Origin of the sequence: Komagataeibacter europaeus (genome assembly GCF_002173515.1) — a bacterium.
In the GTDB taxonomy this organism is placed as follows: domain Bacteria; phylum Pseudomonadota; class Alphaproteobacteria; order Acetobacterales; family Acetobacteraceae; genus Komagataeibacter; species Komagataeibacter europaeus.
On sequence record NZ_CP021467.1, the window covers coordinates 1922501 to 1980171 of the forward strand.

Genomic DNA, 57671 nt, shown 5'->3' on the forward strand with positions numbered 1-57671 from the left:
CATCGGTTTCCTGGACCACATGCTGACCGCCCTTGGCCGTCACAGCATGTGCGACCTGGAGATTACCGCCAGGGGCGACCTGCATATCGACTACCACCACACGGTGGAGGACACCGGCATCGCACTGGGCAAGGCCTTTGCCAGGGCCATAGGCGACAAGCGTGGCATCCGCCGTTACGGCAGTGCCACCGTGCCGCTGGATGAAGCGCTGTGCGAAGCGGTGGTGGACATTTCCGGCCGTCCCTTCCTGGCGTGGTCCGTCACCTTCGGGCGTGACAAGATCGGGGAAATGGATACCGAGCTGTTCGAGGAATTCTTTCGTGCCTTCGCCATGAGCGCACTGGTCACGCTGCACATCATCCAGCGTGCGGGGCATAACTGCCATCATATTGCCGAAGCGGCCTTCAAGGCGCTGGCCCGCGCGCTACGCACCGCAAGCGAGGCCGACCCACGCGCGGGCGGCATCATCCCGTCCACCAAGGGCAGCCTGTGACATTCTATTCCGCCCTGCTGCCACCCGTCCACGCCACGGGGGCGGCCGCATGGCCGGTCATGGTGGCGTGGCGCATGTCATGGCTGGTGCTGCTGTGCGGATGGGTCGGGCTGTTACTGCGTGGCTGCTGGATCAGCGGGCTGATCGCGGGGGGCGCGGCCATCATGATCGGGCGGCTGCTGCCGCTGCCGGTCGCCCTGCCGCTGCTGGGCGGGCTGCACCTTATCCTTGCGCTGAACGCCCCGGACCTGCGGCAGTGGGAACTGCGCCTGCGCGGCTACCGGCCCGCGCGCGGCGTTTACGCCACTGACCCCAAGGCAGCCCTGCTGCGCTGGATGGACCATGACCGGTCCCGCCCCCTTTCCCCCGTATCATGAGGCATCCCATGCCCACGCCCGCGCATCCATCCGCACAGTCCATCGTGGTGATCGACTATAACGGCGGCAACCTTGCCTCCGCCGCCCGCGCCCTGTCCCGCGCGGCACAGGACAGCGGCATTGACGCCACCGTCACCATCACCGCCGACCCGCAGGCCGTCATGCAGGCCGACCGGATCGTCCTGCCCGGGCAGGGCGCGTTCGCCGACTGCGCGGCGGGCCTGGCAGCGCGGCCCGGCCTGCATGACGCCATCGTGGACGCAACCGATAACGGCACGCCCTTCCTTGGCATATGCGTTGGCATGCAGCTTATGGCCGAACGCGGGCGCGAACATGGGGTTACACCGGGATTTGGCTGGATTGCGGGCGAAATCGCCCTTATGGACGCCCCCGGCCTGCGCCTGCCGCAGATGGGGTGGAACCAGCTGGAATTCACACCCAATGCCCATCCGCTGACCGAAGGCCTGCCGGTGGAAGCGCATGGCTATTTCGTCCATTCCTTCGCCCTGCGCGGATATGACCCGGCCGACATGGTGGCGACCACCGATTACGGCGGCACGGTGCCCGCCATCGTCGCGCGCGGCAACCGGGCGGGCACGCAGTTCCATGTGGAAAAGAGCCAGAAGGTCGGCCTGCGCATCCTGTCCAATTTCCTGCGCTGGACGCCTGCGCCGGATCACACGCCATGACACGGCAGGCCCCGACTGCCGGCACCATCCATGCCGAACGCGTGCAGCAGATGCATGAAGACGACCTGCATGCCCTGTGCGACGCGACCAACGCCGCCATTCTGGATGGGGGCGGGTTTGGCTGGCTGGCCCCCCCGCCGCGTGAAACGATGGAGCGGTATTTCCGTGGCGTCCTGCTGGTGCCCGAACGCCAGATGTTCGTCGCCCGGCTGGATGACATGATCGTGGGTTCGGCCCAGCTTGTGCGCCCGCCACGCAATAACGAAGCGCAGGCCATGAGTGCGACACTCATGCATTTCTATATCGCCCCCTACGCCCGCGGGCAGGGACTGGGCCGCCTGCTTCTGAACGAGGTGGAAAGCTGCGCGCGCAGCATGGGTTACCAGATCATCAACCTTGACGTGCGCGAAACCCAGACCGACGCGGTGCGCCTGTTCCGCAGCAGCGGCTTTCACCACTGGGGCACTCATCCCAGCTACGCCCGCACGGATGGCCGCACCGTGCGCGGCCTGTTTTTCACCAAGCGCCTGCAGGATGACGAGCGGATCGTACCCGCCCACCCGCAGGCGGCTTCAACCCCCATCCCTGCAGCAGGACATGCCCCCGTGACCGGACACAGCCTGACACTCTATCCCGCCATTGACCTCAAGGACGGCACATGCGTGCGGCTGCGCCGCGGGGAAATGGACAACGCCACCGTCTATTCCGATGATCCCGGCGCACAGGCGCGGGCGTGGATCGACGCAGGGTGTTCATGGCTGCATGTCGTGGACCTGAACGGCGCCTTTGCCGGGCGTTCGGCCAATACCGAAGCAATCGAATCCATCATCGCCAATGCATCGGTGCCCGTGCAACTGGGTGGTGGGCTGCGTGACCTGGAAAGCATCGGCAAATGGCTCAATGCCGGGATCAGCCGCGTGATCCTGGGGTCCATCGCGGTCAAGAACCCCGAACTGGTGCGCGAAGCCTGCCGCCTTTTCCCCGGCCGGATCGTAGCGGGCATTGACGCGCGCAGCGGGCAGGTCGCGACCGAAGGCTGGGCCGAGACATCTGAAATGAAGGCCGTGGAACTGGGCCAGCGCATGCAGGACGTGGGCGTTGCCGCCGTCATCTTCACCGAAATCAGCCGTGATGGCATGCTGACCGGCATTGATATCGAACAGACCGCCGACATGGCCAATGCCCTGTCCATTCCGGTCATCGCCAGCGGGGGGGTGGGCAACCTTGACCACCTTGCGGCCCTGCGCGCCGCGACCGCACAGGCGCCGGGCATCGAGGGCGTGATCGTGGGACGCGCGCTGTATGACGGGCGCATCGACCTGGGCGAAGCCCTGCGGGTTCTGGCCTGATGCTGAAGCTGCGCGTCATCCCCTGCCTGGATGTCAAGAATGGCCGGGTGGTCAAGGGCGTCAACTTCGTCTCGCTCCGTGACGCGGGCGACCCGGTGGAACAGGCGGCCGTGTATGACGCGGCGGGGGCGGATGAACTGACCTTCCTCGACATCACCGCCAGCAATGAAAACCGCGACACCATCCTTGATGTCGTCAGCCGCACGGCGGAACGCATATTCCTGCCGCTGACGGTGGGCGGCGGCGTGCGCACCACGGACGACATGCGCCGCCTGCTGCTGGCGGGTGCTGATAAATGCGCCATGAACTCGGCCGCCGTCTCGCGCCCCGAACTGGTCAGCGAAGCCGCGCAGAAATTTGGCAGCCAGTGCGTGGTCGTCGCCATTGACGCGCGCAGTGACGACCATGGATCATGGGAAGTCTACACCCATGGCGGCCGCACCCCCACGGGGCGTAACGTGATCGACTGGTGCCGCGAAGTGGCCGAACGTGGCGCTGGCGAAATCCTGCTGACCAGCATGGACCGCGATGGCACGGGCAAGGGATTCGACCTTGACCTGCTGCGCGCGGCGAATGCTGCAGTGCGCATTCCCATCGTGGCCTCTGGCGGGGTGGGGGAACTGGCGCATTTTGTCGAAGGCGCCCGCGCGGGGGCCACCGGCCTGCTGGCCGCCAGCGTGTTCCATTTCGGAGAGTTCACCATTCCGCAGGTCAAGCAGGCGCTGGCGGCAGCGGGCCTGCCGGTCCGCCTGAGCGACTGATACCCTTTTCCTGCCCATTCGGAGCATTGTGATGGCCAAGCCAGAAAAATCCCGCAAGAACGCCCCGGCAAAAGCCGCCGCCGCCAGCCTGAATCTGGAAGCGGTGGGCCCTGCCACCCCCGAAGTGCTGGACCGCCTGTTCGAGGTTGTGGAATCGCGCCGCGGCACGGACCCGTCAGTCAGCCATTCCGCCCGCCTGCTGGCGCGCGGCCGGCGCAAGATCGCGCAAAAATTTGGCGAGGAAGCTGTCGAATGCCTGATCGAGGCCGTGGCGGGCAACCGGGGCGAACTGGTCAGCGAAAGTGCCGACGTGCTGTACCACCTGATCGTGATGTGGGTGGATGCCGGGGTGAAACCGGCGGAAGTCTGGGCGGAACTGGCACGCCGCGAAGGCACCAGCGGCGTTGCCGAAAAGGCTTCGCGCCCGCGCGACCCGCTGGCCTGACCCCTCACCCGCAAACAGGAGAGTACCCATGGCCGTCAACGGCACCGGACCCTATGACCCGCAGAACGTGTTCGCCCGCATCCTGCGTGGTGAACTGCCGTGCAGGAAAGTGTATGAGGACGAATACGCCCTCGCCTTCCATGACATCGCTCCCAAGGCGCCGGTGCATGTGCTGGTCATTCCCAAGGGGCCATTCGTCTCCTTTGCCGATTTCAGCAGCAACGGCACGGAAGCCGAAATCACCGGCTTCACCCGCGCGGTGGGCAAGGTCGCGCGCGACCTGAAGCTGGAAGCCCCCGGCTACCGCCTGCTGTCCAATGTGGGCGTGGAAGCGGGACAGGAAGTGCCGCATTTCCATGTCCACCTGTTTGGCGGCAAGGCGCTGGGCGCCATGCTGCCGGGCTGAATGGTTATCTGGAAACAACCTGTCGATGGGAAAATAAAAGTTTCTGGGCGCTGCCTTTTTTAAACAAGGCGGCGTTCCCCGAAGCTTTCTGAAACAGGATAATTTCCCGGTAATGCCTATAGGGACTGGAGTTCAAACAGCCCGCGATAGATCCCGCCCTCACGCGTCATAAGGGCGTCGTGGGGGCCATCCTCGCACACCTGTCCGTGGCGGAAGACGATAATGCGGTCCAGTCCCATCACGGTGGACAGACGGTGGGCGATGACCAGCACGGTGCGTCCGGCCATCAGCCGCTCCATCGCCTGCTGGACCAGTGTTTCGGATTGCGAATCAAGGCTGGATGTCGCCTCGTCCATGATGACGATGCGGGCATGGCTTAAAAACGCACGAGCAATGGCGATGCGCTGGCGTTCCCCACCCGACAGCTTGACGCCGCGCTCGCCCACCATGGTGGCGTAACCGCGCGGCAGGCGGGCAATGAAGTCCGCCGCGTTGGCCTGCCGGGCCGCATGTTCGATTTCCGCCAGCGTGGCATCCGGCCGGCCATAGGCAATGTTTTCCGCCAGCGAACGGTGGAACAGCAATGGCTCCTGCGGCACGATGGCGATCTGCCCGCGCAGGCTGGACTGCGTGACGGTGGCGATATCCGTCCCGTCAATCATGATCCGTCCCCCCTGCACATCATACAGGCGCTGCAACAGCCGCGTCAGCGTGGTCTTGCCCGAACCCGACGGGCCGACAAGGGCCACCTTGCTGCCCGGCGCGATATCAAGGTTCAGGTCATCAAACAGCACCCTGCCATGCTGTCGTTCATAACCAAAGCGCACATGCGCGAAACGGATATGGCCCTGCGTCACCCGCAATGCCGCGGCGCCGGGGTGGTCGGCCACCGCGGGCTGCGTATGGAACAGGGTGACCAGTTCCTCCATTTCATTGACCGAACGCTGCACGACCGAGATCTGCTGGCCGATATCACGCAGATAGCCCTGGATCACGAACATCATCGTCAGCACATAGGCCACATCCCCCGGCCCCGCGCGGCCATGCATCCATAACAGCGCCACCCCCGCGATCAGCACCATGCGCATGATGAGGGCGGCAAGGTTCTGCAGATTGGCGCTGTCCGTCCCACGCAGCCATGACCGCACCGTGCGCTGCCGCCAGCGGCCCGCCACCCATGCCAGCCGCGCATCCTCCCGCGATTCCGCGCCGCATGCCTTCACCACCGCGTTGCATGTCACCGCATCGGACAGGGTCGCGCCCATGCGCGTGTCCCACGCATTCGCCAGGCGCGCGGAAGGCGCGACATAACGCAGCGTCAGCATGACCGACAGCGCCACCAGCGCTGCCGATCCCACCGCCAGCACCAGCCCCATCAGCGGCCAGTGAAACGCCAGCACGGCAGTCGTGGCGCACAGCACGATTCCCTCCGGCACCAGCATGAGCAGCAGCGTGTCCCCCAGCGTATCGACCGCCCCCATCCCGCGCGTGATGCGCCGCACGGTTGACCCGGCGAAGTTGGAAGCATGCCACTCACTGGAAAACCGCTGCACACGGGCGAACACTTCCGTCACGATGCCGGTCATGACGCGCGATGTCAGGTGGGTAATGCCGATATAGGCCGTACGCCGCGCAATGATGCCGCCCGATCCCAGCACGGTCAGGCCGATCACATCCCATATGGCGCGGTGGACCGCCGTCCGACCCGCCGGATGGGACACGTCGTTGACCAGCCAGCCCGCCACCAGCGGCATCATCACATCCGCCACGGTGGCCGCGGCGATCCCCGCCAGCGTCCACGCCAGAAAGCCGGGATGCGCGCGCCACCTGCGCCAGACAAAGCCCAGCACCGCGGAAAACTCATGTCGTCCCGATGCCGGGCGCGAGAAAAAGGATGCCATTGCCACCACGCCATGATGCAGGGAACCATGCGGCCATGCGTTCAGGGCACATGTACCGCCGGGGCCGGAACGACTACCCTTCGCGGTTGCCATGCGCAAGGACAATGACCCCGCCGGATGGCCGGATGATTTACACTGCACCCCGCAACGCCGCACAATGTCCGACGATCCACCGCCTGCGAGTACCAGATGACAACAGCCAAGACCCCGAAGAAACCCGCGCGTCGCGCCATGACGCTGGCGGAAGTGCGCGCCTTCATCACCCAACTGGCCGCCGCCAACCCGAATGCCGAAAGCGAACTGGATTTCGTGGACGACTACACCCTGCTGGTTGCCGTGGTACTGTCGGCGCAGGCGACCGATGCCTCGGTCAACAGGGCGACAAAGGCGCTGTTCCGTGATGCCCCCACGCCACAGGCCATGGTGGAACTGGGGGAGGAAAAGGTCGGCGCACATATCCGCACCATCGGGCTGTGGCGGACCAAGGCGCGCAATGTCGTGGCCCTGTCGCAGCAGCTGCTTGAACGTTTTGACGGCAAGGTGCCCTATGACCGCGCGGCCCTTGAATCCCTGCCCGGCGTGGGCCGCAAGACGGCAAACGTGGTGATGAACGTGGCGTTTGGCGACAGCACCATGGCGGTCGATACCCACATATTCCGCATTGGCAACCGCACGGGCCTGGCGCCGGGGACAACCCCGCGCGCGGTGGAAGACCAGCTTGTCCGCCGCATTCCCGCCGACATGCTGCGCCCCGCGCATCACTGGCTGATCCTGCACGGGCGCTATGTCTGCAAGGCCCGCAAGCCCGAATGCTGGCGTTGTCCCGCCTTTGACCCGTGCCAGTACCGCATGAAGGACGACCTGCGTGCGGTGGGGCCGGATAAGGCGGCGTCTTCTGAAGCTTTTTGAAAAAAGCTTCACCAAAAACTTTCTTAGACAGAACCTGCCATCCGCCGAGCGAGGACGATGGCCCGCGTGTGACAGATATCGTGACCGTACAATGGGGTGCGGTCACGACAGCAAACGATGCTATTCCGCCTGGGCCATGGGCAGGTCAGGCACGCCCGCCCCACCGGGCCGCATGACCCATGGCCGTGCCCCGCGCTCCTGCCGGTCAGACAGCGCCCTGATGCCGCCTGCACGGTCGGGATACAGGGCATAGGCCCCGTTGCGCCACATATCGAAACGCCCGATTACCATCACGCCGGGACACCCGCCCTGCCCCGACAGGTTCACAACCATGCGGGCGTCGCGGCATGACCCGCGCCCCGGCCCCCGGGCGGAAAGAAGCAGCAGGATGTCCCCGTCCCGCTCCCGCACGCGACATGCACCACCCCGGCAGGATAGCGGTCCCTGCCCCGCATCATCCGGCAGCACGCTGGCTTCCAGCCCCGTCACGCGCTGCCATTCCCGCAAAATGAACGGATCGGGGTGACCGCCGGGACCGGTCAGCAGCACATGCCCGCTCACAACACCCGCCATGCGCGCATCCGGCGACACCATCACCACCGGTTGCGCGCCCCACCATGGTGACATCAGCGCCAGCGCAACCGGCACGGCTCCCAGCAACCGACCCCGTCCACCCCACAGGCACAACCAGCACAACCCGGCAAAAAACAGCGCCAGCCCGCCATTGCCGATGGCCGGCACCCCGATACGCGCCACCGGCAGGCAGGCCACTTGCCGCGCCAGCCATGCAACCAGTCCGATCCCCCACCCCATGGGAACCAGCGCCAGCTTTTCCCACCCCGGCAGCATCAGCACGAAGGACAGCAGCCCCCACGGCATGATCCATACCGACATGAGCGGCACGGCCAGCAGGTTGGCCAGCACGAACCACGGCTGCACCGTGCCAAAATGCGCCATGCCGACCGGAATGCAGGCACTGCCCGCCAGCACACTGGCCAGCAGGGGATGGGCAAGCCGCCCGCCTATCCTGCGCCACCACGCCACGTCGTGCTCCCATGCCGACAGGTACGGACGCAGCGCGTCGAAACCGGCAATCAGCGCCATGACCGCCGCAGCCGACATCTGCAATGGGAGTTCGGCCACGTTTTCGGCGTTGAGGCACAGCAGGGCGGTCACGGCCACCGCCAGCGCCCGCATCGACACCACACGCCTGCCCACCATCAGCGCCACGACCGCAAGCCCCGCCATGAACAGGCTGCGCTGCGCCGGCAGGTGCGCGCCGGTAATGATGACATATCCCCCGCCGGCCAGCAGCGCGCAGACCGCCGCGATCTGCCGGCATGGCCAGAACAGCGCCGCGCGTTCGGACAGCGCCAGCCCCATGCGCACCCCCGCCATGACCAGTCCCATGACAATGACAAGGTGCAGCCCGGCAACAGCCAGCAGGTGGGCCAGCCCCGCATCGGCAAAGGCGTCACGCACGCCGGGTGCAATCGCCCCGTCCGCCCCCGCCAGCACGGTTGCCGCGATATCGCCGCGCATGCCCGGCAGGGCCGCGCGAATCCGCACGGCCATGGTCTGGCGCAGGCTGGCGATGCGGGCAGACAGGCCGGAGGGAGCATGGCCATGCCGGCATGTCACGTCATCCAGCGCGCGCGCATTCCCCGCACGCCCGTCAAACCATGCGCGGCGCTGGGCATCATACCCCCCCGGCAGGGCGGGAAACGCTGGGGGCGAAAGCATGACGCGCGCCAGCAGCGTGTCACCGGGCGCGGGGACACACACGTCATCGGGCCGCAGCCGCAGCACCAGCACACGGCGCAGCGGTGGCATGCCGGTATTGATGCCATCAAGGAAGCGGACATCCGCCAGACGCACGCGCCATGCCGGCGTGCCATCGCGCAGGACCTGCGCGTCCGCATCCAGCACACGCCCCGTCAGATGCACCGCCCGGCGGGGCAGGTCGGGAAAGGGCGGCATGTGATGCGCCTGCACCCAGGCCACCAGCGCTCCCGCCGTACATGCCCCCAGCACACCGCAGCCGATGCGCACCGGCAGCCCCGTCCCCCATACCAGCCGCGCGGTGACGCACCCCGCAACCACCGTGGCGGCTCCCCATGCCCAGATGATCGATGGTTCCCATGACAGCGTGAAATACAGCGCCATACCCGCCGCCAGCAGGACAGGCAGCCACAGCACGAACCGGGCATGCTGCCCCCACAGCCATGCACCGACACCCACACACATGCGTAACACCCCCGCCCGGATGCGGTCGATATTCTGGCCCGGCAGGACAACCCCCGTCATGATCTGCACCCGTGCTGGCGGCCATGCCCATGCGTGGCCGGAATGCACACCCTAACGGCCCGGATGGCACACAGGCCAGACTGCCCCCTGTCAGCAGGGCGAAAACATGCTAAAGAACCGGCTCATGACTGTCCGTACCCGCTTCGCTCCCAGCCCCACCGGCCTGCTGCATATCGGCAACGCCCGTGCCGCCCTTTTCAATTTCCTCTATGCCCGCCACCACGGCGGCCAGTTCCTGCTCAGGATCGAGGATACCGACCGAGAACGCTCGACCCAGCAGGCGGTCGATGTGCTGTTCGACGGGCTGGCGTGGATGGATATCCACCCGGATGAAAAGCCGGTGTTCCAGTCCACACGGCAGGCACGCCATACCGAAGTGGCGCATGAACTGCTGGAAAAGGGTCTGGCCTACCGCTGCTACTGCACGGCGGATGAACTGAAGGAAATGCGCGAGAAGGCGATGGCCGAGGGCCGTCCCCCCCGCTACAACGGCATGTGGCGCGACCGCGATCCGTCCGAAGCCCCCGCCAACACCCCCTATACCATCCGCATCAAGGCCCCGCGTGAGGGTGAGACCACCATCCATGATCTGGTGCAGGGCGACGTGCGCGTGGCCAATGCCGAACTGGATGACATGATTATCCTGCGTGCCGATGGCACTCCGGTTTACCAGCTGGCCGTGGTGGTGGATGACCATGACATGGACATCACCCATGTCATCCGGGGCGATGACCACCTGACCAACACCTTCCGCCAGGCCATGATCTACCGCGCCATGGGCTGGGACCTGCCGCATTTCGCCCACCTGCCGCTGATCCACGGGCCGGACGGCGCCAAGCTGTCGAAGCGGCACGGCGCGCAGTCCGTGGTCGAATTCCGTGACATGGGCTACCTGCCCGAAGCGCTGGACAACTACCTGCTGCGCCTTGGCTGGGGCCATGGCGATGCCGAGATCCTGTCGCGCGAAGAACAGATCAGGCTGTTCGACCTTGACGGCGTGGGCCGTTCGCCCTCGCGCATGGATTACGCCAAGCTGCTGTACATCAACGGCGTATGGCTGCGTCAGGCCGATGACACGCGCCTGACCAATGACGTGATGGAACGCCTGGGCAAGATGGAAGGCGTTGATACCTCCGACGCCACGCGGGCAAAGGTACTGTCCCTTATGCCGGGGCTGAAGGAACGCGCAAAGACGCTGGTGGAACTGGCTGACAATGCCGCCTTCCTTGGCCGTTCGCTGCCGCTGTCGTTCAATGCGAAGGCTGAAAAGCTGCTGACGCCGGAAAACCGCGTCATGCTGGGCAGGCTGGCCGAAGCCCTGAAGGCGACCGGGCCGTTTACCAAAGAAGACATCGACGCGACCCTGCGCCAGTTTGCCGAAACGCATGAGATGAAGCTGGGCAAGGTGGCGCAGCCGCTGCGCGCCGCCGTGACCGGCAGCACCATGTCGCCCGGCATTGATGACACGCTGGCAGCCCTTGGCCGTGACGAAGTGCTGGCGCGCATCAACGCGGTTGCCGCCCATGAGTGAGCGCGGCAGCCATGGCAGCAATGTCTTCCTGACCCGGCCCGCGCGCCACCTGCTGGGGGTGCAGGGCATGCATCCCGGCCGGATCACGCCCATCCTTGACCTGGCGGAACATTACGCCCTGCTCAACCGGTCGCGCAAAACCCCGCGCGACCTGCTGCGCGGCCGCACGCTGATCAACCTGTTTTTCGAGGACAGCACCCGCACCCGCACCTCGTTCGAGCTTGCGGGCAAGCGGCTGGGCGCGGATGTGGTGAACATGACGGTCGCCAGTTCCTCGGTCAACAAGGGGGAAACGCTGCTGGATACGGCAGCCACCCTGAACGCCATGCATACCGACCTGCTGGTGGTGCGTCATTCGCAGTCCGGCGCCCCTGCCCTGCTGGCGCAGAAGGTGCAGGCCAGCGTGGTCAATGCCGGTGACGGCACGCATGAACACCCGACACAGGCGCTGCTGGACGCCCTGACCATCCGCCGTCACTTCGGCATGTTCGAAGGGCTGACCATCGCCATATGCGGGGATGTGAGCCATAGCCGTGTTGCACGCTCCAACATCCACCTGCTGACCGCCATGGGCTGCCAGGTGCGCGTGGTGGGGCCGCCGACACTGGTGCCCGGCGCGATCGGGGCGCTGGGGGTTAGCATCCACCACACGATGGAAGACGGGCTGCGCGGGGTGGACGTGGTGATGATGCTGCGTGTGCAGCGCGAGCGCATGAAGGGCACGCAGGTACCCAGCGCGCGCGAGTATTTCCGTTTCTACGGGCTGGATAACAGGCGTCTGGCGCTGGCGAAGCCGCATGCGCTGGTCATGCATCCCGGCCCGATGAACCGGGGTGTGGAAATCGACAGCCGTGTTGCCGATTCCGACCAGAGCGTGATCCGCGAACAGGTGGAAATGGGGGTTGCCGTGCGCATGGCGGTTCTGGACATCCTTGCGCGTGGGGGAGATGGCGCATGAAGCCGGTCCTGTTTGAAAACGTCCGCCTGATCGATCCCGCCAGCGGCCTTGACCGCCCCGGCCGCCTGCTGGTGCGCGACGGGGTGATTGCCGGCACCGACCTGCCGCAGGCCGAAGGCGCACCGGAAGGGGCCGATATCATTGACGGCGGCGGCCAGCTTGTCCTGTGTCCCGGCCTGGTGGACATGCGGGTGACAATTGGCGAACCCGGCTATGAATACCGTGAAACGGTGCTGTCCGCCGCAAGGGCGGCAGTGACCGGTGGCATCACCACCATCGCCGTGCTGCCCAACACCAGCCCGACCATCGACAACCCCGCCCTTGCGCGCCTGCTGCGCGCGCGCGGCGTGGAAACGGGCATGATCGACATCCTGCCCTATGGCGCGCTGACACGGGAATGCGCGGGCACGGAAATGGCGGAAATCGGCCTGCTGGCCGAAGCGGGCGCCATTGCCTTTACCGATGGTCCCCATGCCATTGCCGACAGCCGGACCATGCGACAGATGCTGACCTACGCGCGGGGCTTCGACGCGCTGATCGTCCAGCATCCCGAAGACCCGTCACTGTCGCGCGGCGGGTGCGCGACCGATGGCGAACTGGCGACCCGCCTTGGCCTGCCGGGCATCCCGGCGGCGGCCGAGGCCATCCTGATCGCGCGCGACCTCCGCCTTGCGCGCATGACGGGCGGGCGGCTGCATTTCGGCCATGTCTCCACCGCCGAGGGACTGGACCTGATCCGCGCGGCGAAGGCCGATGGCGTCAGGGTGACATGCGATACCGCGCCACCCTATTTCGACCTGAATGAAACCGTGATCGGGGACTTCCGCACCTATGCCAAGCTGTCGCCACCGCTGCGTGCGGAAGCGGACCGGCAGGCCGTATGCGCGGCACTGGCCGATGGCACGATCGACGCCATCGCATCCGACCATATGCCGTGCGACGCGGATGACAAGCGCCAGCCCTTTGCCGTGGCGTCCGCCGGGGGAACGGGACTGTGCACGCTGCTGGCCGTAACCCTGGCGCAGGTGCATGCTGGCAATATCGGCATGATGGACGCCCTGGGCCTGCTGACCCATCGCCCTGCCGCCGTGCTGCGCAGCGGGGCCGGAACGCTGGCCGCTGGCAGTCCCGCCGACCTGTGCCTGTTCAACCCCGATACGGGGTGGATCGTGCGGGCGGGCGAACTGCCGGGCAAGGCCCAGAATACGCCCTTTGACGGTCGCGCGCTGGAAGGCCGCGTGCTGGGCACGTGGAAGAACGGACGACGCGTCTTCGGGGCCACCGCCGCATGATATACGGCATCCCCACCTATGACATGCCGCTCATGGCGGCGGTTGCGTTCCTGTCCTACCTGATCGGCAGCATTCCCTTCGGGCTGGTGCTGACGGCGCTGTCGGGCAATGGGGACATCCGCAAGATCGGGTCGGGCAATATCGGGGCCACCAACGTGCTGCGCACCGGGCGCAAGGGACTGGCGGCGGGCACGCTGGCGCTGGATGGCACGAAGGGAGCATTCGCGGTTTTCTGCGCTTTCGTACTGTGCCCGTTCCATACACTGGCCGCCGAATCCCTTGCCGCCATCTTTGCCGTGGCGGGGCACTGCTTTCCCGTGTGGCTGAAATTCCGTGGTGGCAAGGGGGTCGCGACCGGGCTGGGCTGCATACTGGCGCTGATGCCAGGCGTCGGGCTGTGCTGCTGTGCGTTGTGGCTGATTTTTGCCAAGGTCACGCGCATTTCATCCGCGGGCGCGATCATTGCCTTTGCCGCCCTGCCGCTGCTCATGATCCGGCCGGGACGGATCGACTTTTCCTCCCCCGCCTATGTCGCGGGCTGCCTGATCGCGGCGATGATCCTGATCCGCCATCATGCCAACATCACCCGCCTGCTGAAGGGCACGGAACCAAGGATCGGCCAGAAAAGCGCATGAGCGTGCCCGATGCCGCCACGGTGCTGGCCTGCCTGCGGCTGGCGCGAACGGACGGCATCGGCCCGGTCAGCTACCGCCGCCTGGTCCGCACGCATGGCAGCGTGCATGCGGCGGTCGACATGCTTGAACGCGGGGCCACCCGCATAAGCCGCAGCGTGGGGCCGATATGCCCACGTGATGACGCGCTGCGCGAAATCGACCGCCTGCAGGCCATGGGCGCGCACCTGCTGGTGCATGGGCAGCCCGGCTATCCCCCCCTGCTGGGCCGCCTGCATGACGCGCCGCCGGTCTTGGGCGTTCTGGGTGATCCGGCACTGCTGGCGAATCGCATGGTGGGCATCGTGGGTGGGCGCAATGCGTCCTCGGGCGGGGTCCGCATGGCGGAAAGCCTTGCCGCCCTGCTGGCTGCCCAGGGCGTGGATACCGTATCGGGGCTGGCGCGCGGGATCGACGCCGCCGCCCATCGCGGCGCGATGACCGCGGGCCGCACGGTGGCGGCCATTGCGGGGGGACTGGACTGTCCCTATCCGCCTGAACATGCCGCCCTGCAGGACCAGATCGCACGCACTGGCGCGGTTGTGACCGAAGCCCCGCCGGGCACCGTGCCACAGGCGCGGCATTTCCCGCGCCGCAACCGGCTGATTGCGGGTCTGGGGCTGGGTTGCGTCGTGATCGAGGCGGCACTGCGTTCAGGCAGCCTGATTACCGCACGCATGGCGCTGGAGTATGACCGCACCATATTTGCCGTGCCCGGATCGCCACTGGACCCGCGCTGCCACGGCAGCAACGACCTGTTGCGCCAGGGCGCGGTGCTGACGGAAAACGAACGTGATATCTTGCGTGAACTTCCTGAATTCATGGAAGAAACCACACTGTTCCCCCTGCAGGCGCCGCCGTCTTCTTCCGCTGCGCATGGTCCTGTCCCGCGCCATGAATCCCGGCCACGGGCAATGCCTGCGCCGCCGCCTGCCCCACCACCAGCGGGGACGGGCGACCTGCATGAAATGATAGAGGGTTTTCTATCTTTCACACCATCGCCTGTTGACGATCTCGTACGGCGCTGCCAGTTCTCGACAGCAGCAGTCCTGACCGTCCTGTCGGAAATGGAGATTGCGGGCACGATCGAATTCCTTGCGGGGGATATGGTCGTGCGGCGTCCACCCCCTGCCTGACAGCCGGGATTATACAAGGTTTTAGAATCGTGATCCGGAGACAGAATGACTGACGTCGTGGTGGTCGAATCGCCAGCCAAGGCGAAAACGATCAATAAGTATCTGGGTGATAACTACACGGTTCTTGCCTCGTTCGGGCATGTACGTGACCTGCCGCCCAAGGATGGCAGCGTCAGGCCCGACGAAGGTTTTGCCATGGTGTGGGAAACCGACGAACGCGGCAGCCGCCAGATCGCGGCCATTGCCAAGGCGCTGCGTGGGGCAAAGCATCTCTACCTCGCCACTGACCCCGACCGTGAGGGCGAGGCCATTTCATGGCACGTACGCGCGATCCTGGAGGAGAAGAACCTCCTCAAGGGGATCGACGTGCAGCGCGTCACCTTCAATGAAATTACCAAAAGCGCCATCAAGACCGCGATGGCGCACCCGCGCGGGCTGGATTTCCCGCTGATCGAGGCATACCTCGCCCGCCGCGCGCTGGACTACCTCGTGGGGTTCACGCTGTCGCCGGTGCTGTGGCGCAAGCTGCCCGGATCACGCAGCGCGGGCCGCGTGCAGTCGGTCGCCCTGCGCCTGATCTGTGAGCGCGAGGCGGAGATCGAGGTCTTCAAGCCACGCGAATACTGGTCGGTCATCGCCCGCATGACCACACCGGGCGGGGCCGCATTCTCCGCCCGGCTGACCCATCTGGACGGGCACAAGCTGGACCAGTTCGACCTGAACAACGAAGCCCGCGCCATGGACGCCAGGGCGGCGGTGGAAGCTGGCGACTTCAGCGTTGAGAAGGTCGAGCGCCGCAAGGTCCGCCGCAACCCGCCGCCGCCCTTCACTACGTCGACCATGCAGCAGGAAGCGTCGCGCAAGCTGGGCATGGGCGCGCAGGTGGCCATGCGCACGGCCCAGCAACTGTATGAAGGCATTGATATCGGTGGCGAGACGGTTGGCCTGATCACCTACATGCGAACCGACGGCGTGCAGATGGCTGGCGAAGCCATCGCCGCCATCCGTGGCCATATCGGCCACAGCTTTGGCGAACGGTACGTGCCCGAAAAGGCCCGCATCTATTCCACCAAGGCCAAGAACGCGCAGGAAGCGCATGAAGCCATCCGCCCGACCGACGTGCGCCGCACGCCCGCGGACATGGCGCGCTACCTCTCGCCTGAACAGAAGAAGCTGTATGACCTGGTGTGGAAGCGCTCGGTCGCCAGCCAGATGCAGTCGGCCGAACTCGATCAGGTCGCGGTCGATATCGTGGACCGCCAGCAGCGCGTCACCCTGCGCGCCACCGGTTCCATGATTGCATTCGACGGTTTCCTGCGCCTGTACAGCGAAGGCCGCGACGATTCCCCCGCCAGGGCCGACGACGATCAGGACCGCATGCTGCCCGCCATGAAGGAACGCGACGCCATCGGGCGGGGCGAGGTCACGGCGGAACAGCATTTCACCCAGCCGCCGCCGCGTTATTCGGAAGCATCGCTGGTGAAGAAGATGGAGGAAATCGGCATTGGCCGTCCCTCCACCTACGCCTCCATCCTGACCGTGCTGCGTGACCGTAACTACGTGCAGCTGGAAAACCGGCGATTCGTGCCCGAGGATCGCGGGCGGCTGGTCACGGCCTTCCTCACCTCCTTCTTTGAACGCTATGTCGATACGCAGTTCACGGCGGGGCTGGAGGAACAGCTTGACGATATATCCGGCGGGCGCGCCAACTGGCGTGATGTCATGTCCGCGTTCTGGTCCGATTTCTCCCACGCGGTGGACCAGACGAAGGATCTGAAAATTTCCGACGTCATCACGGCGCTGGATGCGGATCTGGCACCCTACTTCTTCCCGCAGCGCGAGGACGGGCAGGACCCGCGCGTCTGCACCGCCTGCGGCACGGGGCGCCTGGGTCTGAAGCTGGGGCGGTATGGCGCGTTCATTGGCTGTTCCAACTATCCCACGTGCCAGTACACCCGCAAGCTGGTGGTTGACCCCTCCAAGGAAGGCGAGGACGCGGCGGCGCTGAAGGATGGCATGCGCGTGCTGGGCACCGGGCCGACGGGGGAGGAAGTTACCGTGCGCCGTGGTCCGTGGGGCCTGTATGTGCAGCAGGGCGAGCCCGACCCCGAGGACAAGAAGGCCAAGCCGAAGCGCGCCACCATCCCGCGCGGGCTGGATGGCGACAAGATCACGCTGGAACAGGCCGTGGGCCTGCTGTCCCTGCCGCGCATCGTTGGCATCCATCCCGAACTGGGTGAACCGATCGAGGCCGGGCTGGGCCGCTTCGGGCCATATGTGAAAATGGGCGCGGTATACGGGTCGCTGGACAAGGATGATGATGTCCTGACCGTGGGCCTGAACCGCGCGGTGGATGCGCTGGCGAAGAAGCTGGCTTCCATCCGCACCATTGGCCCCCACCCCAAGGATGGCGAGCCGGTCATGGTGCGCAAGGGCCGCTTTGGCCCCTATGTGCAGCATGGTTCGATCGTGGCCACCGTGCCGCGTGGGCAGGACATGAATGATGTCACCATGGACGAGGCGCTGACGCTGCTGACCGAAAAGGGCAAGCCGCTGAAGGCCAAGGGCAAGAAGGCGACCACCACCCGCAAGCCCGCCGCCCGCAAGACCAAGGCCAAGACGGCCGAGGGGGCGGAAGGCACGGAAGACGCGAAGCCCGCCCCGAAGAAAAAGGCGGCCCCGCGCAAGGCTGCGACCAAAACGGCCGCCAGGACGACCACGCGCAAGACCACGACCCGCAAGAAGGCCACCCCGGCCAAGACAGAAAGCGAGACTGACTGATCATGAAACGGCAGCGTCCAGCAACTTCCGAGATGCCGGACCCCCTGCCCACGGGCACGCCACAGGTCCGTGCGGGTGGCCTGCCGGATCGTGAACAGCTTCGCGCGTTTATCGAAAACGCAACCGGGCGGATCGGCAAGCGCGAGATCAGCCGGGAATTCGGTCTGGGCCCGGAACACAGACAGGCCCTGCGCCAGATGCTGCGCGACATGGCGCTGGATGGCACGCTGGCGCCCGCGGGCGCGCGGCGGTTCCGCGTTTCGGACCGGTTGCCCGAATCCATGGTCGTGCAGGTGACCGGCACGGATTCGGATGGCGACCCCATTGCACGTCCCGTGCAGTGGGATGGGGAAGGCAGCGCGCCGGTCGTGTTCATGCACCCTGAACTGCGTGGCCGGGCCGCCTTGGCACCGGGTGAACGCGTGGTTGCCCGCCTGCGCCGTATCGGGCCGGGTAAATACGAAGGCCGCACGCTGCGCCGCCTGACCGATGCACCGATGCAGGTCGTGGGCCTGTTCCGCACCCTGGATGCGACCGACCCCATGGCGTCCGCGCCCGCCCGCTACCGCCCGGCGGGCACCCTGACCCCTGCTGACCGGCGGGCAAAGGCGCAATGGGTCATTCCCATGGGGGAGGACGCGGATACCCCGGATAACGAAATCGTCATCGCCACCCCCCTGCCCCAGTCCGGGCCGGGGCTGCATCCCGCGCGGATCATCGAACGCCTTGGCCCGCAGGGGGACGCCCGGACCATAAGCATGATCGCGGTGGCCATGCTGGGAATTCCGCATGTCTTCCCATCTGAGGCGCTGGCGCAGGCCAAGGCCGCCCGTGGCGTGACGGCGCAGGGCCGCACCGACCTGCGCGACATGCCGCTGGTCACCATTGATGGCGCGGATGCACGCGATTTTGATGATGCAGTCTATGCCGAACCCGATGGCGACGGGTTCCGCATGACCGTCGCCATCGCCGATGTCGCATGGTACGTGCGCCCCAACAGCGCTCTGGACCGCGAGGCCCGCCTGCGGGGCAATTCGGTCTATTTCCCCGACCGGGTGATTCCCATGCTGCCCGAGGACCTGTCCAACGGGTGGTGTTCGCTGCGACCGGGGGAAGACCGGGGCTGCATTTTCGTCAACATGGATGTGGCTGCTGACGGCGCCATCAGCAACGCCCGATTCGGCCGCGGCATCATGCGCAGCGCCGCCCGCCTGACCTATGAACAGGTGCAGGCCGCGCGTGATGGCGCGCCGGATGAGATCATCGCCGGGCTGCCCGACGGCCTGCTGGACAGCCTGTTCGGGGCATGGCGATGCCTGTCCGCGGCACGGGCGCTGCGCGGCACGCTGGACCTTGAACTGCCCGAACGGCTGGTGCGTCTGGGTGACCACGGGCAGATCGCGGCCATCCAGCCGCGCATACGCCTCGACAGTCACCGTCTGGTCGAGGAATTCATGATCGCGGCCAATGTCGCCGCCGCCCGCTGCCTGGAGGGACGGCACCTGCCGTGCCTGTACCGGATCCACGCGCCACCGACACCCGAACGGCTGGAAAGCCTGCGCCGCGCACTGGATACGATGGGACTGAAGCTGCCGCCGGTGGGCAGCCTGCGCGCCGCCGACCTTGACCATGTGTTGCGTCAGGTGCGCAATACGGACCAGGCCGGACTGGTGAACGAACTGATCCTGCGCGCGCAGAACCAGGCGGAATACAGCCCCGAACCGGTCGGGCATTTCGGCCTGTCCCTTGCGGCCTATGCCCATTTCACCAGCCCGATCCGCCGTTATGCCGACCTGCTGACCCACCGCGCCCTGCTGGTGGCCATCGGTCTGGAATCCGGTCCCGCCCCCAGCCATGATGAACTGGAGGAAGCCGGGCTTGCCATAACCCGCACCGAACGCCGCGCGGCGCAGGCCGAACGCGAAACGCTGGAACGCTACGCCGCCGCATGGCTGCAGGCCCGCGTGGGCACGGTCATGGACGCGCATGTATCCAGCCTGTCGCGATTCGGCATTTTCACCGTACTGGATGCAACCGGCACCTCCGCGCTGCTGCCCATGTCTGCCCTGCCGGAAGATCAATGGCATCATGACGAAAAAACGCAGACATTGGGCGGACGCGATACGACCATGGTATTCCGCCCCGGTCAGGCCCTGCGCGTACGGATAGAAGAAGCATGCGCCATCCGGGGGACAGTCCTGCTGGCACTGCCCGACACCCCGCCCAGCCACCGCAGGCGGCGGACATGAAACGCTGCCGGTTTCCGGTCATCATCCTGCGCCCCCAGTCCAGGGGGCGGGAGAACATGGGCACGTGGCGTCGTCGCATTTCCACGCTTGGGCATATCCCGCGGGACACCATCGTCCTGCTGCTTGTCATCGTCCGGCTGACCACGGCCGCCTGTGCCGATGACATGCCCACGACCCCGCGCACTCCCACGCCCCAGCCACCCATGCATGAAGACAGCGTGGACACGATCGAGGGCGCCAGCATGGACCTCGGGGTCATTTCCTCGGTCATTCAGGCGAGTCTGTCCTTCCTGCAGCCCCGTACGCTGGACAGCCATGAAATCCGTGACTTCGCGCTATGGGGCCTGAACGGGCTGAGCGCGCTGGACCCGTCGCTGAGCATCGAGGAACAGCACGGCTTCCTGCAACTGGCCGCAACGCAGAAAACCGTCCTCGCCCTGCCCGTGCCCACGGCGGACGACGTGCCGGGATGGAGTGCGGCCATCACCCGCATACTGGATGTGGCATGGCACAATTCCCCCGCCATGCGCAGCACGGGACAGGATGGGGTGCTGCAGGGATTCTTTGATGAACTGTTCAACCACCTTGACCCGTATTCGCGCTACGTCCCGCCGGGAGCGGCCGTATCGGACCGCAGCACCCGCACCGGGGGCGAGGGCACGGCAGGCCTGACGCTGGGGGTGGACCATCACGCCATCATCATCACCGCCGTCAACGCGAATGGCCCCGCATGGCCCACCACCCTTGCGGCGGGACAGATCGTGCGTGCGATCAATGGACGACCGACCGAGTCCCGCAGCCTTGAGACCGTGACCTCGTGGCTCAACGGTCCCAATGGCAGCCTTGTGCGCATCATGGTGGAGTCGAAGGGACGGCGGAGCACGGTCACGCTGCACCGGGCCTCCACCCCGCCCGAAACCGTATTCGCCTATACCAGCGGCAAGCATGTCGTCCTGCATATCACCGCCTTTTCCGCCAACACGGCGGAGGAAATGAGCCAGTATCTGGACGAAGCCATGAACGTGCCCGGCATTTCGGGCCTGATCATCGACCTGCGCGGCAACAGGGGCGGCGTGCTGCAGCAGGCGGTCACGACATCGGCCCTGATGCTGGACCACGGCGTGGCGGCCATAACACAGGGTCGTGACCCGCAGGCCAACCACGTCTGGGCCGTGCAGGGGGGCGACATGACCAACGGACTGCCCATCATCATCCTGGTCGATGGCCGGACCGCCAGCGCCGCCGAGATACTGGCCGCCGCCCTGGCGGACCAGAAACGCGGCGTGGTCATAGGCAGCGCCACGCTGGGCAAGGGACTGGTCCAGACCATCGGGCAGATGCCCAACGGGGCGGAACTGTTCGTGACATGGAGTCGCGTGCTGGCGCCGCTGGGCTGGCCGCTGCAGGGACTTGGCGTCATGCCACAGGTCTGCACCAGTCTTGGGGAAAGCGAACTGGAACGCCAGCTGCAGGACCTGGCCGAAGGATCGGCCGACAGCCGGGAATGGATCGCGGCCGCCCGCCAGATCCGCTATCCCGTGGACCTGGCGCGCATCCTGACCATCCGCAAGGCCTGCCCCGCCGCGATCGGCACCGATGGCGACCTTGATGCCGCCCATTCCCTGCTGGACAACCCGGTCGAATATCATGCCGCCCTGGCCACCATACCCGAAGAAGGGGCGACACCCGCCGGTGGCGGCTAGGCCACAGCCATGCGGGAAACCGTGCTATTCCTGCATACCTCCCGCTGTTTTTCTGCATTACCGGAGAAGTCCATCCCAATGGAAGAAGCACGTCTGAAAACCGGCATCTGGGTCAAGGCAATGCTGCGCCAGGCTGGGCAAAAGGGAAATCCGGGCATGGTGCTGCACCATGGTGATGACGACGCGGGAGGCGTCCTGGTCGTGCTGCTGGGGCGGGGGGGACAGATGTCCGTGCTGGCCCGGACCCGCACCCCCGATGGACGGCAGGCATGGTTCCGCGCTACAGGGGATGCGGCTGTAGATCAGGCCAGCGTGGATGCCTATGTTACAAGGCAGATGGAACGGGACCCGGATTTATGGGTTCTTGAATTCGAGACACCGGACCTGACGCCACCGTTTGAAGCAAAGTTGATATGAAAGACGTGTTTCCACAGGTTTGAAAAAATAGTGAAACCGGACCAGACAGGGGTGTGGCATCTTGCACACAGTCAGGTGCGCCAGTTTGCGCGGCGGCCCAAAGCAGCCGATAAGGTGGCGGCAATGGATTGTCAGGGCTGGTTTCTTTCAGCAAAAGAATGCTGATGCTGATCATTCCAGGGAATAGGGCACGTACACCCGACCGGGCCGACATGCCGGAACAGGCCCGTCGAAGGGAGAAGAAGAGTATGAATCTGCGGGACGGATTGCTTGCAGGGTCTTTATTGGCTGCCTCGGTTACCCTGGGATCCGTACTGGTCTCCGCCCCGGTATTCGCCCAGCCTGTCCAGGGCCTGTATATTTCAGGCGCTGGCGGTGCGAGCTTCAACCAGGGACAGGTCATACGTCATTCCTCCGCGCGTGATGAGTTCAAGACAGGGGGCACGGGCATCGGCAGCCTTGGCTGGGGCCTGGGCAACGGCTTCCGTGTCGAACTCGAAGGCTTCTACCGCAGCAACGACATGAAGACGGTCGGCGGCAACGCCGCCTATAATGCCCGTGCGGATGGCCGGCAGCAGACATCGGGGCTCATGGCCAATGCCCTGTTTGACCTTGATATCGGCAAAAGCTGGCTGTTCCCGTATTTCGGCGCGGGTATCGGTTACGGCTGGCAGAACATGAACAGCACCATTACCGGCAACGTGGGTGGGCAGAACTACAGCCAGCACGTTGGGGGCACATACGGCAACTTCGCCTATCAGGGCATTTTCGGCCTGTCCTTCCCCATGCCGTTTGCCGTGGGCCTGTCGGCTACGGCGGAATACCGGTTCTGGACCATGCTTGGGCCGCAGTCGCATCATTCCATTGTCAGCGGCAGTTCCGCGGCCCTGTCGGCCATGAACAGCGACTACGGCTTCCGCAATGGCAACCGTGACAGCCGGACCGATTTCAACCATTCGCTGATGCTGGGACTGCGGTACGAGTTCAATCCCGCCCCGCCACCGCCACCAGCACCCACTGCAGTCGCCGCACCGGCACCGGCGGAAAACCGGACCTACCTGGTGTTTTTTGACTGGGACCGCAGTGACCTGACCGACCGTGCCCGTTCCATCGTGGCGGTGGCCGCACAGGCATCGACAAATACCCAGACCACCCGGATCGAGGTCAACGGCTATACCGATAATTCGGCAAGCCATCCCGGCCCGCAGGGTGAAAAATATAATCAGGCGCTGTCGCTCAGGCGGGCACAGGTCATCAAGGCGGAACTGGTGCGCGACGGTGTGCCGGGGCCAGCCATCGACATCCATGGTTATGGCGACAGCAACCCACTGGTCCAGACCGCAGCCAACACGCGCGAAGCCCAGAATCGCCGTGTCGAGATCATCCTGCACTGATCCCGTCACATTTGAACTGATGATGGAAAAGAAAAAAGCGGCACCCGTCAGGGTAGCCGCTTTTTCCATATGCGCAGGCCGTCAGGCCATGCGGGTGGGCCGGATCAGACCAGCCCGGTAAAGAGTGACGTGGACAGGTAGCGTTCGGCAAAGGACGGCGCGATGGTCACGATGGTCTTTCCCGCGTTTTCCGGCTGTCCCGCCAGCTGTACGGCCGCATGCAGTGCAGCACCCGAAGAAATGCCCACCGGCACCCCATCCAGCCGCGCACACCGGCGGGCCGCCGCGATGGCCTCACGCTCCGATACGGGAATCACCCCATCAAGGGCCGCAAGGTCCAGTGTCCGGGGGCAGAATCCCGGCCCGATGCCCTGAATGCCATGCGGCCCCGGTTCGTCACCGTTCAGGATGGCGCTTTCCATCGGTTCGACACCAAAGACCTGCAGGCTTTTCTTGCGCGGCTTCAGGCCATGGGCAATGCCACTGGCCGTGCCGCCCGTACCCAGCCCGGCCACCACGATATCGACCTCGCCCGCTGTATCGGTCCAGATTTCCTCTGCCGTGGTCGCGGCGTGGACGGCGGGATTGGCCGGGTTGTCAAACTGGCGTGGCATCCACGCATTTGGTGTCTTTTCAAGGATTTCCTCGGCGCGCGCGATGGCGCCCGCCATGCCCAGGCGCGACGGCGTCAGTTCCAGCTGCGCATTAAGCAGGCGCAGCATCTTGCGCCGTTCGATGGAAGCCCCTTCGGGCATGGTAACAATCAGGCGATATCCCCGGGCGGCAGCGACGAACGCCAATGAAATACCCGTATTGCCCGAAGTCGGCTCCACCAGCGTGGTCTTGCCCGGATGAATTTCACCACGGCTTTCCGCATCCTCGACCATGGCCGCGCCGATACGGTCCTTGACAGAGCCGAGTGGATTGAAAAATTCCAGCTTCATCAACACCCGCGCCTTCAATCCGTCCTCACGGGTCAGATGCGGCAGCGCCACCAGTGGCGTTCCCCCCACGGTATCGACAATGGAGTCGTAGACCCTGCCACGAGGTGCTGCAAAACCATACGTGCGATCTGGCGGGGTGGTCTTTTTCATTCGTTATCACTCCTTGTTGCGGAAATGGCCTATTCACGCATACAGTCTGTACATAATCCACCATCCTCCTTAACAGAAGCGTGGATCAATCGGGGGATAGCTGGTAAATGAAGCGGGCTGGTTTCCAAATCCATTCAAAGCGAGGCTGAACGATATGCTGCTCCGGCGGGACAGGACCATGATCGCAATCCTGATCATGCTTGATGTGGCGTTTCACGCAGGGCGCAACGGCACCATCAGTGCGGCCGACATTGCCGAACGCGCGGGTCTGGCCCGACGGGGGATCGAACCGCTGCTGCAGACCCTGTCGCGTTCGGGCCTGCTGGAAAGCGTGCGCGGGCCACGCGGCGGCTACCGGCTGGGGCGGCCCCGGCGCGATATCCTGCTGTCGGATATCCTGTCTGTCATCACGGCGGAAGACAATACGGATGATGGTCCGATCGGCGGGCTGTTCCAGAAGGTGGTCGAACCCTGCTGGCAGGAATTCGACACCATGCTGGATGAGGAATGTCGCAAGATCAGTCTGGATGACCTGGTGCGCCGGGCCGAACATGCCGGCATGCGCCGCCCGCTGCCCGAACCCATCACCTTTTCCATCTGACACGGACCGGGATACGCAATGATGCGTGTCCCGACCCGGTCAGGGCCGGGATACGGCCTTATCTTACGGCCGGGGCCGTGACACTGGCCGTCACGTCCATGTATTCACGCGGCTGCTTTTCGCCCGTAATCAGCACGACGCGGAATTTGTCCTCGCCGGAATAGGCGGTGTTGGGCGTGTACGTCACATAAGTGTGATCGTTGTAGTTGTAAATGAACGCCTTGCCATGCTCAGGTGCGGGAGACACGCCGAACGAGGCATAGGGATGACCGGCGGAAGCACGCGTCTCGATCGCGCAGTACCCGTCATCGCTCCGTACCTGCATGCTGGCGGTCTTCGTGTCCTTGCCCGCGGCGGTGGGGCCGGTCACCTGACACTGGCCAGATGCCTTCATGTAATTGTAGGGATTGGGGGTTCCGCCGATACCACCAAGGTTCACGGCCGGTTTGTTGTCACATCCGGCGAGCAGAATGCCCGTCGTCATCATGATTGCAGACAGTCGCAGTCGCACTCGTCAGCTCCGCTGTATTTGATACATACCCGTTATCAGGACAGTTTCGCCCGCGCCGTCCCGTAACGGTCTGGATCGGCACAACGGCTAACCGCTTTGGCATATGCTCTAGAGCAACGCACCCCGGCGGGAAAGACCCGTTGGTCCTTTTACGCAAGCGGACAAGCCCTGCCCGTGTGGCATACCCGCCCCCGGGGGCGCTGTCATCCCACGCGGGCATCATAACGCATCTTTTTGAACACGGGTTGATATCCCTCCCTTTTGGCGACTGCCGGTTTGCGCTATAGACCTGATCCGGATTTCATTCCTGCCGGAATATGCGGGGTCCGTGCATTCCCCGTTGGCAACTGCCCCAATATCTGGAGAACCCGTCCTGATGTCCATGTCGATCTGGCGCGCTGGCGCTGCTGCCCTTGCCCTTCTGGGGCTGGTTAATGGTGGGCAGGCACTGGCTGCCGGCCCCTGCTCACCCTCCCCCGCGCATGAGGCGTTTGATGTGCAGGGCCTGAAAAGCGAGTTGATGGTGACCGCCCTGTCATGCGGCGCGCAGGACAAATACAACAGCTTTATCATGAAATTCCGCACCAAGCTGGCCGCCGAGGAGCATGTCCTCAACAGCTATTTCAACAGCACCTACGGCCGCAATTCACAGCGCCAGCATGATGACTACATCACGCAGCTTGCCAACGTGCAGTCCGAACGTGGCCTGAAGTCCGGCACCGCCTTCTGCCAGCAGCGCATGTCCATGTTCGAGGAAGTGCAGGTACTCGACAGTTCCGCCGACCTGTCCAACTATGCCCAGGCGAAGGACATCCTCCAGCCCGCGTCCTACCTGACCTGCACGGCGCCCAACCGCCCGGCCGCAAGCACGCGCAGCCGCACCCCGGCCCGCCGCACGGTCCGCAGCTAGGCTGTCGCCCCGTCACGGGCGTATGAAGAAAAATATGGCCGGACCCGTGTCCGGCCTTTTTCATGCCCGCAAGTGCAGGCATAGTGCAGGGCCATACGGCTTGACAGGACGCGATCGGACGGAACAAAAGAACGCTTCATGAACGACGATCTTTTCTCCGCACCCGCAGGCCCCGCAAAGCCCACCCGACGCAAGGTTTCCGCTGCACCCATGCCTGATAACGCCAAAAACGGCCCCGATACCTATGACGCCAGCGCCATTGAAGTGCTGGAGGGGCTGGAACCCGTGCGCCGCCGTCCGGGCATGTATATCGGCGGCACGGATGAAACGGCGTACCATCACCTTGCCTCCGAAATCCTTGACAACGCGATGGATGAGGCCGTGGCCGGCCACGCCACCACCATTGACGTGACGCTGGAAGCCGGGGACTGCCTGACCATACGCGATAACGGGCGCGGCATTCCGGTGGACCCGCACCCGCGTTTTCCCGACCGTTCGGCGCTGGAAGTCATCCTGACCACGCTGCATGCGGGCGGCAAGTTTTCGGGCAAGGCCTACGCCACATCGGGCGGCCTGCATGGCGTGGGATCGTCGGTGGTCAATGCGCTGGCGTCGCGCATGGAGGTCGAGATCGCGCGTGACCGCGAACTGTGGCGGCAGGTCTATGAACGCGGCCATCCGCTGAGCGGTGTTGAAAAGATCGGCCCGGTCAACAACCGGCGCGGCACGCAGATCCGCTTCACCCCCGACCCGGAGATTTTCGGGCGGCTGCATTTCTCACCCATGCGGCTGTACCGCCTATGCCGGTCAAAGGCGTTCCTGTTCCGTGGCGTGACCATCCGCTGGTCATGCGATCCGTCCCTTATCAGGAATGATGACGTCCCGGCGGAAGCGGTCCTGCACTTCCCCGGCGGACTGGCCGACAGCCTGCGTGATGAACTGGGTGACAAGGCCGCCCTGCTGACCGACCTGTGGTCGGGGGATGCGGACCTTCCGACCGGCCCCGACGGGGCGGATACGGGCCGCATGGAATGGGCCATCGCCTTTCTGGAACAGGGCACGGCTGCCCTTGCATCCTACTGCAACACCATTCCAACGCCCAATGGCGGCACGCATGAGACGGGCTTTCGCAACGCACTGCTCAAGGGACTGCGCAACTGGGGCGAACAGCGCGCCAACAAGCGCGCGGCCAGCATCAATGCCGATGATATCCTTGGCTGCATCGCCGCCAAGCTGTCGGTCTTCATCCGCGACCCGCAGTTCCAGGGCCAGACCAAGGAAAAGCTGACCAGCAGCGAGGCCAGCAAGCTGGTTGAAACGGCACTGCGTGACCGGTTCGACCACTGGCTGGCGGGAAACCCGCAGCAGGCGGACAACCTGCTGGCCTTTGTCGTCGAACGCGCCGAGGAACGCCTGCGCCGCAAGGAACAGAAGGAAACCCCGCGCAAAAGCGCGACCCGCCGCCTGCGCCTGCCGGGCAAGCTGACGGACTGCACGCGTGAAAACGCAGCTGAAACCGAGATTTTCCTGGTGGAAGGCGACTCGGCCGGCGGGTCCGCCAAGCAGGCCCGCAACCGTGAAACGCAGGCCGTCCTGCCGCTGCGTGGCAAGATCCTGAACGTTGCCAGCGCCTCGACCGAAAAGCTGCGGGGCAACCAGGAACTGCGTGACCTGGTGGAGGCGCTGGGCTGCGGCATGGGCGAGCGCTTTGACGCGACCAGGCTGCGCTATGGCCGCATCATCATCATGACCGACGCGGACGTGGACGGGGCGCATATCGCCTCGCTGCTCATGACGTTCTTCTATCGTGAACTGCCCGGCCTGATCCGGGGGGGGCACCTGTATCTGGCCCAGCCGCCGCTGTACCGCCTGACACAGGGCGGCAAGAGCGTCTACGCGATGGATGACGCCGACCGTGAGCGGAAGATGAAGAAGGACTTCAAGCCCAACAGCAAGGTCGAGGTCTCACGCTTCAAGGGACTGGGTGAAATGCCACCGGGTGACCTGAAACAGACCACCATGGACCCCAGGCACCGCACCCTGCTGAAGGTCATCACCCCGCCCGAGGACAGGGCGCTGACGCTGGAGCGGGTGGAACACCTGATGGGCCGGAAGGCGGAACTGCGCTTTCGCTTTATTCAGGAACATGCCCGTCAGGTCGATAACCTCGACGTCTGAACCATCTTCAGCGAAAAAGGCCCGGTTACCTGCAACAGGGTAACCGGGCCTTTTTCATAAGAAGTTTCTGGCGACGCGTTTTTTCAGAAAGCTTCGGGAAACGCCGCCTTCTTGAAAAAAGGCGGCACCCCAAAACGTTTAACCTGCTGTTGTCAGGTGCGTAACCTGCTGCGGGTCCACCGTAGCGACAGTCGTCATTGGATGCAGCAGGCTGGTCACGGCCGGATCAAACACCCGCAGGAACGATCCCGGATGCACCCCCATCCAGATCGTCACCACCGCCAGCGGCACCAGCACGGCCAGTTCCTGTCCCGTCAGGTCACGCAGCAGGGCGACCACGCCCCCCCGGTCCGCCCCGAACAGCACCCGTCGATACAGCACCAGCATATAGACCGCGCCAAGGATCATGCTGGTCCCGCCAAGGAACGCCAGCCAGAACGACACATGCAGCGCACCGACCATGACCAGGAATTCGCCCACGAACGCGCCCGTGCCCGGCAGGCCGATATTGGCCATGACAAACAGCATGGCCAGCGTGGCCAGGACCGGCATTTTATGCGCAACCCCTGAAAATGCGCTGATGTCACGGGTTTCAGCCCGCCACGACACGGCGGAGACACAGAAGAACAGCGCCGCGATCACGATGCCATGCGACAGCATCTGGAAAATCGCACCATCGATTCCCTCTGGCGTCATGGTGAACAGCCCGATGGCGATTACCCCCATGTGCGAGAAGGAGGAATAGGCAATCACCCGCTTCATGTCCGTCTGCGCCAGCGCGATCATCGCGGCGTAGATCACCGCAATCACACCCAGCGTCAGCACCACCGGCGCGAACATCCGTGCGGCATCGGGAAACATCATCACGCCAAAGCGCAGCAGGCCATACGCCCCTGCCTTGGACAGCACGCCCGACAGCATGACGGACGCGGGTGTCGGGGCCTCGGTATAGGCATCGGGCAGCCACGCATGCAGCGGAAACAGCGGCAGCTTGACGCCAAAGGCGATGATGAAGCCCGCCAGCAGCCAGCACTGCATGGCATGGCCGAATCCATGATGCTGCAACGCCACGATATCGGTCGTGCCCGCGGCGTTCCACATGGCCAGCAGCGCCAGCAGCATGAACAGCGACCCGCCAAAGGTGAACAGGAAGAACTGCAGCGAGGCCCATACCCGCTTCGGACCACCCCATACCCCGATCATGAGGCTGGCGGGCAGCAGCGTCGCTTCGTAAAACAGGTAGAACAGCACCAGATCAAGCGCCGAAAACAGCCCGATCAGCGTTGTTTCCAGCACCAGCATGGCAATCATGTAATCCCGCACCCGTCCCGTCACCTGCCGCCAGCCACCGATGATGGAAAGCGGGGTCAGGAACGCGGACAGCAGCACGAACATGAGACTGATGCCATCAAGCCCGGCATGGTAGGAAATGCCAGCGCTACTGGCCCACCCCACCTGCTGTTCGAACTGGATGCCGGGCCGGGCGGGGTCGAATTCGGCCCACATGATCACAGCCAGCGCAAAGACGATGCCACTGGTCCACAGCGCCACCCATCGGGCGGCGGTCTCGACCGTCTGGGTCGTGCCGCGCGTCAGCAATATGGCCAGGGCCCCGGCAAGGGGCAGATACGTTACAAGGGACAGCAGGATCGGATGCACATTCGGTCTCACATCATCCATGGATAATGGCTGACCCTAGGGGCGTTGCGCCCCGGGAATCCAGTAAGCGCCCGCTCACATTATGCAGAGGCCACGCCCCGTTTTCCATTCGGCCATGCCATCACGGGCATGCGCACGCATGGGTCCGCTCGACGTCACCTGCGGCCGAACATCCGCTCCAGATCAGCTTTTTCCAGCTTCAGCCATGTCGGCCGACCGTGTGAACAGGTGCCCGAACGGGGGGTGCGTTCCATGTCCCGCAGCAGGGCGTTCATTTCCTCGTGTGTCAGCTTCCGGCCCGCCCGTACGCTGCCATGGCAGGCCATGCGCGCGATGATCGCGTCCATGCGCGCATCCAGCGCATCAGCCTGCGCGGGGCTGGCCAGGTCGTCGGCTTCCAGTTCTTCCGCCAGGTCACGCAGCATGCCCACGGGATCTTCCTTGCCCAGAAGGGCAGGCATGGTCCGCACCAGAACGGCCGTGCCGCCAAAGGGTTCGATCTCGATTCCCAGCCGGCCCAGCGCAACACTGAATGACAGCAGGACCGCCACCTGCCGCGCGGGCAGGTCCACCACCTCGGGCAACAGCAGGCGCTGGGCGCGGATTTCACCGCCCAGATACTGCTGGCGCAGAATTTCGTGGGTCAGGCGTTCATGGGCCGCATGCTGATCCACCAGCACCAGCGCGCCATCCGCCGTCTGCGATACGATATAGGTGCCCAGCACCTGCGCCACCGCCGCACCCAGCGGATGATCAATGGCGGGCGTCATGTCGGCTGCAGGCTGTTCTGGCCCTTCCGGCACGACCTTGCGGGCGGCAGGCAGGGCGGACAGCGGCAGTGTCGATTCGGCAAAACCCGTCGGCAGGCCCGGATCAGGCGCTCCGGACGCATCAATGGGGGCAGCCAGACGGGTGGAAAGCCCTGTCGCATCGGCGCTGCGTTCAGGTGGATACCAGATCCGCGCGGGCGATGGCCCACGCGACTGCAACAGATCGGGCCTGACCCCGGCCACCCCGGCCCCTGTGCCCAGCGCGCGCCCCAGCGAACCGATCACCAGCGCCCGCACAGCCGCCGAATCGGCATAACGCAGTTCCGTCTTGGCCGGATGAACGTTTACGTCCACCTGTTCAGGCGGGATTTCCAGCGACAGCGCCACGACGGCATGCCGCCCGTGTTCCATGACATTGCGATAGGCCACCCGCACCGCCGTGCGCAGGACCGGGTCCACCACCGGGCGGCCATTGACCATCAGCATCTGCCCGTTGGCCGTGGCGCGATGCACGGATGGCGCGCAGATGAAACCGCTCAGTTTCAGGTCACCGCGCTGCCCTTCCACCGGCAGCAGGCCATCAGCGTGGCCCGACTCCAGAATGGCGGCCACGCGGGCGGCCATGTCCTGCACCGGCAGGTCAAGGATCAGGCGCTGGTCGAATTCCAGCCGGAAGGCGACATGCGGGGCGGACAGGGCCAGACGGCGCACGACATTTTCGGCATGGCTGGATTCGACACGCGGGCTTTTGAGGAATTTGCGCCGCGCGGGTGTTGCGAAGAACATGTCTTCCACCAGCACGCGCGTGCCGGGCGACCCGGCGCAGGGCTCGACCTCCCCCACCACGCCGCCTTCCACACGGATCGCCCATGCCGAATCGCTGTCACGCAGCCGGGACATGACCGTAAGCCGTGCGGCCGCCCCGATCGAGGGCAGGGCCTCCCCCCGGAAACCAAGCGTGGAAATACGCACCAGCGTCTCGTCACGCAGCTTGGACGTGCAATGCCGCTCCACCGCAAGCCGCAGGTCGCCAGGCGACATGCCGCAGCCATCATCCGTGACCTCGATCCGATCCATGCCGCCACGGTCCAGACGGATCTGGATCCGGCGCGCACCGGAATCGATGGCGTTTTCCACCAGTTCCTTCAGGGCCGCGGCGGGACGTTCAATCACCTCGCCCGCGGCGATGCGGTTGACGACCTGCTCCGACAGGCGACGGATGACCGGCTGGCCATTACCAGAAGACATGTTCATACCACGGACCGGATTTCACGCATCTGGCCACATGCCGCGCACCCGCCGGGTGCGCGGTCAGGCCATTTTATTTTTTGGGACCGCTGACGGTCGGGGTCGCACCCTGCGTCAGGTTGCGCCCAAGGGCCGAATCCTCACGCAGGCGGGCATTCTCCGCCTTGCCGTTCACAAGGTTACCGGCTCCGCCGCCATGCCAGAACATCAGCTTGTCAACAAAACTGGTGTCGGCGCGGCCCATTTCGCCCTTGTCCTCAGCATTGGAGGCAACCTGCGCTTCACCCACCAGCGCGGTCTGGCCTGCGCTGTCGGTGCCATCAGCGCCCTGCAGCGCCACATTGGGGGACAGCGTTTCCAGCGCCTGCATGCGCGGGTTGGTATCCTGCGCGCGCTGGATGGCGTTGCTGTTGGGCGCGCCCAGTTCATCGGACGGCGGCATGGACAGCGGCGCACGGGTCGTGACCGTGTATTCGTCCGGCAGGCTCCGCTCCAGCCCGAAGGCGCGCGAAACATCGGCACCGGTGCAGCCCGACAACAGGAAGCCGCCCGAGACAAGCATTGCACAGGAAAGGGGTCTGAAAGCAGAAATCGCCATATCTCGCCTATTACCGTTAGTGGAACGGTTCGGCAAGCATGTGCAGGCCGCGCCTCCCCTAGTTTGCATCGCGATTACGCATATTGTCGATAATCAGGATCGCAACACCGCAATCAATCATGGCGTCGGCGATGTTGAACACCGGCCATGACCAGCCAAAGGCATGGGCGTCAATGAAATCAACCACCGCGCCAAAGCGCAACCGGTCAATGACATTGCCGATCGCCCCGCCCATGATCATGCCCAGCGCAACCGCCACCCACCGGCGCGGCGTGCGCGCAAGCCATACCGACAGGCCTGCCACGATCGCCAGCGCCGCGACGGAAAAGATGATGCGCCCGGCGGCCCCGGCACCACCCAGCATGCCGAACGTGATGGCATGGTTCCATACCATCGTCAGGTTCAGCACCGGCAGCAACGGCACGCTTTCACGCGCGGGCAGGTCATAGATATCAAGTATCCAGAACTTGCTGGCCTGGTCGGCCGCCAGCGCGCCCAGCAGGCACGCGCCGCCCAGAACACGGTTGTTCATGAAGGTTACGCCCCGTCCCGCACCACATCGACACAGCGCAGGCACAGTTCGGGGTGGGCCTTGTCCTGTCCCACTTCCTCCAGCACCTTCCAGCAGCGCGCGCATTTATGCCCCGTCGCGACACTGATGGTGGGAATGCCATGCGGCACGCCTTCCTGCGCCCCGTCCTCGCCCAGGTAGATCGACCCGGCACCCGCGATGATGCTCACATCCGCCTGCGAGACGATGGTCAGTTCCGCCCAGTCCACGCCGTCAAACCGTGCGGCTTCCGCTTCCGACAACGGCAGGTCGAGCGCCGCCTGCAGCGATGACTTGACCATGCCATCACGACGCGCGGTCTCGATTTCGGTCGTAATCACCCGGCGCACCGCGCGCAGCATGGCCCAGCGGTCCCCCAGTTCCGGATCATGCCACTGCGTCGGCAGTTCAGGGAACGGCTGCAGGTGGATGCTTTCGGCATTGCCGGGGCGGGCGAGCCATGCCTCCTCCGCCGTGAAGACCAGCACGGGGGCCAGCCATGCGCACAGGCAGCGGTGCAACTGGTCCAGCACGGTGCGCGCCGCGCGGCGCTTCAGGCTGGATGCGCCATCACAGTAGATGGTGTCCTTGCGCACGTCGAAATAGAAGGCCGACAGGTCGGCGGCGCAGAAGCCATGCAGCGCGGGATAGACACCCACCCATTCATGCGTTTCCACCGCGCGGGCCACGAGGCTGCCCAGTTCGGACATGCGGTGCAGGACCCAGCGTTCAAGTTCGGGCAGTTCCCCGAACGGCACGCGCTCGGCTTCGGTAAAGCCGTCCAGCGCGCCCAGCAGCCAGCGCAGCGTATTGCGCAGGCGGCGGTAGAGTTCACCCTGCTGCTTGAGGATTTCCTTGCCGATGCGCAGGTCATCATTCGTGTCGGAGTTCATGACCCACAGGCGCAGGATATCAGCCCCGAGGCTGTCATTCACGTCCTGTGGCGCGATGACGTTGCCCAGTGACTTGGACATCTTGCGACCCTGCTCATCCAGCACGAATCCGTTGGTGACCAGCGCCTTGTAGGGGGCTATGCCACGGGTGCCGACACTTTCCAGCAGCGACGACTGGAACCAACCACGATGCTGGTCGGACCCCTCCAGATACAGGTCGGCGGGGAATGGCATGTCGCCATGACCCAGCACGAAGGCATGGGTCGATCCACTTTCAAACCACACATCGACGATATCGAACACCTGTTCGTAATCGTCGGGGTTGCGTCCTTCACCAAGGAAACGCGCGGCGGGGGAGCTGTACCACGCATCGGCCCCTTCCGCGCGGAAGGCGGTGACGATGCGCTCCATCACCGCGGCGTCGCGCAGGACCTCGCCCGTGCGCTTTTCCACGAACACGGCAATCGGCACGCCCCAGGCGCGCTGGCGGCTTATGCACCAGTCGGGGCGGCCCGCCACCATGGATGTCAGGCGGTTGCGTGACTGCGCGGGCACGAACGTCACCTTTTCCAGCGCCGTCAGCGCGCGTTCACGCAGGTGGCCTTCGCCATCCATGCTGATGAACCACTGCGGGGTGGCGCGATAGATGATCGGCGCGCGCGAACGCCATGAATGGGGATAGGAATGGACCAGCACGGCCCGCGCCACCAGGCCACACGGCGCCGTGCCCGCCGCCACGGCGCGCTGCATGGCTTCCAGCAGGGCCTGGCACACCGGTTCGGCCGCCTTGAACACATGGCCGCCGGCAAATAGCGGCACCCAGTCGGCATACCGGCCATCCCCCAGCACCATTTCGGTGATTTCCAGCCCATAGGCACGGCCAAGGTTGAAGTCGTCCTCACCATGGGCGGGGGCGGTGTGGACCAGGCCCGTGCCCGCTTCGGTCGTGACATGCGCGCCGGGCAGCAGCGGCACGTCGAAATCATAACCCTCCCCCCGCAGCGGGTGGGCGCAGATGGCGCCTTCCAGCGCGCTGCCAGGCAGGGTGTAGAGTACGTGGTGGGCGGTGATGTCCGCTGCCTCGCAGAAGGGCGCGATCAGGTTCTCGGCCACCAGCACGCGGGCTTCGGGTTCCAGCGTCGCATTGTCGCCCACGCCATCGACACGCACCACGGCATAGGTGATGTCGGGGCCATAGGCGATGGCGCGGTTGGCGGGAATGGTCCACGGCGTGGTGGTCCAGATCACCGCCGCCACGTCCTGCAGCGCCTTTGCCGGCGTGGGATCGGTCACGAAGGGGAAAGCCACGTGGATGGCGGTGGATTCGTGGTCGCGGTATTCAATTTCGGCTTCGGCCAGCGCGGTCTTTTCAACCGGGCTCCACATGACCGGGCGCAGGCCACGGTACAGCAGGCCGTTGAGCAGGAATTTGCCGATTTCCCCTGCGATGGCCGCCTCGGACGAAAAATCCATGGTGGCGTAGCGGTTGGCCCATTCCGCCTGCACGCCCAGACGGCGGAACTCGGCCGCCTGGATATCCAGCCATTTCTGGGCATAGGCGCGGCATTCGGCGCGGAACTGCAGGACCGGCACGCTGTCCTTGTCCTGCCCGCGCTTGCGGTATTCTTCCTCGATCTTCCATTCGATCGGCAGGCCATGACAGTCCCAGCCCGGCACGTAATGGATACCGTATCCCGACATGCGGTGGGCGCGGTTGATCACGTCCTTGAGGATCTTGTTCAGCGCGTGGCCGATATGCAGGTGCCCGTTGGCATAGGGCGGGCCGTCATGCAGCATGAACACGTCACGCCCGCGCGCCTGTTCAAACAGGCGGTCATCGAGCTTCTCGCTCTCCCACCCTGCCAGAATCTCCGGCTCCCGCCTGGGCAGGTTGCCCCGCATGGGAAAGGAAGTGGTCGGCAGGAAGACCGTCTCCCGGTAGAGATCCTGTGGTTTTGACTCGGACATGGCCTGTTCTGTTCTTCTGGCAAGGGGAAGTGCATGCATGACCGGCGGCCACCATGCAGGGCAACCTTATGGGGACGCGGGCGGCACGGGGTCAAGTTCTGGCGGTTACGGGCGCGAATTCATGGGTGGACAGGTACGCCATCGCCTGCGTGCAATCGCGCGCGATCTGTTCCTTCAGCGCATCCAGACCGTCAAACCGGCGTTCGGCGCGCAGCAGGGTATGCAGCGCCACCGACAGGGTCTGGCCATACAGGTCACCTGAAAAGCCCAGCAGGTGGACTTCCAGCCGGCTTTCCTGCCCGTCATTGATGGTTGGCCTGCGCCCGATATTGGCCACGCCGGGATAGACGCCGCCATCGGCCATGCGCACGCTGACGGCATACACCCCGCGCGCGGGTTCCAGATGGCGGCCCAGCGCGATGTTGGCGGTGGGGAAGCCCAGCAGGCGGCCACGCTTGTCCCCATGCTGGACCACGCCACGAATCGACCACGGGCGGCCCAGTTCCTCCGCCGCGCGTTCGGGGTAGCCATCCTGCAGCAGCCTACGGATCCGGCTGGATGAATATGGACCCAGCGCATCGGACAGCGGTGGCACCACGCTCAGGCCGATACCCAGTTCGGCGGTCCGTTCGGTCAGGAAGGCGACATTGCCCCGCCTGCGGTGGCCAAAGGCGAAATCCATGCCGCAGGCGACATGATGCAGCCCCAGCCCTTCATGCAGGACGCGGGTGACGAAATCCTCGGCGCTCATGGCGCTGAATTCACGGTCAAACGCGATCTGGAACACATGCTGGACACCAAGTGCGGACAGCGCGGCAAAGCGTTCCTGCGACAGTGTCAGGCGAAAGGGCGGGTCCTGCGGGCGGAAAAGTTCACGCGGGTGCGGCTCAAACGTCACGACGGCCAGTTTGCGGTCGGGCCGGGCCGTGTGCAGGGCCTGTATCAGGTGGGCATGGCCCAGATGCACGCCATCAAAATTGCCCAGCGCCGCCACGCCCCCCCGCGCGGTGTCGGGAATATCGCGCCAGTCGGTATGCAGATGCGCCTTCATGCCTGCACCGCGCGGGGCAGGCCGAACCGCGCGGCGACCTCATCCAGCGTCGCGGCGACGGGATGCGTGGTCCCGGGCTGCGTGCCATCCTGCGGACGTACGATCTGGCAGGTGCGCAGGCCCGCTTCCGCCGCCGCATCCAGTTCGGCCACCACATCGGACAGGAACAGCACATCGCCCGGCTGCCACTGCGCGTCCTGCACGATGCTGGTATAGCTCCGCGCCTCGCGCTTGCTGCCCATCTGCAGGTCGTAGAAGTCGACGAACACGCTGCTCAGGTCACCATCGGTGGTATGCCCATAGATCAGCTTCTGTGCCGCGACCGAACCGGATGAATAGACCGCCAGCGCCAGTCCCGCCGCCGCCCAGCAGCGCAGCGCAGGCGTCACGTCCGGGTACAGCGTGGCCTTCAGCACGCCATCGGCATAACCCTGCGCCCAGACCATGCCCTGCAGCGCCTTCAGGGGCGCGACCTTCGCATCGGCATCCATCCATGCCTCCAGCTGGCGCAGGGGCGGCACACCGGGGGCAAGGCGGGCGATTTCTTCCACCTGCGCGCGCACGGCCGGATCATCCGCCTTCGTGCGCAGCAATGCGGGCAGCGCCTTGCGGGCATAGGGGAACAGTATGTCATGGACGAAGGAAACCGGTATGGTCGTTCCCTCAATATCCAGCAGCACCGCACGTACTGGCGGCTGCGTGGCCTGGGTCACGTTCTCATCTCCCTCAGTGCGGGTCAGGCTTCAACGGGGAAGCGGGCCGCGATGTCACTGCCTGTATATTGCGCGATCCACCCGTCCGGGTTGGTGAAGACACGAAGGGTCACGAAATCCGGTGTCTCCCCGCCATCAAACCAGTGGGGAATGCCGGCAGGCACCGAAATCAGGTCGCCCGCCGTGCAGCGCACGTCATACACGCGCCCGCCCACATGCAGGATGAAATCCCCCTGCCCGTGAACAAAGAAACGGACCTCGTCCTCGCTATGGACGTGTTCGGACAGGTATTTGCCGCGCGCCTGCGCCCAGCCCTGCGTCTCGGGGCCGACACGCAGCACATCGGCCGAACCCGCACCCGTCTCGCCCATCAACTGGTCAAGATAGGGACGGTAGGCGTCCAGCACCTCGGCTTCGGGCGCGGTGCGGGGGGGGACGACGGGACTGTCCCAGCGTTCAAAACGCACGTTGATCGCCGAAAGCTCGGATGCGATCCGCTTCGGGTCGGTCAGGTGGATGATGGGCGTGCCGGGATTGTTGTCGGCATAGACGTTCAGGCTGCTCATCGGAGCTTCCTTTCTTCCAGTTCGCAGGCCAGCAGGAATTCCAGCCCTTCCAGCCGGGCCAGCGCGGCATCCATGTCCGCCCCCCACGCATACACCCCGTGGCCACGGATGATGTAGCCCGCGCACATGCCATCCAGATGGGGCGCCACGACACCGGACAGGCGGGCAATGTCCTGGTCATTGTCGAATATGGGCACGCGCACCCGTGCGGCGTGGGTATTCTGGCCCGCAAATACTTTCTGGACTTCGTAATTTTCCAGTACCAGTGCATCCCCCCCAGCCGCGACAGCACGGTGGAGGCGACGGAATGACCATGCAGCACCGCGCCCGCCCGCGGGTCATGGGCATAGATCTGGCAATGCAGCAGGGTTTCCGCACTGGGCCGGTCGCCCGTGGTCAGGGGCCTGCCCGCCGCATCGACGCATATGACCCCGTCCGTCCCCAGCAGCCCCTTGTGGCCGCCAGACCGCGTGATGGCCAGGTTGCCATCGGGCAGGCGGATGCTGATATTGCCCGCCGTGGCGGGTACCCAGCCGAAACGGTCCATGCGCCGCCCCGCCGCAATGATCTGTTCCACCGCGCGGCAGTACGCTCCGGCCGGAAACACTGCTTTGTCCATTACGCCGCCCATCCACGCGCCACCGGCGCGCGGTCCATCATCATTTTACGTTGTTGGTCGAATGCTGCGGTGCTTCGGTAAAGGAGGCGTCCTTTTCCTTGCCCGGTCCCTGGATATGGCCGGTCGGCACCGGTTCCTCCGGGGTGTCATCCGCCATGTTCTTCTTGAACGACTTGATCCCGCGCGCCATGTCACCCATGAGCGAACTGATCTTCCCACCGCCGCCAAACAGTACCAGCACCACCGCCAGCACGATCAGCCAATGTCCCCAGCTCAAGCTACCCATCGCATCCCTCGATCCGCGTCCATGACGCAAAATACCGTATTGTCCATCCGCCATCCCATATGGCGGCGGCCTGCCCTTCCCCGCCTATGTGAGGGGAGAGCCGGTGATATGCAAGCACCCCCACCGCCCCCGGTCAGCCTGCCGGCAGGATAAACCCGTAAGCAGGATAGACGGTTTTGCCCATGTCGTGAATGGGGGACCACCAGACCTTTACCCGCGACCAGTCGTTGCGGGCCGATACGTCGATCACCGGCTCACCCCGGCCAATGCGTCCGGGCACCCAGTTGGCCTGATCCACCAGCACCTCACGCGGGTTGCGCACCGAACGCACGACGGATACGTGCCCGTCGGGCAGGCGGCCCGTGGCGCGGAACACCAGCACGGCCCCCGCCCTGGGCGCATGGGTGCGTGGATAATGGCCCTGCGCCTGTCCCCACCATGACGCGGCGGCGCCACTAAGCTGTACATGCGTGACCTGCCGTGCATAGGGAGCGCACTGCACCGCCCCGTGCCAGCCATGCCCGCTGCCACCCCCGGCACAGGCCGCAAGCGACAGCAGGCCGCCCACCGCCATGATCCGCGCCAATACGCGCTTCATGCCATCCTCATGCGCATGATCCTGTCCTCCGCCTCACCCAGTTCCATGTCCAGCGCCCTGCGCGCCGTATCATGGGTAAAACCCGCCCGCGCCATGGCGTCCATTGCGCGGCGGTAGCGCCTGTCCACCTCGGCCCCGTCCGCATCGGGCCGCACGAAGGGACCGGCACGCCGCTTGCGGGCAAAGACAAGGGCCGCAGCCAGTTCGGTTTCCTGCCCTTCCCCATCACGGGGACCAAGGGCTTCCTCCACCGCGTGGCTTACCGTGGCCTCATCCACGCCGCGCGCGCCCAGATGGGCGGCGACCATGCGGCGCGAGCGACCCGCGCGGGCAAGGGAACGGGCGCGGAATTCGGAAAAGCGGGCGTCATCCACCGCGCCCAGCCCCTCCATATCGGTCACGATACCGGCAATGGCACCGCGCGCAGGCTGCACGGCGCGGGCCGCGTCATCTTCATCCATGCCGCTGCTGACCGCGCGCCGCACCCAGCGGTCGATATGGCGGGCCAGCATCCGTTCCACACCCGCGCGGGTGGCGGAAAAACGCGCAAGATAGGCCAGCGCCACGGCCCGCAGCCCGGCTGCATCCGGCACGGGGGCAAGCGGTCGGGGGGCGGAACGGGAAGAACGGGCGACCATGTTCCCTACTGTGCCACAGCCATGCGGCCGCGCCCATCATTATGCACGGATGTATGGCTGCCATGGCCATGGCGGGGGCGGAAATGGCGCGAAGGTTGCATTTCACACAGGCGGGCCATATTCTTCCTTCTTTCCGGACTGACATACGGAGACAGGACGGCGCGTTGGATCGCCGCCCCCGTTAGTAGCCGGAGAAATCGGAAAACGGAATATGCCCACCCCCATGGCGGTGGGCCGTTTTCGTTTCTGAACCCCGATCCTTTTTCTTTGACCTGAAATCACAAGGCTGTTCCATGATTTCCGCCCTGATGCCGAATTACAATCGCGCCGACCTCGCCTTCGAGCGCGGCGAAGGTGCCTGGCTGTACACGGTGGACGGGCGACGATTCCTTGATTTCGGGTCCGGCATCGCCACCTCCTCGGTCGGGCACAACAACCCGCATCTTGTCGGCGCCATTACACAGCAGGCGCAGCGCGTGATGCATGTGTCCAACCTGTACCGCGTGCCGCAGGCCGAGCTTCTGGCGCAGCGGCTGGTGGCCAACAGCTTTGCCGACAGCGCCTTCTTCTGCAATTCCGGCGCGGAAGCCAACGAAGGCATGATCAAGATGATCCGCCGCGCGCAGGCCAAGTCCGGCCACCCCGAACGCACGCGCATCATCTGCTTCAACGGCGCGTTCCACGGGCGCACGCTGGCGACGCTGTCGGCCACGGGCAATCCCAAATACCTCGACGGGTTCGGCCCGCGGGTGGAGGGATTCGACCACGTGCCGCTCAACAACATGAACGCCGTGCGCGACGCCATCGGGGCGGAGACGGCGGGCATCATGATCGAGCCGGTACAGGGCGAAAGCGGCATCCATGTCGCCACCCCGCGCTTCATGCGCGAACTGCGCGCGGTGTGCGACGAATTCGGCCTGTTCCTTGGCGTGGATGAAGTCCAGTGCGGCATGGGCCGCACGGGCCGCCTGTTCGCGTATGAATGGTCCGATATCACACCTGACATCCTGTCCACCGCGAAGGGCATTGCCGGCGGCTTTCCCATGGGCGCGGTGCTGACCACCGAAACCATCGCCAGGCACATGACGCCCGGCAGCCACGGCACGACCTTTGGCGGCAGCCCGCTGGCCTGCGCCGCCGCGAATGCGGTGCTGGACATCCTGCTCGCCCCCGGCTTCCTTGAAGGGGTGCGCGCACGGGCGGCCCAGCTGGATGCGGGTATCGACCAGCTATGCGCGACCTATCCGGATGTCTTTGCCAGCCGTCGCGGGCTGGGGCTGCTGATCGGCCTGAAGTGCAAGGCCGATGTGGCGCTGGTGCAGAATGCCGCCATCCATGAAGGCATGCTGAGTGTCACGGCGGGCGACAACGTGCTGCGCATGCTGCCGCCCCTGACCGTGACCGAGGCCGACTGCGCCGATGCCCTGTCCATGCTGTACCGCGCGGCCCAGCGGGTACGCGCCCATGTCGCCGCCGCCAGGCCGGAGAACGTGGCATGAACGCGCTGCAGAACCCCACCCACGTGACCCCGCGCCATTTCCTTGACCTGCGTGACCTTGATCCCGCGACCCTGCGCGCGATCCTGGATGTCGCGGCCGGGATCAAGCGCATGCAGCACCATCGTGCCCGCCCGCTGCACCCGACCCTGCCGGTGCATGGGCGCGCGCTTGGCCTCATGCTGTCCAAGCCGTCCACGCGCACCCGCGTCTCGTTCGAAGTGGGGATGCAGCAGCTGGGCGGGAACGTGATCCTGCTCTCCCCCGCCGACATGCAGCTGGGCCGGGGCGAAAGCATTGCCGATACCGCCCGCGTGCTGTCGCGTTTTGTTGACGCCATCGTGCTGCGCACCGGAAAGACGGAAAACCTGCGCCAGCTTGCCCGGTGGAGCAGCGTTCCCGTCATCAACGGCCTGACGCCGGATTCGCACCCGGTGCAGATCATGGCCGACATCATGACGTTCGAGGAACATCGCGGACCGATCAGGGGACGCACGCTGGCATGGGTGGGCGATGGCAACAATGTCGCCACGTCCTTTATCGAGGCAGCGGCCCTGTTCGGCTTCCAGCTGCGTCTGGCGACCCCTGCGACCCACGCGCCATCGGTCGCCGCCGTGGCGTGGGCGCGCGAACATGGGGCGGACATCACGGTCACGACTGACCCCGTGGCGGCCGTCAGGGGGGCGGATGCGGTCATTACCGATACATGGGTCAGCATGTCCGACAAGGAATCGGCACAGCGCATCAGCGCGTTCGAGCCATACCGTGTCAATGCGGCCCTGATGGCCCATGCGGCGCCCGATGCCCTTTTCCTGCACTGCCTGCCTGCCCATATCGGGGAAGAGGTGACGGAAGACGTGTTTGAAGGCCCGCATTCCGTCGTGTTCGACGAGGCCGAAAATCGCCTGCATGCGCAGAAGGGCATCCTTGTCTGGGCGCTGTGTGGCGAAAACTGGCAGCAATATGGAAAGGAACCCACGGCATGACCGGACCGGCCGAACAGCCCGCCCTGCCCTCCGCCACCGAAGATACGCCGGAAGTCCCCGGCTGGGCGGAAAAAAGCGTGCGCGACATCTTTGCCGCCCTGCCCGTCCGTGACACCCGCATTGACGCGGTGCGTGACGCCTATCTGGACTGCATTGCCGGCGCGGGCCGCACGGAAGACCTGGATATGGAACATGACCGCTGCCGCCAGCGCGCCATGACCACGCTGGAGGCGGACGGGCTGCTGCCGTCCGGCCAGCTGAAGGACCTCGACCAGCGCCTTGCCGCGCTGGAGGCGGACATTACCGCCAATCTCTGATGACCCACGCCCCCGGCAACGGGGGCCGTGATGCTGCGGGTTTCTGCCATGACTGCCAATAATCCCTCCCCCGCCTTTCTGGACGCCAGCCGCCCCGACACGCCCGACCTGGTCGTGCCGCAGGGTGTCGTGCCGTTCTATCTGGACCACCGGCCAGTGCGCGGTCGTCTTGTGCGTCCCGGCGTGCTGACCGACACGCTGCTGACCCGCCATGACAACCCCGATGCCGTGCTACGGCTGGCGGGGGAAGCGCTGGCGCTGGTGGCGGCCCTTGCGTCTTCGCTGAAGTTCAAGGGATCGTTTTCCCTGCAGGCCAAGGGCGATGGCCCGGTCAGCCTGCTGCTGGCCGACTGCACCGATTCCGGCGCGCTGCGTTTCCATGCCCGTTCGGATGACGAACAGGTGGCCGAACTGCTGAAAACCACGCCCAACCCGACCGCAAGCCAGCTGCTGGGCAAGGGTTACATTGCCTTCAGCGTCGATCAGGGGCCTGACACCGACATTCATCAGGGCATTGTCGAGATGAATGGCGAAAGCCTGTCGGAAATGGCCGCGCATTACTTCGCCACCAGCGAACAGCATGCCTGCTGGGTCAGGCTGTTCTGTGAGAAAACACCCGCAGGCTGGCGTTCAGGCGCGCTGGTGATGGAAAAGATCGCCATGGATGGCGGCGTGGACAACGACATCACGACCGAAGACGGCGACGATGCGTGGGAAACCGCCGTCACGCTGGCCACGACACTGACGGCGCGCGAGGTGCTGGATGACAGTCTTTCATCGGGGGACCTGCTGTACCGCCTGTTCCATGCCGAAGGGCTGATCGCGGGCCAGCCGCGCGCGCTGGCGTTTGGCTGCCGCTGTTCGCGCGCGCGCCTGTCGGGCATTCTGGAAACCTTCCCGCTGGATGACCTGGACCACATGGCGCAGGATGGCACGATCACCATGAACTGCTCGTTCTGCAACCACAGCTTCCACTTCCAGCGTGACGAGATCGGCGGCAAGGCGGCCTGATGGCGGCCTGCCCCTGTTCCACCGGCGCGTACCATGGCACGCTTGCAGGCCTGATCTGACCTAACGCGCCGCGCGCGCATGCTGTTACCGGGATACAATCCATGCGACCGAACCGTTCGACGCTTTTTGCCCCTGCCCTGCGCCGCAGCCTGCGCGCAGCATTTGTGGCCAGCCTGCCGTTCATGACGCTGCCGTTATGCGACCATGCCTACAGCCGCAGCCATCATAATGACGCCCCCACCACGTTCGAGGGACCGCAATATGGTGACGCCCAGCCGCTGAACCTGAATGTCGCGTCCATATCGATCGTGGACCGGGGGCAGCCGGGGCTGGTGCCGGGCGACCTGTCAGGCCGCGCGCCCAACCCGCCCGACCAGCTTCTCAAGCAGATGGCGCATGACCGGCTGATTGCCGCCGGCAGCGGGGGCGAAGGCGTTTTCACCATCGACCGGGCCTCCATCCTGCATGAGCCGGGCGGCATACTGGACGGGCAGCTGAACGTGCATCTGGATGTGACCTCGGCCGATGGCCGTCGCACGGGCTATGCCGTGGCCCAGGTGACCCGGTCCTATGATCCGAAGCGCAAGCACGGTAACAGCGACACGCCGGAAAACCTGAATACCCTCACCAACATGATGCTGGTGGACATGAGCCGGGAACTGGAAAACCAGATCCGCAACAATCTGGGCAACTGGCTGGTCACCGGACAGGGACAGGTGCCCAGCGGCATCGTCGCGCAGCCACTGGACGGGAGCGAAGAACCACAGCCCGCCCCCACCACACAGGCCACGCCCGCCCCGGACACCAGCACCATGACCATTGGCGGTGGGCCGACCGACCTCCCGGCCGCAGCACCCGCCACGCCCGCCCCGGCAGCGGCGGCCCCCAGGCCCGCGAATGAGGGACCGGACGCCATCTTCCCCAGCGGCTATCCATCCGATGACGGGGACAGCACGACACCGGCGGCCACGCCGCAACTGCGTTCCCCCCCACCGGGAAACCTGACGCTGCCGGGCAGCGCCAACTGATTTTTCCACCCCCTGTCCTGGGGGAGTATTTGAAAATAAAGGTTTTTGGGTGCCGCCTTTTTTAAAAAGGCTTCACCAAAAACTTTTGTGCTTATTTTCCTTCTGGCGCGGTCATGCGCAGGACAAGGCCGGGGGTCAGGATTTCCGGCAGGATCACCTCCGCCCCATGGGCCGGGTAATAGGCGTAGAACGGCACGCCATCACGGCCATGCTCATGCAGGAAGGCGGTAATGGCTGCATCCCGCAGGGTCCAGTCCCCCTTCATGTAAACGATCCCGCGCCGGGCGAAGGCATCCTGCACCGCACGGGTGGACAGGGCCACGCGTTCATTGACCAGGCATGAAATGCACCATGCCGCCGTCATGTCCACAAAGACCGGACGGCCCTGCCGCCGCAGTTCCGCCAGACGGGTGGGGGAGAAAGCGGAACTGCCATCCATCACCCGGTCGGTGCCCCGGCTGCGGTCATGCACGCTGGCGGGCGGCAGCACGCCGCCGCCAACAAACGCCACCAGCAGGGTCAGGATCGCGATGGCGCGATACAGTCCCGCGCGACCTTCCATGGCGTCACGCAGGTCCATCATACTGGCCCGGCGCAGGCACCAGCATCCCACCAGCACCAGCCCCAGCCCCGCCGCCAGCAGGCCCAGCGCATCCATGCCGCCTTCCAGCTTCGCCACCCATGCCAGCCACACGCATGTGCCCAGCACTGGCAGGGCCAGCAGGTTGCGCACGGTTTCCATCCACCGGCCCGGCTGTGGCAGCCAGCCCAGAAGCCCCGGCATGCACGCCAGCAGCAGGTATGGGGCGGCAAGCCCGCACCCAAGCGCCACGAAAACCAGCAGCCCCACCACCGGCGGGGCGGCCAGCGCGCCTGCCACCGCCGCCCCCATGAACGGCGCAGTGCAGGGCGAGGCAAGGACAACCGCCAGCACCCCGGTCAGAAAGTCACCCGCATGCGCGGGCAGCCCATCCCCCAGCCCCATCAACCGCAGGCCGATGGTAAAGAAACCCAGCAGATTCAGGGCAACGGCGAACAGCAGCAGGCAGATCGCGATGACAAAGCCGGTGGACTGGAACTGGAACCCCCATCCCGCCTGCTGGCCCGCCACGCGCAGGGCGGCAATCGCCCCCCCCAGCACAACGAACGATCCGACCACACCCGCCGTATAGGCCCCGGCCCCGGCAAGGGCCGCCCTGCGTTCGCCACGCGCCATGCGTTCCAGCGACAGCACCTTCATCGCCAGCACCGGAAAGACACAGGGCATGAGGTTCAGGATCATTCCCCCCACAAACGCCATGCCCACCAGCCACCCGACATGCACGACCCCGCCTGGCGGGGCTGCCACGGATGGCGGTGCCAGCACGCGCACATCCCCCAACGCTGGCCGGACCGACAGCCCGCGTTCCCGCCCCATGGGATCACGCAGCACCACGATACCGGACAGACCCGCCCCGTCATGGAAAACCGGCCCCGGTTTCAGCACCAGTTGCACGACCCCGTCGCCCACCGTCACACCCTGCGGCGCGTCCTGATCGATCGCGCCCGCCACTTCGGGCATGAACCACGCATCCTTCACCGCATCCGGTGACAGGCCACGCCCCTCGAGTTGCAGGACCCCGGCGGACGAAACACGCGCCGCAAAGGGGGAGGCAACCGGCCTGCCGGCGGCAGCACGCGCGAAGGCTGCGGCCTCGGCCGATGGCTGTGCCTCGCCCCGTGGCAGGGTCAGGCTGAAGCTGCCATTTTCAGGCACGCAGACTTCGGCACAGACCAGCCACTCCGCCCTGGCGTTCAGTGTGACCGGGCCGTCTCCCGCCCCCGCCACAGGGGTCAGCGTAACCGGCAGCAGCACATCATCGGTATAGGCATAGGAGGTCAGCGGCCCGTCATGCAGCACGCGCGGCGTGGGCCATTCGATGGTGCCGGCCTGCCCGGTCGCCCCGCCTTCTGCCGTGACAGCCAGCGTCGGCGCATCCCCCGCATCACCGGGGTTGAGCCAGTAGGTATGCCACCCCGGCGCAAGCCGCAGGCGCAGCCCCACATGCAGGGGCCTGCCGGGCATGTACGCATCGTCATCCGTGACCAGGGTTACGGTGGCGCGGGGGGAAGTCACGGCGTCGCTCTGCGCGGCGCGGGCCGGGGGCAGGACGGTCACCAGCATGCACAGGATGGACACAAGCCACAGGAAGGGCACCGGCATTACTCCGCCAGAACAGGATGAAGGAAAAACGCGCCCGTGTACCATGCCAAGGATTGCCCCACCACCATGCCGGACGCCATAAGATCAGGATATGGCCTTAGACCCGACCTTGCAAAACCGCCTCGATACCCTTCTGTCCGAAAACGGCAACGCACTGCCTGTCGCCGCCGCCCTGCCACCGCTGCAGGCCACGCTGGCGCGCACGTCCAATGCCGTCCTGGTCGCCCCACCCGGTGCGGGCAAGACCACGCTGGTCCCGCTGGCGCTGCTGGACGCGCCGTGGCGTGGGGACGGGCGGATCGTGATGCTGGAACCCCGCAGGCTGGCCACCCGCGCGGCCGCCATGCGCATGTCAGGGCTTATGGGCGAACAGCCGGGCGGACTGGTGGGCTACCGCACCCGGCTTGATGGCGCCACATCGGAACGCACGCGCATCGAGGTGATTACCGAAGGGCTGCTGGTGCGCCGCCTGCTGTCCGACCCCACGCTGGATGGGGTGGCGTGCGTGATTTTTGACGAAATCCACGAACGTTCGGTCGATGCGGATGCCGCCCTTGCCTTCTGTCTCGACCTGCAACGCAGCCTGCGGCCTGAACTACGGCTGGTCGCCATGTCCGCCACCATGGATGGCGCGGCACTGGCACAACGCATGCATGCCGAACTGGTGGAAAGCGAAGGCCGGATGTTCCCCGTGGAGATCCGCCACGCCCCCCGCGACCTGGTCCACCGCCGCGACCTGCCCGACGCCATGGCCGCCGCCATCCGTAGCGCCGTGGCGCAGGACCCCGGCGATGTGCTGGCCTTCCTGCCCGGTGTGGCCGAAATCCACCGCACGCGTGGCCTGCTGGACGGAATCGCGGCGGATGTCCTGCCGCTCTATGGTGAACTGCCCCCTGCCGAGCAGGATCGCGCCCTTACCCCCCACCCCGACGGACGCAGGCGGGTGATCCTGTCCACCTCCATTGCCGAAACCTCCCTGACCGTGCCGGGCGTGCGCATTGTGGTTGACGGTGGCTTTCGCCGCGTGCCCCGGCTGGATGTCGGCACGGGGCTTACGCGACTCGACACGGTGCGGATTTCGCGTGCGGCGGCCAACCAGCGCGCGGGCCGCGCGGGGCGTGTCGCCCCCGGCATCGCCATACGGTTGTGGACGGAAATGACCGCGCGCGCCATGCCGCCACATGACCAGCCGGAAATGATGGAGGCCGAACTGACCGGCCTGCGTCTGGATACGGCGGCGTGGCAGGACGCGATGGGCACGGCGCCCGCCGACCTGCCCTTTCCCGACACGCCCCCCAATGGCGCGTTCGAAGCCGGGCGCAGCCTGCTGCAGGCACTGGGCGCGCTGGATGATGACGCCCGCATCACGCGCGAGGGCACGCGCATGGCCGCCCTTGGCGCGCATCCCCGCCTTGCCGCCATGATGCTGGCCGCCCGCACCCCTGCCGAGCGGGCCATGGCCGCCGACATCGCCGCCCTGCTGGAGGAACGCGACCCGCTGCGTCCCCGCCGTCCCGCCGGTGGCGGCCGGGGCGCGCCGCCAGCGGCCCCTGCGGATATCCGCCTGCGTCTGGACCTGCTGGCCGGTGGCGACCACCCCGATGCCGATCGCGCGGCGCTGTCACGCATCCGCCATGCCGCCCGGCAGTATCGCAGGCGGCTGGGGCTGGGGCGTGACATTCCCGCCAGCGGCGATCCTGCCGCCCTGATTGCCGCCGCCTTCCCCGACCGGGTGGCGCAGTCCCGTGGGGATGCCGGGTCGTTCCGCCTGGCCGGTGGCGGCAGCGCGCGCCTGTCCAAAACGGATGAACTTGCGCGGTGCAGCCTGCTGGCGGTGGCGGGCATGCATGTGCGCAAGGCGGCCGAAATCTGCCTGGCCGCGCCGCTGGACCGCGACGCGCTGCCCGACAGCCTGCTGGCGCGGGCGCGTGAACAGGTTGAAACCACGCTGGACACAACGACGGGCAACGTGCTGGCCCGGCGCAGGCTGCGGCTGGGCAACCTTGTGCTGCGGGACCGCACGGTCACCGCCAGTCCTGACGAGGTCTGCGCCCTGCTGTGCGCACAGGCGGCACAGAACCTGGCCGCGACATTTACATGGCATGACGCCTGCCGGCAGTTGCAGGCCCGCGTGGACCTGGCGCGCACCCGGCTGGACCGTCCGGACCTGCCCGACCTGTCGGATGAGGCGCTGGCCCGGACCACCGAAAGCTGGCTGGCCCCATGGCTTGCGGGGGTGAACCGCCTGTCGGCGCTGGCGGAAATGGACCTGCTGGCCATGCTGCGCGCCACGATGGACCACGCCACGCTGAAATGGCTGGACCGCATGCTGCCTACCCATCTGGACCTGCCGGGCGGGCGGGCCGCGATCGACTACCTGCAGCCCGTGCCGGTGGCGGCGGCACGGGCGCAGACCTTCTATGGCGTGACACGGACGCCCACCATTGCCGATGACCGGGTGGACCTGCGGATCGCCCTGCTGTCCCCCGCAGGCAGGCCACAGGCCATCACCGCCGACCTGGCCGGTTTCTGGGCCGGGTCATGGGCGGACATGCGCCGTGACATGCGCGGCCGTTACCCCCGCCATGACTGGCCTGAAAACCCCGCCACGGCCAGCCCCCCGCCGCCGCGCCCGCGGCGCACGCCATAAAACTGCGGACATTCGCGCCGATGATGCCATGCAGCCATGGCATTGCCGCTTTTTTCAGATAACATGCATGATCATGAACCCTCCTTCGCCCCGCCCTGCATGAAACGGATTGCCATGGCCCGCTGCCCGGCTTCCGGGCTGATACCGATGCTGCTGCTGGGCATGGCCGCCATCGGGGGCGCCATAACGGACGCCCGCGCGCAGGACAATGCGACGTCATCCGCCACGCCGCCAAACCCCTCCCTGTTCGCCCCGCCCGTGCCGCCGGTGGTCTCGACCGGGCCACTGACCTTCGCCCCGCTGGTGCGCCAGGTGGGACCTGCCGTGGTCAATATCGCGGTGGCGCAGGACAGTCACACCACCACCAGCCGACAGCCCCTGCCCCCCAGCGTCAAGGGCACGCCGTTTGAACACAAATTCCGCGAGCGCATGCGCGCCCATGGCGAGGAAATGCTGGGCGCGGGTTCGGGCTTCCTGATCGACCCCAGCGGCGTGATCGTGACCAACGCGCATGTGGTGGGGGGTGCGGACCTGATTACCGTATCACTGGCCGATGGCACGGAATTCCCGGCCCATCTGGTTGGCAGCGATGACCTGACGGATATCGCGGTCATCCAGATCCATGCGCCCCACCCCATGCCCTTCGTGCCATGGGGGGACAGCCGACTGGTCAATATCGGGGACTGGATCATGGCGGCGGGCAACCCGTTCGGACTGGGGTCATCCGTGACCGCTGGCATCGTGTCGGCACGCGGCCGCGATATCGGCACCAGCCCGTTTGATGATTTTTTCCAGATCGACGCCCCGATCAACCCCGGCAATTCGGGTGGCCCGTCCTTCAACCTTGGCGGTCAGGTGGTGGCGGTGAACACGGCCATTGTCTCCCCCACTGGCGGGTCGGTGGGCATCGGATTTGGCCTGCCGTCGGAAATCGTGGCACCTATCGTGGAAGAACTGCGCCATAATGGCCATATCGACCGGGGGTGGCTGGGTGTTACACTGACGGACGGGTCGGGACATGACGGCGTGCAGATTGTCGGCATCGACCGCAATGGACCGGCCATGAAGGCGCACCTGCATATAGGGGATGTCATTACCGCCGTGAACGACGAACCGATCGATACGTCACGCATGCTGATCCGCTCGATCGCGGCGAAACGGCCCCAATCAACCGTGGTGCTGCATATCCGTCGCCACCACGAGGCGCTGAGCCTGCCAGCCTGCGTCGGCCACCGCCCCGACGAAGACATGGACGACTGACTGACCCCGCCCCAAACGACGTGAGGCAACGTGCATATTCTTGTTGTTGAAGATGACCCCACCGTCCGCAACTTCGTGGCCAAGGGCCTGAAGGAAGCCGGGCACCTGGTCGAACTGACCGATAACGGCAAGGACGGCCTGTTCATGGCCGTGAGCGAGAAGTTCGACCTGATCATACTCGACCGCATGCTGCCCGGCGGCATTGACGGCGTGCGCCTGCTGGAAACCATCCGCGCGCAGAACAACACGACCCCCGTGCTGCTGCTGTCGGCGCTGGCGGACGTGGACGACCGCGTGCAGGGCCTGAAGGCGGGCGGCGACGATTATGTCACCAAGCCCTTCGCCTTCAGCGAACTGCTGGCCCGTGTCGAAGCCCTGGGCCGCCGTGGCCGCACGGAAACCGCGCCCCAGACCAAGCTGGAACTGGCCGATCTTGAAATCGACCTGCTGTCGCGCACGGTGCGTCGCGCGGGCCAGAAGATCGACCTGCAGCCGCGCGAATTCCGCCTGCTGGAATATCTGACCCGCCATGCGGGGCAGGTCGTGACGCGCACCATGCTGCTGGAAGGCGTGTGGGACTATCATTTCGACCCGCAGACCAACGTGATCGACGTGCATGTCTCACGCCTGCGCCAGAAGGTGGACAAGCCTTTCGGGACCCCGCTGATCCACACCATCCGCAACGCGGGATACATGCTGCGTGCCGAATAGGCGCCATCCCTGCCTGTGGGCGGGATGCTGATGCCCGGCGGCTTTCCCCGCGCCATGCCCCGCCCGTCACGCTGGCGGGCGTGGCGGTCGGCCAGCCTGCGTTTTTCGCTGGCGTATGGCATGATGTTCGCCCTGTCCTCCATCCTGTTCATGTCCTTCATGTGGTGGGGGACGATCGGGTTTCTGGAACGCCAGGTCGAAACCGCCATCAATGCCGACGCCCATGCCCTGGCCGAACGGTGGATGATGGGGGGACTGCCGACGCTGGCCCTGACCATCGAGGACAGGCTTGAACAGAACCTGGATGACGATGCGATCTACCTCGTCATCGACCCGCAGGGGAATTACCTGACGGGCAATGTCTCGGCATGGCCTGTAAAGGTGCAGTACACGGACCGCTGGTATTCCCTGCCCGATACGCGGGCGGGACTGCGCGGCATGGCGGAACTGCATGCCTACCGCCTGCCCGGCACGGAACAGAGCCATACGGCGGGACAGCTGGACAGTGGCTACCGCCTGCTGGTGGGACGCGACGTGCGCGCGCGGGGCATCCTGCGCCACCTGCTGACCGATTCGCTGTTATGGGCATGGGTGATGGTCACGCTGCTGGCTGTCAGCGGCGCGGTGCTGGTGCATGGCATTTTCCGCCGCATGGTCAAGACCGTGGCCCGGACCACATCCGCCATCGCCCATGGCGACCTGAGCCGCCGCATGCCGCTGGTGGGCAATGGTGATGAAATGGATCAGGTGGCCGAAGCCATCAACGAAATGCTGGACCGGATCGTGCGCCTGATGGATGGCGTGCGGCAGGTGTCCAATTCCATCGCCCATGACCTGCGCACCCCCATCGCCCGTGCGCGCACCCAGCTTGAGGACGCGGCCCTGCACGCGAAATCGGATGCGGAACTGCGCGATGCGATCGAACGCGCGGTCGGCAACCTGGACAATGTGACCGCCGTGTTCGAGGCCCTGCTGCGCATTGCCCAGATCGAGGCCGGGGCCCGCCGCTCCGCCTTCATGACGTTTGACCTGGTACCGGTCCTGCGCGATGTGGCCGACCTGTATGAAGCCGTGGCGGAAGACCATGACATCCGGCTTGCGCTGGACCTGCCCGACAGCCTCAGCTTCTACGGTGACCGTTCGCTGATCCAGCAGGCCGTGGCCAACATGCTGGACAACGCCATCAAATTCTCACCGGCCGGTGGCACCGTCCACCTGCGCGCGCAGGTGCGCGAACTCGCGCCCGGCCGCATTGTCGGCCCCACGGGCGAAGGCATGCTGGACCTGTGTGTCAGCGATGAGGGCGTTGGCATGAGCGAGGCGGACATGGCGCGCGCGACGGAGCGTTTTTTCCGTGCGGAAAAGGCACGCAACACCCCCGGTTCGGGGCTGGGACTGTCCATGGTCCGGGCCATCGTGCAGTTGCACGGGGGGCGGATGCACCTTTCTGCGCATAATCCGGGGCTGACGGTTTCGCTGGCGCTGCCGATCGCAGCCTGCGCGATTTCAGGCAATGAGGAAGATTTTCCATCTCCCCAACACATATCAGGCATGACGGAAAGATCACCTTTCCCCCATCAGCATGACATGAACAGTAGCGTAAAGTAACGTCATGAACATGCACCCCGCCATGGCGCCAGCCATCGTCGTGATGAGTTTCTGCCTGTGTGGCGCAGCCCCGGTCGGGGCCGGCACCGGGGCGGAGGTCGTCACCACACGGGATGGACCGGACAAGCCCGTGATCATTACCAGTGACACCAAGGCCTACTGCAACCGGCTGCTGAACATTATCGACGCCTATGGTCCCGCCCTGCCGCAGGATGTGGACAGCCTGCGCACGCAGGGGGAAGACATGTGCCGCGAAGGGCGAATCCGTTCAGGCATCGTGCGGCTGCGTCGTGCGTTGGTCGAACTGAAGGAGACCACGCATTCATGACTTTTTCCCTGTTCAAGACCCCTGCCCGCCACAGCCTGCGCATCATCCTGCCCGGCATGCTGGCGGCGGCGGCACTGCACCCGGCAGGTAGCATGGCCCAGACCCAGCCCGCGAACGCGGCGAAGCCCGATACAACCGAGCTGGAACTATCGGCATCGGGCACGGTGCAGGCCCAGCCGGATGAACTGACCGCCACCTTCCTGGCTGAAGCACGGGCCGATACGGCCGCCAGCGCACAGGCACAGGTCAATGCGCTGGTGGGCAAGGTCACGGCGGCCAGCGCCCATGTGACGGGACTGACCCTGAATGCCGAGTCGTATTTCGTGCATCATGATGACGGCGACCCGCGCCAGAACCGCAAGCCGCAATGGGTGGCGCGCCAGAGCGTCCGCCTGACCGCCAGCGATGGCAAGGTACTGCTGCCATTGGTGGGCCAGTTGCAGGCCGACAACCTGGCCCTGACGCGGCTGGACTGGTCCCTTTCACGCGAAAAGCGGATGGAACTGACCCGCAGGGCCGAAACGCTGGCCCTGCAGGACATGCAGCAGCGCGCACAGGCCGCGGCATCCACGCTGAAGCTGAATATCGCCTCCATCCGCAGCGTGACGCTGGAAGACCAGAACATGCCGCGCCCGATGCCCATGATGATGGCCCGCGCCGCCAGCATGGACATGCCCGCACCGGAAGCCCCGACCGGCATGCAGGATGTCACGGCAACCGTCCGCGCCACGCTGATCCTGAAGCCAGCCGGGTAAAAGCCCGTAAACAGGAAAAATTTTCTGGCGAGGCTTTTTCAGAAAGCTTTGAAGAACGCCGCCTTTTTTGAAAAAAGGCGGCACCCAGAAACTTTTTATATTAACGGGTTACCGGGCCGGGTCTTCCTGCCCTCTCCCATAAACGCCACGCGTGACAGCCGGGAACGGACAAGGGACATAATCTGCCCCCTGCGCCTGTTTTTCCATGTGCAAGAACAGACGAAAAAGGCCCGAAGGGACAATCCCACCGGGCCTTTTTCATGATGCAGACAGTGACACCGCGCTTAACGCGGGGCCAGCACCATGATCATCTGGCGGTTTTCAAGCTTGGGCATATGCTCAACCTTGGCGACCTCATCCATTTCCGCGCGGATACGCTCCAGCACCTTTACACCCAGATCCTGATGCGCCATTTCACGGCCACGGAAGCGAAGGGTCACCTTCACCTTGTCACCTTCGCCGATGAAGGTCTTCATCGCGCGCATCTTCACCTGATAGTCATTTTCATCAATGTTCGGGCGAACCTTGACTTCCTTGATTTCAATGACTTTCTGCTTCTTGCGCGCTTCGTTGCGCTTCTTCTGCTGTTCGTACTTGAACTTCCCGTAATCGAGAACCTTCGCCACGGGGGGCTCGGCGTTCGGGCTGATTTCCAGAAGGTCAAGGCCAACAGAATAGGCACGGGCCAGCGCATCACGCGTGGACATGATGCCCAGCATCTCGCCTTCTTCGTCGATCAGACGGACCTGCGGTACGCGGATCTCTTCATTGACACGGGGGCCCTCTCGATTTGGCGGAGTGGGCATCGGGGGTCTGGCTATGGTCAGCTCCTGTGACTGTTTCATTCAAACGGCAGATAAGGCCATCCCGCATACCCGCGTGATCATGGCTGACACCATGGAAAACACACAGGCAGGGCATGACCTTACATTATGGAAAGATATGTGACGCAAAGACGCGCCCCAGATCAAGTACTGTCTTGTCCCGTACCTGCGAAAACAGCCATGCAATCGCGGCACGGAACCAGATGGATCAGCCGCGTGCCCTGCGGATATCGGGTGGCAGGGCTTCATATGCAAGGGCGGACACCGCTTCCTCCAGCGGCAGGACTTCCTGCGCCTTGCCGCCAAGGCGGCGCAGGGCGACGGTGTTTTCCTCCGCTTCCTTGCGGCCAACGACCAGAATGACCGGCACGCGTGCAAGGCTGTGTTCGCGAATCTTGGCGTTGATCTTCTCGTTGCGCAGGTCGGCTTCCACCACCAGCCCCGCCTTGCGCAGGCTGTCGGTCACATATTGGGCATAATCCGCCGCATCGGTCACGATGGACGCCACCACCACCTGCACCGGCGCCAGCCATAGCGGGAAACGGCCGGCATGCTGTTCGATCAGGATGCCAAGGAATCGCTCGAACGATCCCAGAATCGCCCGGTGCAGCATGACGGGACGATGGCGCGCGCTGTCCTCGCCAACATAGGATGCATCCAGCCGTTCGGGCAGCACGTAATCGACCTGCAGCGTGCCGCACTGCCAGTCACGGCCAATGGCGTCACGCAGCACGAATTCCAGCTTGGGGCCATAGAACGCGCCCTCGCCCGGATTGTGTTCATAGGTGACACCCGCCATGTCACACGCGACCTTCAGCGCGTTTTCCGCACGGTCCCATGTCGCGTCATCGCCGGCGCGCTGTTCGGGGCGATCGGCGAATTTCACGCGGAAATGCTCGAAGCCGAGGTCCTGGTACACATCCGCCAGCATCCGCACGAAACGCGCGGTTTCATCAGCGATCTGGTCTTCGGTGCAGAAGATATGCGCATCATCCTGCGTGAAGCCACGCACACGCATGATGCCATGCAGCGCGCCGGATGGCTCGTAGCGGTGGCACGCGCCGAATTCCGCCATGCGCAGCGGCAGTTCACGATACGAGCGCAGGCCATGGCGGAAAATCTGCACATGACACGGGCAGTTCATCGGCTTCAGAGCAAGGGTCTTGTCCTCATCCTCGACGGTGGCGATGAACATGTGCTCGCGGTACTTGTCCCAGTGGCCGGAGGCTTCCCACAGGGCACGGTCAACAAGCTGCGGCGTGCGCACTTCCTGA

General features: G+C 65.3%; 50 protein-coding genes and 1 pseudogene (2 of these 51 running past the window's edge). 32 read left to right on the forward strand and 19 right to left on the reverse strand.

The features are described 5' to 3' along the window. The 7 genes in view from hisB to S101446_RS08910 are tightly spaced (at most 31 nt apart) and all read left to right on the forward strand, a layout consistent with a single transcriptional unit that may run on beyond the window. Positions 1-493 carry the 3' portion of an imidazoleglycerol-phosphate dehydratase HisB gene (gene hisB / locus S101446_RS08880; protein ID WP_087608181.1) on the forward strand. It extends 104 nt beyond the left edge of the window, so only the last 493 of its 597 coding nucleotides appear in the window; its start codon lies beyond the left edge, outside the window; the stop codon is at positions 491-493. Beyond that, complete coding sequence (locus S101446_RS08885) at positions 490-870, forward strand: hypothetical protein (RefSeq protein WP_087608182.1); 381 nt, start codon at positions 490-492, stop codon at positions 868-870. The genes hisB and S101446_RS08885 overlap by 4 nt, the downstream gene beginning before the upstream one ends. A gap of 8 nt (positions 871-878) precedes the next feature. Further along, complete coding sequence (gene hisH / locus S101446_RS08890; protein WP_010508183.1) at positions 879-1559, forward strand: imidazole glycerol phosphate synthase subunit HisH; 681 nt, start codon at positions 879-881, stop codon at positions 1557-1559. Then, on the forward strand, positions 1556-2908 hold the full coding sequence (gene hisA / locus S101446_RS08895) for a 1-(5-phosphoribosyl)-5-[(5-phosphoribosylamino)methylideneamino]imidazole-4-carboxamide isomerase (protein WP_010508181.1): 1353 nt from the start codon (positions 1556-1558) through the stop codon (positions 2906-2908). The genes hisH and hisA overlap by 4 nt, the downstream gene beginning before the upstream one ends. Next, a complete protein-coding gene (hisF, locus tag S101446_RS08900) occupies positions 2908-3669 on the forward strand; it encodes an imidazole glycerol phosphate synthase subunit HisF (RefSeq protein WP_087608183.1) in 762 nt (253 codons plus the stop codon). Before hisA ends, hisF begins: the two co-directional genes overlap by 1 nt. Positions 3670-3700: 31 nt before the next feature. Beyond that, entirely contained in the window at positions 3701-4114 is a 414-nt protein-coding gene (locus S101446_RS08905; protein ID WP_019087142.1) for a phosphoribosyl-ATP diphosphatase, read from the forward strand. Between the two features lie 28 nt (positions 4115-4142). Next, positions 4143-4520 carry a histidine triad nucleotide-binding protein gene (locus tag S101446_RS08910; protein WP_010508178.1) on the forward strand — a complete coding sequence of 126 codons (378 nt, stop codon included), beginning with the start codon at positions 4143-4145 and terminating at the stop codon, positions 4518-4520. Positions 4521-4636: 116 nt separating this feature from the next. Here S101446_RS08910 and S101446_RS08915 read toward each other — a convergent pair whose 3' ends face one another. After that, positions 4637-6514 (reverse strand): ABC transporter ATP-binding protein, encoded by a 1878-nt coding sequence (locus tag S101446_RS08915; RefSeq protein ID WP_087608184.1) that lies wholly within the window; start codon positions 6512-6514, stop codon positions 4637-4639. Between the two features lie 96 nt (positions 6515-6610). On the opposite strand from S101446_RS08915, the gene nth reads away from it, so the two are divergent. Continuing rightward, on the forward strand, positions 6611-7330 hold the full coding sequence (gene nth / locus S101446_RS08920) for an endonuclease III (RefSeq protein ID WP_087608185.1): 720 nt from the start codon (positions 6611-6613) through the stop codon (positions 7328-7330). Between the two features lie 120 nt (positions 7331-7450). Here the strand turns inward: nth and S101446_RS08925 are convergent, their stop codons facing one another. Next, on the reverse strand, positions 7451-9646 hold the full coding sequence (locus tag S101446_RS08925; protein ID WP_087608186.1) for a ComEC/Rec2 family competence protein: 2196 nt from the start codon (positions 9644-9646) through the stop codon (positions 7451-7453). A gap of 115 nt (positions 9647-9761) precedes the next feature. On the opposite strand from S101446_RS08925, the gene gltX reads away from it, so the two are divergent. From gltX to S101446_RS08975, 10 genes are all read left to right on the forward strand, one after another. Then, complete coding sequence (gene gltX, locus S101446_RS08930) at positions 9762-11168, forward strand: glutamate--tRNA ligase (RefSeq protein ID WP_087608187.1); 1407 nt, start codon at positions 9762-9764, stop codon at positions 11166-11168. After that, positions 11161-12126, forward strand: coding sequence for an aspartate carbamoyltransferase catalytic subunit (locus tag S101446_RS08935; RefSeq protein ID WP_010508173.1), 966 nt, complete (start codon positions 11161-11163; stop codon positions 12124-12126). The genes gltX and S101446_RS08935 overlap by 8 nt, the downstream gene beginning before the upstream one ends. Further along, a complete protein-coding gene (locus S101446_RS08940) occupies positions 12123-13418 on the forward strand; it encodes a dihydroorotase (protein WP_019090901.1) in 1296 nt (431 codons plus the stop codon). Before S101446_RS08935 ends, S101446_RS08940 begins: the two co-directional genes overlap by 4 nt. Then, positions 13415-14053: a glycerol-3-phosphate 1-O-acyltransferase PlsY gene (plsY, locus tag S101446_RS08945; RefSeq protein ID WP_019084975.1), complete on the forward strand. Its 639-nt coding sequence runs from the start codon at positions 13415-13417 to the stop codon at positions 14051-14053. The genes S101446_RS08940 and plsY overlap by 4 nt, the downstream gene beginning before the upstream one ends. Then, positions 14050-15225, forward strand: coding sequence for a DNA-processing protein DprA (dprA, locus tag S101446_RS08950; RefSeq protein WP_087608188.1), 1176 nt, complete (start codon positions 14050-14052; stop codon positions 15223-15225). The genes plsY and dprA overlap by 4 nt, the downstream gene beginning before the upstream one ends. 45 nt (positions 15226-15270) lie before the next feature. Further along, complete coding sequence (gene topA / locus S101446_RS08955) at positions 15271-18006, forward strand: type I DNA topoisomerase (RefSeq protein WP_087608189.1); 2736 nt, start codon at positions 15271-15273, stop codon at positions 18004-18006. Positions 18007-18038: 32 nt separating this feature from the next. After that, on the forward strand, positions 18039-20255 hold the full coding sequence (locus tag S101446_RS08960; RefSeq protein ID WP_087608190.1) for a ribonuclease R family protein: 2217 nt from the start codon (positions 18039-18041) through the stop codon (positions 20253-20255). After that, positions 20252-21958, forward strand: a complete 1707-nt coding sequence (locus S101446_RS08965; RefSeq protein WP_087608191.1) for a S41 family peptidase — start codon at positions 20252-20254, stop codon at positions 21956-21958. The genes S101446_RS08960 and S101446_RS08965 overlap by 4 nt, the downstream gene beginning before the upstream one ends. 78 nt (positions 21959-22036) lie before the next feature. Continuing rightward, positions 22037-22375, forward strand: a complete 339-nt coding sequence (locus S101446_RS08970; protein ID WP_010508165.1) for a DUF1491 family protein — start codon at positions 22037-22039, stop codon at positions 22373-22375. 248 nt (positions 22376-22623) lie between these two features. Then, positions 22624-23769, forward strand: a complete 1146-nt coding sequence (locus tag S101446_RS08975) for an OmpA family protein (RefSeq protein ID WP_026019599.1) — start codon at positions 22624-22626, stop codon at positions 23767-23769. Between the two features lie 104 nt (positions 23770-23873). Here the strand turns inward: S101446_RS08975 and cysK are convergent, their stop codons facing one another. Continuing rightward, positions 23874-24863 carry a cysteine synthase A gene (gene cysK, locus S101446_RS08980; protein WP_010508163.1) on the reverse strand — a complete coding sequence of 330 codons (990 nt, stop codon included), beginning with the start codon at positions 24861-24863 and terminating at the stop codon, positions 23874-23876. Positions 24864-25017: 154 nt separating this feature from the next. On the opposite strand from cysK, the gene S101446_RS08985 reads away from it, so the two are divergent. Beyond that, positions 25018-25464: an RrF2 family transcriptional regulator gene (locus tag S101446_RS08985; RefSeq protein WP_026018474.1), complete on the forward strand. Its 447-nt coding sequence runs from the start codon at positions 25018-25020 to the stop codon at positions 25462-25464. A gap of 58 nt (positions 25465-25522) precedes the next feature. On the opposite strand, the gene S101446_RS08990 is transcribed toward S101446_RS08985, so the two are convergent. Continuing rightward, complete coding sequence (locus tag S101446_RS08990; protein WP_010508160.1) at positions 25523-25951, reverse strand: hypothetical protein; 429 nt, start codon at positions 25949-25951, stop codon at positions 25523-25525. A 400-nt stretch (positions 25952-26351) separates the two neighbouring features. Here S101446_RS08990 and S101446_RS08995 point away from each other — a divergent pair, with 400 nt between their 5' ends. Both S101446_RS08995 and parE read left to right on the forward strand, forming a co-directional pair. Next, positions 26352-26885, forward strand: a complete 534-nt coding sequence (locus S101446_RS08995) for a hypothetical protein (RefSeq protein ID WP_010508159.1) — start codon at positions 26352-26354, stop codon at positions 26883-26885. Between the two features lie 138 nt (positions 26886-27023). Continuing rightward, positions 27024-29063, forward strand: coding sequence for a DNA topoisomerase IV subunit B (gene parE / locus S101446_RS09000; RefSeq protein ID WP_087608192.1), 2040 nt, complete (start codon positions 27024-27026; stop codon positions 29061-29063). 138 nt (positions 29064-29201) lie between these two features. Here parE and S101446_RS09005 read toward each other — a convergent pair whose 3' ends face one another. The 12 genes and pseudogenes from S101446_RS09005 to S101446_RS09060 form a co-directional block, all read right to left on the reverse strand. Next, entirely contained in the window at positions 29202-30743 is a 1542-nt protein-coding gene (locus S101446_RS09005; protein ID WP_087608193.1) for an NADH-quinone oxidoreductase subunit M, read from the reverse strand. 134 nt (positions 30744-30877) lie between these two features. After that, on the reverse strand, positions 30878-32746 hold the full coding sequence (gene mutL / locus S101446_RS09010; RefSeq protein WP_087608194.1) for a DNA mismatch repair endonuclease MutL: 1869 nt from the start codon (positions 32744-32746) through the stop codon (positions 30878-30880). A gap of 67 nt (positions 32747-32813) precedes the next feature. Next, positions 32814-33302: a DUF3035 domain-containing protein gene (locus S101446_RS09015; RefSeq protein WP_019084987.1), complete on the reverse strand. Its 489-nt coding sequence runs from the start codon at positions 33300-33302 to the stop codon at positions 32814-32816. Between the two features lie 94 nt (positions 33303-33396). Then, positions 33397-33870 (reverse strand): signal peptidase II, encoded by a 474-nt coding sequence (gene lspA / locus S101446_RS09020; protein WP_010508154.1) that lies wholly within the window; start codon positions 33868-33870, stop codon positions 33397-33399. A gap of 5 nt (positions 33871-33875) precedes the next feature. Next, the gene (ileS, locus tag S101446_RS09025) at positions 33876-36749 is read right to left on the reverse strand and encodes an isoleucine--tRNA ligase (RefSeq protein ID WP_087608195.1); all 2874 of its coding nucleotides are present in this window, start codon (positions 36747-36749) and stop codon (positions 33876-33878) included. A 91-nt stretch (positions 36750-36840) separates the two neighbouring features. Continuing rightward, positions 36841-37800, reverse strand: coding sequence for a bifunctional riboflavin kinase/FAD synthetase (locus S101446_RS09030; RefSeq protein WP_087608196.1), 960 nt, complete (start codon positions 37798-37800; stop codon positions 36841-36843). Continuing rightward, entirely contained in the window at positions 37797-38513 is a 717-nt protein-coding gene (gene mtnC, locus S101446_RS09035; RefSeq protein WP_087608197.1) for an acireductone synthase, read from the reverse strand. The genes S101446_RS09030 and mtnC overlap by 4 nt, the downstream gene beginning before the upstream one ends. 23 nt (positions 38514-38536) lie before the next feature. Next, positions 38537-39079 (reverse strand): 1,2-dihydroxy-3-keto-5-methylthiopentene dioxygenase, encoded by a 543-nt coding sequence (locus tag S101446_RS09040; protein ID WP_010508148.1) that lies wholly within the window; start codon positions 39077-39079, stop codon positions 38537-38539. After that, positions 39076-39698, reverse strand: a pseudogene (locus S101446_RS09045) (methylthioribulose 1-phosphate dehydratase). The gene S101446_RS09040 and the pseudogene S101446_RS09045 overlap by 4 nt, the downstream one beginning before the upstream one ends. A 40-nt stretch (positions 39699-39738) precedes the next feature. Next, a complete protein-coding gene (locus S101446_RS09050; RefSeq protein ID WP_026018475.1) occupies positions 39739-39984 on the reverse strand; it encodes a twin-arginine translocase TatA/TatE family subunit in 246 nt (81 codons plus the stop codon). 133 nt (positions 39985-40117) lie between these two features. Then, positions 40118-40582: a CHAP domain-containing protein gene (locus tag S101446_RS09055; RefSeq protein ID WP_087608198.1), complete on the reverse strand. Its 465-nt coding sequence runs from the start codon at positions 40580-40582 to the stop codon at positions 40118-40120. Then, complete coding sequence (locus S101446_RS09060) at positions 40579-41220, reverse strand: regulatory protein RecX (RefSeq protein ID WP_010508144.1); 642 nt, start codon at positions 41218-41220, stop codon at positions 40579-40581. Before S101446_RS09060 ends, S101446_RS09055 begins: the two co-directional genes overlap by 4 nt. Before the next feature lie 293 nt (positions 41221-41513). Between S101446_RS09060 and S101446_RS09065 the strand changes: the two genes are divergently transcribed. The 5 genes from S101446_RS09065 to S101446_RS09085 all read left to right on the forward strand — a co-directional run bounded on the left by S101446_RS09065 (position 41514) and on the right by S101446_RS09085 (position 46058). Beyond that, positions 41514-42719 (forward strand): aspartate aminotransferase family protein, encoded by a 1206-nt coding sequence (locus S101446_RS09065; RefSeq protein ID WP_087608199.1) that lies wholly within the window; start codon positions 41514-41516, stop codon positions 42717-42719. Then, complete coding sequence (argF, locus tag S101446_RS09070) at positions 42716-43702, forward strand: ornithine carbamoyltransferase (RefSeq protein ID WP_087608200.1); 987 nt, start codon at positions 42716-42718, stop codon at positions 43700-43702. Before S101446_RS09065 ends, argF begins: the two co-directional genes overlap by 4 nt. Then, a complete protein-coding gene (locus tag S101446_RS09075) occupies positions 43699-44019 on the forward strand; it encodes a hypothetical protein (protein ID WP_019090889.1) in 321 nt (106 codons plus the stop codon). The genes argF and S101446_RS09075 overlap by 4 nt, the downstream gene beginning before the upstream one ends. Positions 44020-44049: 30 nt before the next feature. After that, entirely contained in the window at positions 44050-45030 is a 981-nt protein-coding gene (gene hslO, locus S101446_RS09080; RefSeq protein ID WP_019090888.1) for an Hsp33 family molecular chaperone HslO, read from the forward strand. A gap of 101 nt (positions 45031-45131) precedes the next feature. Continuing rightward, complete coding sequence (locus S101446_RS09085; protein WP_087608201.1) at positions 45132-46058, forward strand: hypothetical protein; 927 nt, start codon at positions 45132-45134, stop codon at positions 46056-46058. Positions 46059-46149: 91 nt separating this feature from the next. On the opposite strand, the gene S101446_RS09090 is transcribed toward S101446_RS09085, so the two are convergent. Continuing rightward, complete coding sequence (locus S101446_RS09090) at positions 46150-48261, reverse strand: protein-disulfide reductase DsbD family protein (RefSeq protein WP_087608202.1); 2112 nt, start codon at positions 48259-48261, stop codon at positions 46150-46152. 109 nt (positions 48262-48370) lie between these two features. Here S101446_RS09090 and hrpB point away from each other — a divergent pair, with 109 nt between their 5' ends. Genes hrpB through S101446_RS09120 form a run of 6 tightly spaced genes read left to right on the forward strand, consistent with a single transcriptional unit; the run spans position 48371 to position 55573 of the window. Continuing rightward, the gene (gene hrpB / locus S101446_RS09095; RefSeq protein WP_087608203.1) at positions 48371-50911 is read left to right on the forward strand and encodes an ATP-dependent helicase HrpB; all 2541 of its coding nucleotides are present in this window, start codon (positions 48371-48373) and stop codon (positions 50909-50911) included. A 36-nt stretch (positions 50912-50947) separates the two neighbouring features. Then, on the forward strand, positions 50948-52171 hold the full coding sequence (locus tag S101446_RS09100; protein WP_019090885.1) for a S1C family serine protease: 1224 nt from the start codon (positions 50948-50950) through the stop codon (positions 52169-52171). 30 nt (positions 52172-52201) lie between these two features. Continuing rightward, positions 52202-52882, forward strand: coding sequence for a response regulator (locus tag S101446_RS09105; RefSeq protein WP_010508133.1), 681 nt, complete (start codon positions 52202-52204; stop codon positions 52880-52882). Positions 52883-52912: 30 nt separating this feature from the next. Further along, on the forward strand, positions 52913-54490 hold the full coding sequence (locus S101446_RS09110) for a sensor histidine kinase (protein ID WP_208620503.1): 1578 nt from the start codon (positions 52913-52915) through the stop codon (positions 54488-54490). Positions 54491-54494: 4 nt separating this feature from the next. Next, positions 54495-54818: a hypothetical protein gene (locus S101446_RS09115; protein WP_010508130.1), complete on the forward strand. Its 324-nt coding sequence runs from the start codon at positions 54495-54497 to the stop codon at positions 54816-54818. After that, entirely contained in the window at positions 54815-55573 is a 759-nt protein-coding gene (locus tag S101446_RS09120; protein WP_087608205.1) for an SIMPL domain-containing protein, read from the forward strand. Before S101446_RS09115 ends, S101446_RS09120 begins: the two co-directional genes overlap by 4 nt. 284 nt (positions 55574-55857) lie before the next feature. Here S101446_RS09120 and infC read toward each other — a convergent pair whose 3' ends face one another. Both infC and thrS read right to left on the reverse strand, forming a co-directional pair. Next, positions 55858-56379 (reverse strand): translation initiation factor IF-3, encoded by a 522-nt coding sequence (infC, locus tag S101446_RS09125; RefSeq protein ID WP_010508127.1) that lies wholly within the window; start codon positions 56377-56379, stop codon positions 55858-55860. Positions 56380-56605: 226 nt separating this feature from the next. Continuing rightward, positions 56606-57671, reverse strand: the 3' portion of a protein-coding gene (thrS, locus tag S101446_RS09130; RefSeq protein WP_010508125.1) for a threonine--tRNA ligase. The gene runs 869 nt beyond the window's last position; 1066 of the gene's 1935 nt are visible here — the last part of the coding sequence; its start codon lies beyond the right edge, outside the window; it ends in the stop codon at positions 56606-56608.

Excerpts from the sequence above, each read along its gene's own strand:
- hisH (WP_010508183.1), top strand. The coding sequence starts at position 879 with ATGCCCACGCCCGCGCATCCATCCGCACAGTCCATCGTGGTGATCGAC.
- hisA (WP_010508181.1), top strand. The coding sequence starts at position 1,556 with ATGACACGGCAGGCCCCGACTGCCGGCACCATCCATGCCGAACGCGTG.
- hisF (WP_087608183.1), top strand. The coding sequence starts at position 2,908 with ATGCTGAAGCTGCGCGTCATCCCCTGCCTGGATGTCAAGAATGGCCGG.
- S101446_RS08905 (WP_019087142.1), top strand. The coding sequence starts at position 3,701 with ATGGCCAAGCCAGAAAAATCCCGCAAGAACGCCCCGGCAAAAGCCGCC.
- S101446_RS08910 (WP_010508178.1), top strand. The coding sequence starts at position 4,143 with ATGGCCGTCAACGGCACCGGACCCTATGACCCGCAGAACGTGTTCGCC.
- S101446_RS08915 (WP_087608184.1), bottom strand. The coding sequence starts at position 6,514 with ATGGCAACCGCGAAGGGTAGTCGTTCCGGCCCCGGCGGTACATGTGCC.
- nth (WP_087608185.1), top strand. The coding sequence starts at position 6,611 with ATGACAACAGCCAAGACCCCGAAGAAACCCGCGCGTCGCGCCATGACG.
- gltX (WP_087608187.1), top strand. The coding sequence starts at position 9,762 with ATGACTGTCCGTACCCGCTTCGCTCCCAGCCCCACCGGCCTGCTGCAT.
- S101446_RS08935 (WP_010508173.1), top strand. The coding sequence starts at position 11,161 with ATGAGTGAGCGCGGCAGCCATGGCAGCAATGTCTTCCTGACCCGGCCC.
- S101446_RS08940 (WP_019090901.1), top strand. The coding sequence starts at position 12,123 with ATGAAGCCGGTCCTGTTTGAAAACGTCCGCCTGATCGATCCCGCCAGC.
- plsY (WP_019084975.1), top strand. The coding sequence starts at position 13,415 with ATGATATACGGCATCCCCACCTATGACATGCCGCTCATGGCGGCGGTT.
- dprA (WP_087608188.1), top strand. The coding sequence starts at position 14,050 with ATGAGCGTGCCCGATGCCGCCACGGTGCTGGCCTGCCTGCGGCTGGCG.
- topA (WP_087608189.1), top strand. The coding sequence starts at position 15,271 with ATGACTGACGTCGTGGTGGTCGAATCGCCAGCCAAGGCGAAAACGATC.
- S101446_RS08960 (WP_087608190.1), top strand. The coding sequence starts at position 18,039 with ATGCCGGACCCCCTGCCCACGGGCACGCCACAGGTCCGTGCGGGTGGC.
- S101446_RS08965 (WP_087608191.1), top strand. The coding sequence starts at position 20,252 with ATGAAACGCTGCCGGTTTCCGGTCATCATCCTGCGCCCCCAGTCCAGG.
- S101446_RS08970 (WP_010508165.1), top strand. The coding sequence starts at position 22,037 with ATGGAAGAAGCACGTCTGAAAACCGGCATCTGGGTCAAGGCAATGCTG.
- S101446_RS08975 (WP_026019599.1), top strand. The coding sequence starts at position 22,624 with ATGAATCTGCGGGACGGATTGCTTGCAGGGTCTTTATTGGCTGCCTCG.
- cysK (WP_010508163.1), bottom strand. The coding sequence starts at position 24,863 with ATGAAAAAGACCACCCCGCCAGATCGCACGTATGGTTTTGCAGCACCT.
- S101446_RS08985 (WP_026018474.1), top strand. The coding sequence starts at position 25,018 with ATGCTGCTCCGGCGGGACAGGACCATGATCGCAATCCTGATCATGCTT.
- S101446_RS08990 (WP_010508160.1), bottom strand. The coding sequence starts at position 25,951 with ATGATGACGACGGGCATTCTGCTCGCCGGATGTGACAACAAACCGGCC.
- S101446_RS08995 (WP_010508159.1), top strand. The coding sequence starts at position 26,352 with ATGTCCATGTCGATCTGGCGCGCTGGCGCTGCTGCCCTTGCCCTTCTG.
- parE (WP_087608192.1), top strand. The coding sequence starts at position 27,024 with ATGAACGACGATCTTTTCTCCGCACCCGCAGGCCCCGCAAAGCCCACC.
- S101446_RS09005 (WP_087608193.1), bottom strand. The coding sequence starts at position 30,743 with ATGGATGATGTGAGACCGAATGTGCATCCGATCCTGCTGTCCCTTGTA.
- mutL (WP_087608194.1), bottom strand. The coding sequence starts at position 32,746 with ATGAACATGTCTTCTGGTAATGGCCAGCCGGTCATCCGTCGCCTGTCG.
- S101446_RS09015 (WP_019084987.1), bottom strand. The coding sequence starts at position 33,302 with ATGCTTGTCTCGGGCGGCTTCCTGTTGTCGGGCTGCACCGGTGCCGAT.
- lspA (WP_010508154.1), bottom strand. The coding sequence starts at position 33,870 with ATGAACAACCGTGTTCTGGGCGGCGCGTGCCTGCTGGGCGCGCTGGCG.
- ileS (WP_087608195.1), bottom strand. The coding sequence starts at position 36,749 with ATGTCCGAGTCAAAACCACAGGATCTCTACCGGGAGACGGTCTTCCTG.
- S101446_RS09030 (WP_087608196.1), bottom strand. The coding sequence starts at position 37,800 with ATGAAGGCGCATCTGCATACCGACTGGCGCGATATTCCCGACACCGCG.
- S101446_RS09040 (WP_010508148.1), bottom strand. The coding sequence starts at position 39,079 with ATGAGCAGCCTGAACGTCTATGCCGACAACAATCCCGGCACGCCCATC.
- S101446_RS09050 (WP_026018475.1), bottom strand. The coding sequence starts at position 39,984 with ATGGGTAGCTTGAGCTGGGGACATTGGCTGATCGTGCTGGCGGTGGTG.
- S101446_RS09055 (WP_087608198.1), bottom strand. The coding sequence starts at position 40,582 with ATGAAGCGCGTATTGGCGCGGATCATGGCGGTGGGCGGCCTGCTGTCG.
- S101446_RS09060 (WP_010508144.1), bottom strand. The coding sequence starts at position 41,220 with ATGGTCGCCCGTTCTTCCCGTTCCGCCCCCCGACCGCTTGCCCCCGTG.
- S101446_RS09065 (WP_087608199.1), top strand. The coding sequence starts at position 41,514 with ATGATTTCCGCCCTGATGCCGAATTACAATCGCGCCGACCTCGCCTTC.
- argF (WP_087608200.1), top strand. The coding sequence starts at position 42,716 with ATGAACGCGCTGCAGAACCCCACCCACGTGACCCCGCGCCATTTCCTT.
- S101446_RS09075 (WP_019090889.1), top strand. The coding sequence starts at position 43,699 with ATGACCGGACCGGCCGAACAGCCCGCCCTGCCCTCCGCCACCGAAGAT.
- hslO (WP_019090888.1), top strand. The coding sequence starts at position 44,050 with ATGCTGCGGGTTTCTGCCATGACTGCCAATAATCCCTCCCCCGCCTTT.
- S101446_RS09085 (WP_087608201.1), top strand. The coding sequence starts at position 45,132 with ATGCGACCGAACCGTTCGACGCTTTTTGCCCCTGCCCTGCGCCGCAGC.
- S101446_RS09090 (WP_087608202.1), bottom strand. The coding sequence starts at position 48,261 with ATGCCGGTGCCCTTCCTGTGGCTTGTGTCCATCCTGTGCATGCTGGTG.
- S101446_RS09100 (WP_019090885.1), top strand. The coding sequence starts at position 50,948 with ATGGCATTGCCGCTTTTTTCAGATAACATGCATGATCATGAACCCTCC.
- S101446_RS09110 (WP_208620503.1), top strand. The coding sequence starts at position 52,913 with ATGCCCGGCGGCTTTCCCCGCGCCATGCCCCGCCCGTCACGCTGGCGG.
- S101446_RS09115 (WP_010508130.1), top strand. The coding sequence starts at position 54,495 with ATGAACATGCACCCCGCCATGGCGCCAGCCATCGTCGTGATGAGTTTC.
- S101446_RS09120 (WP_087608205.1), top strand. The coding sequence starts at position 54,815 with ATGACTTTTTCCCTGTTCAAGACCCCTGCCCGCCACAGCCTGCGCATC.
- infC (WP_010508127.1), bottom strand. The coding sequence starts at position 56,379 with ATGCCCACTCCGCCAAATCGAGAGGGCCCCCGTGTCAATGAAGAGATC.